The following is a 56505-nucleotide window of genomic DNA, read 5'->3' on the forward strand; positions in this document are numbered from 1 at the left end:
CTGGTGGCCTCCGTCGCCGCGGTGATCGACCCCGAACTGGTCGTTCTGGGTGGTGGCGTCGGGTCGAACGTCGACTTGCTGCTCGCTCCGATGGAAGCTTCGCTGCGCACGATGACGCCGCTGGCGCCCCCGATCGCCGCGGGTTCGCTGGGTGACGGCGCGGTGCTCTCCGGAGCTCTCGCGATGGGCCTGCGAGCCGCCCGCGAACTCGTCTTCGAAGTGACTCTCTGAGAGTAGTCGAGTGACCCCTACCTGGTAGTTCACTCAATTGTCGTAACTGTTAACGGTGTTTTGTGGCTTAGCGTTACCGGAACCTCCACCTGGAGGGTGTTGTGTCCTTCCGTTGCAAGGGGAGTCGGTAGGGGGATGCGGGGGACGTAGCCCCCTACCGGCCGTGCACTGGGCAGGTGCCGCGCCCGCACCATCAGCCTGCCCAGTGCAGTAACCGGGGGTCAGCGCGGTGTGGGCCTGTGCACGTTGGCCACCGTCGACTCGCGATGCGTCGCGTCCGCGATCCACCGACCTGGGATGGACGCGTCGATCACGCCCTCCTCCAGCCACGTGTAGTTGCCGTCCATGACCTGCTTGGCCAGCAGCACGTCGCTGTCGTCGGTGTTCTTCCACAGCCTCTCGAACAGCTCGTCGACCCGGATCCGCGCCTGCTTGGCGAACGCGTCCGCGAGCTGCTGGGAGTTGGGGTTCTGGTCCTGCGCGGCCCGGACGCACGCGGCGCTGATCGCGAACAGCTCGGCGCCGATGTCCACGATCCGGCTGAGGAACCGCTGCTTGCGCTCCATCTTCCCCTGCCACCGCGACATGGCGTAGAACGTCTGCCGCGCCAGCTTGCGCGCCGACCGCTCGACGAACCGCAGGTGCTTGGCCAGCGGCCCGAACTCGGTGTACGCGGCGGGGCTCTGCCCCTTGCCGACGACGAGCGTGGGCAGCCACTTGGCGTAGAACCCGCCGGCCTTCGCCGCGGCCTTCATCTTCGCCTGGCGGTCGGCGTCGGGGTCGATGATGTCGCCGGCCACCGACAGGTGCGCGTCGACGGCCTCGCGCGCGATCAGCAGGTGCATGATCTCCGTGGAGCCTTCGAAGATGCGGTTGATGCGCAGGTCGCGCAGGACCTGCTCGGCCGCGATGCCGCGTTCTCCGCGCGCCGCCTGGCTTTCCGCCGTCTCGTAGCCGCGTCCGCCGCGGATCTGGACCAGTTCGTCCGCGACGAGCCAGGCCTTCTCACTCGCGTAGAGCTTGGCGAGCGCGGCCTCGATGCGGATGTCGTGCTTGCCGGCGTCCGCCAGCTCGGAACTGAGGTCCAGCACGGCTTCCAGCGCGTACGCCGTCGCCGCGATGTAGGCGATCTTGCCCGCGATGGCCTCGTGCTTGCCGACCGGCAGGCCCCACTGCGTGCGCGCGGAGCCCCACTCACGCGCGATCTTCAGGCACCACTTGGCACTGCCCGCGCAGAGGGCGGGAAGGCTCAGGCGGCCGGTGTTGAGGGTGGCCAGGGCGATCTTGAGGCCGGCCCCCTCCTTGCCGATGAGGTTCTTCTTGGGCACCCGGACGTTGTGGAACCTGGTCACACCGTTTTCGAGCCCTCGCAGCCCCATGAACGCGTTGCGGTTCTCGACGGTGATGCCCTCGGCGTCGGCTTCGACGACGAACGCGCTGATGCCACGCTCCGGCACCTGCGCCATGACGACGAGGAGGTCGGCCACGACACCGTTGGTGGTCCACAGCTTCACGCCGTTGAGGACGTAGTCGTCACCGTCGGGCGTCGCGGTGGTGCCGAGGCGCGCGGGGTCACTGCCCACGTCCGGCTCGGTGAGGAGGAACGCCGTGATCTCGCCCTTAGCGCAGCGCGGCAGGAACTCGGCCTTCTGCTCGGGGCTGCCGAACATCGCGATGGGCTGGGGAACGCCGATGGACTGGTGGGCGGACAGCATGGCGCCGAGCGCGGGGCTGGCCGAGCCGACCAGCATCAGGGCCTTGTTGTAGTAGACCTGCGTGAGGCCGACGCCACCGTACTCCGGTTTGATCTTCATGCCGAACGCGCCGAGGTCCTTCAGGCCCTTCAGCACGTCGTCGGGGATCTGCGCGTCCCGTTCGATGACGGTGTTGTCGATGTGGGACTCGGTGAACTCGCGGAGCTTCTTCAGGAACGCTTCACCGCGCTCGCGGTCCTCGGCCGTGCCACTCGGATGCGGGTGGATGAGGTCGATGCGGAAGTGACCGAGGAAGAGCTCCTTGCCGAAGCTCGGTCGCTGCCAGCGGGTTTCCCGTGCTTGTTCGGCGACCTGCCTGGCCGCGCGCTCGTCGACGGTCATGGTTACCTCCGAGTAGGGGTGTGACCCACGTTACTCGGCGGTAGGCGGATGTCCACCGGTCCGGAGGGTGAAACGGGCGCGGGACGTGCAACGTTCGTCTACAGCAGGCCGAGGCTGTTGAACGACATCACCACGATGGTGAACACGCCGGCGAACGAGCCTGCGTCGGCGGTCCAGGTCGCGGATCTGCCGGCGTGGTCGGCTTTCTTGACCAGCACCGCCACCAAGGTCCCGACGACGCCGAACAGAACCGCGATGGTCACGAGTGCCACCTTCAGTGGATCCATCAGGGCGACCTCTTCTCAAGAATAGTTCGTAGGCTCCAGGTGCTACTGTAGCAGGGGGTCGAGACTGGAATGGAGGTCGCGTGGAACGTCTTGAACTCGACCAGGACGTGCATCAGCAAGTGCGCCTGCTGGCGCGAGCCTGGAGCGTGACGGAGAGCGAGGTCATTCGCCGCTTGGTCAACGCGTTCGTGAACCAAGACGCCGTGGCCGCACCCGCCGCACCCGTAGAGCCTGTTGCGATATATGCGGACTACGAGGGGCACCACGTCGAGGCGGAGTTCCATCCAGCCACCAGAAGGGTCTCCATCACGAGCGGCTCACTCACCGGCCGCTCGTTCAAGAGTCCGAGCGGTGCCGCCATCGCCGTGGTCCAGGCGCTGAATCCGAGCGTGCACCCCAACCGCAACGGGTGGTCCTTCTGGTTCATTCAGGAGACCGGCCGAGCGCTTCAGTCGATTCGCTCAAGCAGCAACTCTTAGCAAGTTTGAGAACGCCGTCGTGTGCAACGCGAAGGGCCGCCCCCGCGGAAGCGAGGACGGCCCCTTACGACGAAGACCGGGCTACGGCAGCGGTGCGGCTCCGCGCTTGGCCAGGTAGTCCTTCATCACGTCGAGCTCAGAGGTCTGCGACTTCAGCATGTTGTCGGCGAGCGTCCGCACGAACGGTTGCCCGGCCTGCCTGGCCGCGTACTCGGCCATCGGCGCCCCGCCCACGTGGTGGCGGATCATCAGCTGGAGGAAGTACACCTCGAGGTCGCGGCCCGAGAGCCCGCGCAGCTTCGTGAGCTCCTCGGTGGTGGCCATGCCGGGCATGAGCGGCTGGCCGGGCGTGGCCGTGGTGGCGCCGTGGCCGTGGATGCCGGCGTCGTTCATCCACGCCATGTACACGCCGTCGGGTGACTGTTCGTGCTCGTTCCACATCATCAGCCAGCCCTTCATCCGCCCCACCTGTTCGAGCTGGGTGGAGGCGATGTCGAAGGCGAGCTGCCGGATGTCCGGGTCGGTGGACCGGTCGCGGGCGATGTTGGCCATCTGGATGCCCTGCAGGTGGTGCACCGCCATGTCCTGGCAGAAGCCGACGTCCACGGAGCCGGAGGCCGGTGCCGCGGACGACGTCGAGCCGGGGAGCTTCACGAGCAGGCCGATCGCCGCGCCCAGCAGGAGCACGGCGAGCACCGCCGCGGTGATCACGAGGGTCCGAGCGACCCCGGAGGGACGCTCGGACTCGCTGGTTTCCGGTGAGGTCATCAGCTGGACGGCGGCGTCGAGCCGGAGCCCGACGTCGGGGGCGTGCTCGGCTGTCCCTGCTGTCCTTCGGTGGCGGAGTCGTCCTTGCCGCCGTCCATCGGCACGGCGTCGGGGCCCGGCTTCTCGGCCACGAACGGGGCCGGGTTCGACAGGAACTGCGAGTTCTCGCAGGAGGCGCCGACCTCCGGGTAGGTGTTCGGGTTGCGGCGCAGCGAGGAGATGAACTGGTCGATGCGCTCGTCGTCGGCGTTGTCCACCTTCAGCTGGTGGCCCCACGACTGCAGCGAGATCGGCTTGTCGAGACCGGGGAACGGCGACAGCATCGTGTACGGCTGGCCCTCGGCCCTGGCCTTGAGCTTGTTGAGCGCGTCGTCCTTGACCTGGTCGGGGTTGTACGCGATCCAGACGGCGCCGTGCTCCAGCCCGTGCACCATGTTCTCGGTGCGGACGGCCTTGTCGTAGACGACACCGGTGCAGTCGGCCCACTGCGAGTCGTGCGGACCGCCGAAGGCCGGGGTCTGGTCGTACGCGACGCGCTGGGTCGGCTCGACGTGCCGGGAGCCCTTGTAGTCCTTGATCACGATGCCCGCGAGCTGCGTCGACGGGTCCTTGTTCGTGTCGGACGGCTTCCACTTGGCCAGCGCGGCCTCTTTGGCGTTGTTCGCCTGGATCTGCGTGAACGCGTATCCGAACACGCCGCCCGCGAGGCCCAGCACGGCGATCACCGCGATGATCGTGCCCCACGGCTTCGGCTTGCTCGCCACCACCGAGGAACGGGCTGCGGCCACGCTGTTGCGTGTGGCCTTCGTCTTCTTGCCGCTGGTCATGTCCGCCTCAGATGTCGTCCTGGTCAACCGGCGCCAGTGTAGGGACTTCGTGTCTGATCACTGTCAGCGCGTAGCGATACCACGTGGGTGTTAACACTTGCCGTCTCACCCTCCGAGACCCGGTAACCCAGTCGAGACCTGCGACAACGCTTCTCTAGACTCATGCGTCGTGACCCCTGAAGAGCTCGCCGATCTCGTCCGGACCGCGGTTGCCCGGTTGCTGGCTGACCGAGGCCTGGACATCACCTCGCTCCCCGAGCAGGTGACGGTCGAGCGACCCAGGAACCCCGAGCACGGGGACTACTCCACGAACATCGCGCTCCAGCTCGCCAAGAAGGCCGGTGTCGCCCCGCGCGACCTCGCGACGTGGCTCGTCGAGGCGCTGCGGACCCAGCCGGCCATCGCGAAGGCGGACGTGGCCGTTCCCGGCTTCATCAACCTGACCATCGCCACCGAGGCGCAGGGCGCGATCGTCGAGGACGCGCTGAAGGACGGCTACGGCACCGGCTCCGAGCTGGCCGGCCAGAAGATCAACCTGGAGTTCGTCTCGGCGAACCCGACCGGCCCCATCCACCTCGGTGGCGCGCGCTGGGCGGCCGTCGGTGACGCGATCGGCCGCGTCCTGCAGGCCCGCGGAGCCGAGATCACGCGTGAGTACTACATCAACGACGCGGGTGCGCAGATCGACCGGTTCGTGCGGTCGCTGATCGCCGCGGCCAAGGGCGAGCCCGTGCCGGAGGACGGCTACGCGGGCACGTACGTGGGCGAGATCGCCGCCGAGGTGCTGCGCCGCGAGCCGGGTGCGCTCGGCGACCCCGAGACGGTGCGCCGCGTCGGCCTCGAGCTGATGATCGATGAGATCAAGCGCAGCCTGGACGACTTCGGCACCCGCTTCGACGTCTTCTTCTCCGAGCTCACGCTGCACCGCAGCGGCGCGGTCGCCGACACCGTGGCGAAGCTCAAGGCGAACGGCTCGCTGTACGAGAAGGACGGAGCCTGGTGGCTGAAGTCGACCGACTACGGCGACGACAAGGACCGGGTCGTCATCAAGGGCGACGGCAACCCGGCCTACATCGCCGGTGACATCGCCTACCTCGCGGACAAGCGCAACCGCGGCTTCGACCGCTTCATCTACATGCTCGGCGCGGACCATCACGGCTACACCGCGCGCCTCAAGGCGGCCGCCGCGGTGCTGGGCGGCGACCCGGACAGCGTCGAGGTGCTGATCGGCCAGCTCGTGAACCTCGTGAGCGGCGGCCAGCCGGTCCGGATGAGCAAGCGCGCGGGCACCGTCATCACGATGGAGGACCTGGTCGACGCGGTCGGCGTGGACGCGGCGCGCTACGCCATGATCCGGTCGAGCGTCGACTCCAGCCTCGACATCGACCTCGACCTGCTGCGCAAGCACAGCAACGACAACCCGGTCTACTACGTGCAGTACGCCCACGCGCGCACGTCGTCGATCCTCCGCAACGCCGCCGACCTGGGCATCACCCCCGGTGAGGACTTCGCGCTGCTCACCCACGAGCGCGAAGGCGACCTCATCCGCACCATCGGCGAGTTCCCGCGCGTGGTGGCCACCGCCGCCGAACTGCGGGAGCCCCACCGCGTGGCTCGCTACCTCGAAGAGCTCGCGGGGACGTACCACCGCTTCCAGCAGGACTGCCGCGTGCTTCCGCTCGGCGATGAGGAGACGACTCCGTTGCACCAGGTCAGGCTTCAGCTCGTCAACGCGACCAGGCGGGTCTTCGCCGCGGGCCTCGGCCTGCTCGGCGTGACCGCCCCGGAGCGCATGTGATGCGCGCGCACCCGGCCGGACCCCGGCACGCCGACGTGATGGTCCCCGGCAACACCGCCGGCGACCGCCCGAGCACCGCAGAGCAGCTCGACCACCTGCACCCGACCGTTTGGCCGCGCAACGCCACCCGCAACGCCGACGGCGTCGTGGAGCTGGGCGGCGTGGACGTGCGCGGGCTCGCCGAGCAGTACGGCACCCCGCTGTTCGTGATGGACGAGCAGGACTTCCGCGCGCGTTGCCGCGAGCACGCCGAGGCCTTCGGCGACCCGACGCTCGTGCACTACGCCTCCAAGGCGTTCCTGAGCGTGCAGGTCGCGAAGTGGGTGGCGGAAGAGGGCCTCTCGATCGACGTCTGCAGTGGCGGCGAGCTCGCGATCGCTCTCAGGGCGAACTTCCCCGCCGAGCGCATTGCGTTGCACGGCAACAACAAGAGCGTTCCCGAGCTGATCGCGGCCGTCGAGGCAGGCGTCGGCGGGATCGTGCTCGACTCGTACCACGAGATCGCCCGCCTCGACCAGATCGCCCGCGAGCGCGGTGTGGTGCAGCCGGTGCTGATCCGCGTGACGGTCGGCGTCGAGGCGCACACCCACGAGTTCATCGCGACCGCGCACGAGGACCAGAAGTTCGGCTTCTCGCTGTCCTCCGGCGACGCGGCCGAGGCCGTGCGGCGCGTGCTCAAGGCGAGCGGCCTCAAGCTCGTCGGCTTGCACAGCCACATCGGCTCGCAGATCTTCGACGCGTCCGGCTTCGAGGTCGCCGCGCGGCGGGTGATCGGCCTGCTCGCGGACATCCGCGAGGAGCACGGCGAGATCGACTCGCTGACCGTCGTCGACCTCGGCGGCGGCCTCGGCATCGCGTACACGCCGGACGACGACCCGCCCCCGCCCGCGGAGCTCGCGCGGCAGCTGCACAACATCGTGCAGAAGGAGTGCGAGCACAACGGCCTGGAGATGCCTCGCATCGCGGTGGAGCCCGGCCGCGCGATCGTCGGCCCCGGCACGGTCACCGTGTACGAGGTCGGCACCATCAAGGACGTCGAGCTGGACGGTGGCGCCCGGCGCCGGTACGTCAGCGTCGACGGCGGCATGAGCGACAACATCCGCACGGCGCTCTACGACGCGGTCTACGACTGCAAGCTCGTCTCGCGCGCCGCGGAGCCCGAGTCGCGTGCGGTCCTGTGCCGCGTGGTCGGCAAGCACTGCGAGTCCGGTGACATCGTGGTACGTGACTGCTGGCTGCCGGACGACCTCGCGCCGGGAGACCTGATCGCGATCGCTGCGACCGGGGCCTACTGCTACTCGATGGCGAGCGGGTACAACCGACTTCCACGGCCCGCGCTCGCCGCGGTGACCGGTGGAGAGGCGCGGCTGCTGCTGCGCCGTGAGACCGAGGACGACTTGTTCCGTCTGGAGGTATAGGACAGTGCCGGAAGTGAAACCTATTCGGGTCGCCTTGCTCGGTTGTGGCACGGTGGGCACGGAGGTAGTCCGGCTGCTGACGGACCAGGCCGAGGACCTCACCCAGCGCATCGGCGCGCCGGTTGAGCTCGCGGGCATCGCCGTGCGCAGGCCGAACAAACACCGCGACGTGCCGGAGCACCTGCTCACCACGGACGCCGCCGCGCTCGTCGCGTCGGACGACGTGGACGTCATCGTCGAGGTCATCGGCGGCATCGAGCCGACGCGCGGGTTGCTGCTGGACGCGTTGAAGGCGGGCAAGTCCGTCGTCACCGCGAACAAGGCGCTGCTCGCCGAGCACGGGCCCGACCTGTTCGAGGCCGCCGACTCCTCCGGTGCCGACCTCTACTTCGAGGCCGCCGTCGCCGGCGCGATCCCGTTGCTGCGCCCGTTGCGGGAATCCCTTGCGGGAGACCGGATCACGCGCGTCATGGGCATCGTGAACGGCACGACGAACTTCATCCTGTCCGCGATGGACGCCACGGGCGCCGGTTACGGCGAGACGCTCGAGGAGGCCTCGCGGCTCGGTTACGCCGAGGCGGACCCGACCGCCGACGTCGACGGGTTCGACGCCGCGTCGAAGGCCGCAATCCTTGCGTCCCTTGCGTTCCACACGCGGGTGACGGCCGCGGACGTCTACCGCGAGGGCATCCGCGCGGTGTCCGCGGCGGACATCGCGGCGGCGAAGGGCCTCGGCCGCACGGTGAAGCTGCTCGCGATCTGCGAGCGGGTCGTCGCCCCGTCCGGCCAGGAATCAGTCGCCGTTCGAGTGCACCCGGCCATGATCCCCAGGACGCATCCGCTGGCGAGCGTGAACGGTGCGTTCAACGCGGTGTTCGTCGAGGCCGACGCGGCGGGGGAGATGATGTTCTACGGGCAGGGTGCCGGTGGCGCCCCGACGGCGAGCGCCGTGGTCGGCGACCTGGTCGCCGTGGCGCGCAACAAGGTTGCGAGCGGACGTGGTCCGCGCGAGTCGGCCTACGCCGCGCTTCCCGTGCAGCCCATGGGTAACACGCCCACGCGCTACCACATCAGCCTCGACGTGGCGGACAAGCCCGGTGTCCTCTCGCAGGTCGCCGCGGTCTTCGCCGAGCACCACGTGAGCATCGCCGCGGTGCGCCAGGAAGGCCGCGTCGAGGACGCCAGCCTGGTGATCGTCACGCACGCGGCGACGGACGCCGCGCTGCGGTCCACTGTGGACAAGATCGGCGGCCTCCCGGTCGTGCGGGAGGTCGTGAGCGTGATGAGGGTGGAGGGCGAAGAATGAGCGGCCCTGAAGGAATGAGCACTGTCAAGGCGGGCTGGCCCGGTCTCATCCACGCGTACCGCGACCGGATCGAGATCCCGGAAGGCGCGGAGATCGTGACGCTGCACGAGGGCGGTACGCCGCTGGTGCACGCGAAGCGCCTCTCCGAGGCAACCGGCTCCGACGTGTACGTGAAGGTCGAGGGCGCGAACCCGACCGGTTCGTTCAAGGACCGCGGCATGACGGTCGCGATGACGTACGCGCTCGCGTCCGGCATCAAGGCGGTCATCTGCGCCTCCACCGGCAACACGTCGGCGTCCGCCGCCGCCTACGCGGCCAAGGCCGGGCTCACCGCCGCCGTGCTGGTGCCCAGCGGCAAGATCGCGATGGGCAAGCTCGCGCAGGCCGTCATGCACGGCGCGAAGATCCTCCAGATCGACGGCAACTTCGACGACTGCCTGGAACTGGCGTCCAAGACCGCGGCCGAGTACCCGGTGACGCTGGTGAACTCGGTCAACCCGGTGCGGCTGATCGGCCAGCGGACCGCCGCGTGGGAGATCTGCGACGTGCTCGGCCAGGCGCCGGACTTCCACTGCCTGCCGGTCGGCAACGCGGGCAACATCACCGCGTACTGGCAGGGCTACCAGGCGTACGAGCAGGGCCTGCCCAAGATGTACGGCTTCCAGGCCGCGGGTGCGGCGCCTCTAGTCTCCGGCGTGCCGGTGCCGAACCCAGAGACCATCGCCACGGCGATCCGGGTCGGCAGCCCGGCGTCGTGGACCGGCGCGATCACCGCTCGCGACGAGTCCGGTGGCCTGATCGACGCGGTCACCGACGAGCAGATCCTGGCCGCCTACCGGTTGCTGGCGGCGAGCGAGGGCATCTTCGTGGAGCCGGCGTCGGCGGCGTCCATCGCCGGTCTGCTGATGACCGCCGAGGACGGCCGGCTGCCGAAGGGCTCGACGGTTGTGTGCACCGTCACCGGGCACGGTCTGAAGGACCCCGACACCGCGTTGCTCGGCGTCACCGAGGTCGAGCCGGTCCCGGTCGACCCCGGCGCCGTCGCGCACGCGCTGGAGCTCGCGTGAGGTTTCTGGTTTCCGTCCCCGCGTCGACCGCGAACCTCGGTTCTGGGTTCGACGCGCTGGGCATGGCGCTCGGGTTGTACGACGAGATCGAGGTGGCCGTCCCGGAAGACAACCCTGGCGGTCTCTCGATCACGGTCGAGGGCGCTGGATCAGGTGACGTCCCGCTCGACGAGAGCCATCTCGTCGTGCGGGCCGTTCGCGCCGCCGGATACACCGGTGGACTCGCCCTGAAGTGCCGCAACGTCATTCCGCACGCACGTGGACTGGGCTCGTCGGCCGCAGCGATCGTGGCGGGTGTCGCAGCCGGATTCACCCTGACGGGTCGCGAGTTGGACACGGACGCGTTGCAAATCGCTGCCGAGTTCGAAGGTCATGCGGACAACGCGGCGGCCTCTTTGTTCGGCGGCATTGTCATTGCGTGGTCTGAAGGAGAGCGGTACCGCGCCGTCCGGATGGAGCCCGACGCACGGGTGCGCCCGGTCGTGCTGATTCCATCCCAGGAGTCGTCCACCAAGACGACGCGCGGCCTGCTTCCGGCCGAAGTGCCGCACGCGGACGCCGCGCACGCCGCAGGACGGGCTGCCCTGGCGGTGCACGCGCTGACGTCGGACCCGTCGGTTCTCCTTGCTGCGACTGAGGATCGCCTCCACCAGAACTACCGCGAGCCCGCGTGGCCCGACACCGTTCGGGTGATCAACGAGCTTCGCAAGCTCGGTGTTCCCGCCTGCGTGTCCGGAGCGGGACCCACCGTGATCGCGTTCGGCGACCTCCCGGCCGAGGTCGACGTCAACGGCTTCGACGTGCGGAGACTCGACGTCGACACCGCCGGCGTGCGCGTTCGTCCATTGGACTGACACGCCCGACCCCGGTTGTTGCATGCGGGGAGACCGGCGTCTACCCTCGGGGGCGATCAGTCACCGCGCGCACGGGCGCCGGTGTCGCGCCCGGACACTCGTTCCGGGTCGCAATCCTTTTGTGTTCCGGCTCTGTGCCGTGCGGGCGGGGCGGACGCAAAAGAGGCACCCGATCGCCGTGTGACCTGAGAAAAGTCCCGTGCTTGCCGGAAGCGGTGTGTGCTTCCGTCTGCATCGGACTGACCGTCGTTCCCCAGTTGAAGCGGGAAGACGGGTCCGCTGGGCCGCGTAGGAGGCGGGGCCTGGTCAGGAAGGACATGTGTGAGCAACACCGATTTGCTGAGCAGCGATGTCGCAGCTGCTTCTGGTTCTGGAGCCGAGGAGACCGCTCTGTCCACCCCTTCGAACGGCACGACGCCGCGCCGCCGCGCGGGTCTGTCCGGCATGGTGCTCGCTGAGCTTCGCGAGCTCGCCGGCCAGCTGGGCATCACCGGAACCGCAGGTCTGCGCAAGGGCGACCTGATCGCGGCCATCAAGGAGAAGCAGGGCTCCGGCGCCCCGGCCAAAGCCGAGAAGCCCGCGAAGGCCGAGAAGGCCGCCGCGAAGGCTCCCGCCGAGAAGCCGGCCGTCGCCGAAAAGCCTGTTCAGCAGCAGCTCGAGGTAGCGGAAAAGCCCGCTGCCGCCGCTGCTCCCGCTCCCGCCGAAACCGGCACGTCCGCGGAGGAGGGCGGTCGCCGAGGCAACCGTCGTCGCCGCTCCGGCCGTGGTGGCGGAAACGCCGAGGCGGGCGAGGGCCAGCAGCCCGAGCAGCGCGCTGAGCGTGCCGAGCGCCCTGAGCGTCAGGAGCGCGCTGAGCGTTCCGGTGACCGCCAGGAGCGTTCCGAGCGTCAGGATCGCGGTGAGCGTCAGGACCGTGGTGAGCGCCAGGACCGTGGTGAGCGCCAGGACCGCGGTGAGCGCCAGGACCGTGGCGACCGTCAGGACCGTGGCGAGCGCCAGGACCGTGGCGACCGCGGTGGTCGTGACCGCAACCGCGACCGCGACCGCCAGGGCGGCCAGTCCCAGGACGGAGACGACGACGGTGGTCGTCGCGGCCGGTTCCGCGACCGTCGCCGCCGCGGTGGCCGCGGTGAGGGAGTCGAGCGCGGTGACCGTGAGACCGAGGTGCGCGAGGACGACGTCCTGCTCCCGGTCGCGGGCATCCTGGACGTGCTGGAGAACTACGCGTTCGTCCGCACGTCGGGCTACCTGGCCGGCTCGAACGACGTCTACGTCTCGCTCTCGCTCGTCCGCAAGTACGGCCTGCGCCGCGGTGACGCCATCACCGGCGCCGTCCGTCAGCCGCGCGAGGGCGAGCAGCAGCGCCAGAAGTTCAACCCGCTGGTCCGCGTCGACAAGATCAACGGCCTGGACCCGGACGAGGCCCGCAACCGCCCGGACTTCACCAAGCTGACGCCGCTCTACCCGAACGAGCGACTGCGCCTGGAGACCGAGCCGCACATCCTCACCACCCGTGTCATCGACCTGGTGATGCCGATCGGCAAGGGCCAGCGCGCCCTGATCGTGTCGCCGCCGAAGGCAGGCAAGACCTCGGTGCTGCAGGCGATCGCCAACGCGATCACCAAGAACAACCCCGAGTGCCACCTGATGGTCGTCCTCGTCGACGAGCGTCCGGAAGAGGTCACCGACATGCAGCGCTCGGTGAAGGGCGAGGTCATCGCCTCGACCTTCGACCGCCCGCCGTCGGACCACACCACCATCTCCGAGCTCGCGATCGAGCGCGCGAAGAGGCTGGTGGAGATGGGCCACGACGTGGTCGTGCTGCTCGACTCGATCACGCGTCTGGGCCGCGCCTACAACCTGGCGGCGCCGGCGTCCGGCCGCATCCTGTCCGGTGGTGTCGACTCCACCGCGCTGTACCCGCCGAAGCGCTTCCTGGGTGCCGCCCGGAACATCGAGGGCGGCGGCTCGCTGACCGTCATCGCGACGGCGCTGGTCGAGACCGGTTCCGCCGGTGACTCGGTCATCTTCGAGGAGTTCAAGGGCACGGGTAACGCCGAGCTCAAGCTCGATCGGAAGATCGCGGACAAGCGGACGTTCCCGGCTGTCGACGTCGACTCGTCGGGTACTCGCAAGGAAGAGCTGCTGCTGTCGCCGGATGAGATGGCGGTCACGCACAAGCTCCGCCGGGTGCTGCACGCGCTGGACGGTCAGCAGGCCATCGACCTGCTGCTCGACCGGCTGCGCAAGTCGCGCACGAACATCGAGTTCCTGATGCAGGTGGCGAAGACGACGCCCGGGGCCGAGCAGGACTGATCGGCTGCTCGAGTTTCACGTGAAAAGACCCCCGGTGCAGGTCACCGGGGGTCTTTTCGTGTTGCTTCACTCGAATGCCGAGGTGCTCAGCGGCAGTCGGACGCCGGTCGGCTCTCATCGGTCTGCACCAGGGACTGGAACACCAGGCCCAGCAACACCGGCAGCCCCACCACCGTCGTGACCAGCGCGGGAATCTCCACCGCGCCCACCACCACCCCGCCAGCCAGCACCGCGGCCAGATACGGGAACCGCACCCACACGCGATGCCAGGGCCGCCGCCACCGCACCCCACCGGACACGGCCGCTGCGACCGCCACTCCGGCCCCGGACACGACGGGCGACAACGGCACCGTCGTCCAGGAAGCAGTGATCAGCCCTGCCGACCCCATCAGGCCGAACACGGCGGCGGAGAAGAGGAACGGCACAGCCAGCCACAGGCGCGGGCTCATCGGCCGTTCGGTGGTGCAGAACACGGCACACAGTGTGATGGAAGCTCACCAACAACACTGAGCCGTATTTGGTCGAACGGGCACACCTTGCGCCGAACGGCGTATCACGGAGGTTAAGCGGTTGTGACTTCTGACACGCGGAGGCGTCGGGAACAACCGCGTTTTTGCACGTGTTGAAGGGTCTGGCACACTAAACGGTCGAGTCCGGCTCCGGTTCACCCGTCATCAGCAACAGGGACCCGGCGGCCATCCTTGAAAGGGACAAGATCTTGAAGACTGGAATCCACCCGGAGTACGTGACCACCGAGGTCACCTGCGGCTGCGGCAACACCTTCACCACCCGGAGCACCAAGACCTCCGGCTCCGTGCACGTCGAGGTCTGCTCGAACTGCCACCCGTTCTACACGGGCAAGCAGAAGATCCTGGACACCGGTGGCCGCGTCGCGCGCTTCGAGGCGCGTTACGGCAAGCGCAACAAGTAGCTGCGTTGACGGCGCCTGACCCCGGCAAACGAGCCGGGGTCAGGCGCCGTTGCCGTCTCCACCACCAAAAGAGGAGCCAAGAACGTGTCGCAGTCGCTGGACAGCCTGCTCGCCGAGTACGACGAGCTCGAGAAGAGGCTCGCCGACCCCAGCGTGCACGCTGACCAGGCGGGCGCGCGCAAGCTCGGCAAGCGGTACGCCGCGCTCGGCCCGATCGTGAAGACGGCTCGGGAGATCGAGCAGGTTCGCAGCGACCTCGAGGCCGCGAAGGAGCTGGCGAGCGAGGACTCGGCGTTCGCCGAGGAGGCCAAGCAGCTCGAGGAGCAGCTCCCCAAGCTGGAGGAGAAGCTCACCGAGCTCCTGCTGCCGCGCGACCCGCACGACGGCGACGACGTGCTGCTGGAGATCAAGTCCGGTGAGGGTGGCGAGGAGTCCGCGCTGTTCGCCGGCGATCTGCTGCGGATGTACACGCGCTACGCCGAGCGTCAGGGCTGGAAGGTCGAGATGCTCGACGGCACCGACTCCGACCTGGGCGGGTTCAAGGACGTCACGGTCGCCATCAAGGCCAAGAGCCCGACGCCGGACGGTGTCTGGAGCCGGCTGAAGTGGGAGGGCGGCGTGCATCGCGTGCAGCGCGTGCCCGTCACGGAGTCGCAGGGCCGCATCCACACGTCCGCTGCCGGTGTTCTCGTGTTCCCGGAGGCCGAGGAGACGGCCGAGGTCGAGATCGACGAGAAGGACCTGCGCATCGACGTCTACCGCTCGTCCGGCAAGGGCGGGCAGTCGGTCAACACCACCGACTCCGCGGTGCGCATCACGCACCTGCCGACCGGCATCGTCGTCTCGTGTCAGAACGAGCGCAGCCAGCTGCAGAACAAGGCCCGCGCCATGCAGGTCCTGCAGTCGCGCCTCGCTGTCCTCGCCGAGGAGCAGAAGGCTCAGGAGCAGTCGGACGCCCGTCGCAGCCAGATCCGCACGGTCGACCGGTCGGAGCGGGTGAGGACCTACAACTTCCCCGAATCACGAATTTCTGATCACCGGGTTGGGTACAAAGCGCATAACCTGGACCAGGTGCTCGACGGCGACCTGGACGCGGTGGTGGACGCGCTGGCCGCCGCCGACCGGGCAGAACGGCTCGCAGGCGGGTAAACCGACGTGAGAGGGGCGCGTTGTGGCCGAGATCCTGGTGAATCCCCAGATCGCACCCCTCGACCAACCGATCGACATCGTCGTCGTGGGTCTTCCGCCGGGTGACGAGATCACCGTTCAACTGTCCACAGGCGACCGTGCGTCCCACGGTGTCTTCACCGCTGACGAGCGCGGCGTCGTGGACCTCACCCGGCACGCCCCGAAGGAAGGCACCTATCGCGGTGTCGATCCCATGGGCCTGTTCTGGTCGCTCGAACGCACCGGCGGCAAACCGGGTCCGATGTGCCTGTCCGTCGAGGGCGCTGGCGAGATCGAGCTCAAGCGGCTGACGATCCCCGAGGGCGTCGAACGCGTCGAGGTCCGCGAGAACGGGCTCGTGGGCACCCTGTTCGCCCCTGAGGACGACGGAGGAGACCTGCCGGGCGTGATCGTGCTCGGTGGCTCCGAGGGTGGCCTGCACGAGTCCGACGCCGCTCTCCTGGCCGCGCACGGGTTCGTGACTTTCGCGCTGGGCTACTTCGGCATGAAGGGCCTGCCGGAGCATCTCGTCGACATCCCGCTCGAGTACTTCGGCACCGCGATCGACCACCTGGCAGAACGGTGCGGCGAGATCGGCGTCATCGGCGGGTCGCGCGGTGGCGAGCTGGCGTTGCTGATCGGTGCCACCTACCCGCAGGTCAGGGCCGTGGTCAGCGTGGTGGGCAGCGGCGTGGTGACCCAGGGCATCGGGCCGGGCGCCAACCTGCTGCAGAAGCTGTCGTACGAAGCGGCGTCGTGGACGTACAAGGGCGAGCCGCTGCCGTACCTGCCGTACTACGTGAGCGACGAGCTGCGCTCGAAGATCGTGAACGACGAGCCGGTGCCGTTGAGGCTCGCGTTCGACACTTCCGACGGCATTCCCGAGGGCACCGAGATCCGCGTGGAGAACATCGTCGGGGGTGTGTTGCTCATCTCGTCCGGACACGACGACGGGTGGCCGAGCACGGAGCTGAGCGAGGTCGCCATGCGGCGGCTGAAGGACCACGAGCACCCGTTCCCGTACGAGCACGTCGTGTATCCCGAGGCAGGACACCTGATAGCGGCGCCGCCGTACCGTCCGGCGACGGATGTGACCTATCCGGGGCCCGGTGTCACCTTCTCGGGTGGTGGTGTTCCGCACGCCACCGCGCACGCTCAGGCGAACGCTTGGAAAAGGACGGTTGAGTTCTTGCAGGAGCAGCTCGGGACCTAGGGTGTGTGCTTATGAGCGCACACTTTGATGTCGTCGTCGTGGGTGCGGGTCCCGGCGGGTACGTGGCCGCGATCCGGGCGGCTCAGCTCGGGCTGAAGACCGCCGTTGTCGAGGAGAAGTACTGGGGCGGCGTCTGCCTGAACGTGGGCTGCATCCCGTCGAAGGCTCTCCTGCGCAACGCCGAGCTCGCGCACATCTTCACGCACGAGCAGAAGACGTTCGGCATCAAGGTCGACGGCAACGTCAGCTTCGACTACAGCGCGGCGTGGCAGCGCAGCCGCAAGGTCGCGGAAGGGCGCGTCAAGGGCGTGCACTTCCTCATGAAGAAGAACGGCATCACCGAGTACAACGGGTGGGCCAACTTCACCGACGACCACACGCTGACCGTGAACGGCGAGACGATCACCTTCGGCCACGCGATCATCGCGGTGGGCGCGACGACCCGGATGCTGCCGAACACGCAGAAGTCCGACCGCGTCGTGACCTACGAAGAGCAGATCATGACCGAGGACCTGCCCGAGTCGATCATCATCGCCGGCGCGGGCGCGATCGGCGTCGAGTTCGCCTACGTCATGCACAACTACGGCGTGAAGGTCACCATCGTCGAGTTCCTCGACCGGATGGTGCCGCTCGAGGACGAAGAGGTGTCCGCCGAGCTGCTCAAGCGCTACAAGAAGCTGGGCGTCGACGTGCGCGTCGGCACCCGCGTGGAGTCGATCGACGAGTCGGGCGAGAAGGTCCGCGTCACCGTCTCCAAGAACGGCGCCCAGGAAGTCCTGGAAGCTGACAAGGTCATGCAGGCCATCGGTTTCGTGCCGCGGGTCGAGGGCTACGGCCTCGAGAACACCGGCGTGAAGCTGACCGAGCGCGGCGCGATCGACATCGACGGCCGCGGCCGCACCTCCGTGCCGCACATCTTCGCCATCGGTGACGTCACCGCGAAGCTGATGCTCGCGCACACGGCCGAGTCCATGGGCATCATCGCCGCGGAGACCATCGCGGGTGCCGAGACCATGGAGCTCGACTACGTGATGATCCCGCGGGCGACGTTCTGCCAGCCGCAGATCGCGTCGTTCGGCTACACCGAGGCGCAGGCCCGCGAGAAGGGCTTCGACGTCCAGGTCTCGAAGTTCCCGTTCACCGCGAACGGCAAGGCGCACGGCCTCGCCGAGCCCGGCGGCTTCGTGAAGCTGATCAGCGACGCCAAGCACGGCGAGCTGCTCGGCGGCCACATCATCGGCCCGGAGGCCACCGAACTGCTGCCCGAGCTCACGCTGGCGCAGCAGTGGGACCTCACGGTGCACGAGGTCGCGCGCAACGTGCACGCGCACCCGACGCTTTCGGAGGCCGTCAAGGAAGCCGTGCACGGCCTGGCCGGGCACATGATCAACTTCTGAGATAGTTTCTCGCTGATGATGAACCGGCAGCCGCTCCGCCTCGCCATCTCCGAGGCGGCCAAGATCCTCTCCGAGGCCGGCGTGGACAGCCCGCGCGTCGACGCGGAGTTCCTGGCCGCGCACGTGCTCGGCGTGGAACGGGGGCGGCTGCCGCTCATCCCGCTGGTCGATCCACCTGTGATCGACCAGCTGCACAAGCTCGTCAGGACGCGGGCCTCGCGGATTCCGTTGCAGCACATCCTCGGCTGGGCGCCCATGGGTGCCATCACGGTCGAGGTCGGGCCGGGCGTGTTCGTGCCGCGGCCGGAGACCGAGCTGCTGATGGAGTGGGGCCTCAAGGCGCTCGTGGGCGTTCCCTCGCCCGTCGTGGTGGATCTGTGCACCGGCACGGGCGCGTTGGCGCTGTCGATCGCCGCGGCCCGCCCGGACGCGGTGGTGCACGCGGTGGAGATCGATCCCCAAGCGCTCGCCTGGACACGGCGCAACGCCGACGCGCGGGTGGCCGCCGGGGACACACCCATCCGCCTGCACTCCGGTGACGCCACGGATCCGTCGCTCCTGTCCGATCTGGACGGTCAGGTTGATCTCGTGGTGTGCAATCCGCCTTACGTGCCAGAGGGAACCGAAGTGCAGCCCGAAGTCGGCGTGCACGATCCGCACCACGCGGTGTTCTCCGGCGCCGACGGGCTGGACGTGATCCGGCACGTGGTCTCCGCCGCGGCACGATGGCTCAAGCCGGGCGGTGCCGTGGGAATCGAGCACGACGACACGCAGGGCGAGTCCGTGCCCGCGCTGCTGGCGGCGCGCCGGGTGCTCACGGACGTCGCCGACCACGCCGACCTGGCCGGGCGCCCCCGGTTCGCGACCGCCCGCAGGGTCTAGAAGAGCGCGTCGAAGGCTTTCTCCAGCTCCTTCATCCGCTCGCCGAGCCCGCGATCGCTCAGCCTCTCCATCAGGTGCTCGGCAACGTCCTTGCCCGGCTTGGGTTTGCGCGCCTCGATCCGCAGGTCGTCGACCATCTCGATGGTCGACGTGGGAGCCTTGGCGTCGTTGAGGTCCTCTCGCAGCTCGTCGAGGAGCCGCAACACCGCCGAGACGTCCTTGATGTGTCCGATGTGGACTTCCTCGGCCCTGGCCCGCCCGCTGGTGCCGGTGCGGCTGCCGAAGTTCCGTTCGCTCATGGGCTTTCCTCGCTAGTGGCGATGTTGCTGCCGTCGTCCGTCGGGTACAGCACGAGCACTCCGGCGCAGCTCGAGCGCCCAAACCGCCGAATCCTCCTGTCGTTGCGCCACGTGCAGGCCTGCACGATCACGAGCCCTCCGCCGCCGCTCCCCGGCTTGCGCTCGTCGCAGGACCTGAGCCTGAAGATCCCGCCGACGCACCTGCAGAGCACGAAGAACAGCCCGATCCAGCCCGCCACCGCGCCGAGCACGAGCGGCCCGCGCGGCGAGCCCGGCCGCCCGCGTCGCCCGAGCCCGCACCGCACCCCGGCCACGAGCGCGCCGGTGACCCCGGCCCGCGGCCACGACCCGCGCGGCAACCCGCTGCCGGCGAACGGCAGCACTTCGCCGTGCCGCACCACCGCCTCCCGCCGTCCCCGCCCGGCGCTGACGCAGCCCGGCCGCTCCGTCAGGTACCCGCGAATGGCGGATTCCGCGAACTGATTGTCGTGGTGTGCGGCTCCGCAGCGGAAGCGAGTGGTGTCGTCGCGTGACTTCGGAGAATCGCTTCCCTTCGTCGCCGGCGGAGCTGACATTGTCCTGTCCACTTTCTGTCATTGAATTGCACGCTTCGCGTTTGCGCTGGTCAGGGACGTTGTGAACACGCATTTCCAATGCCTCGGATGCTGATGGATGGCACAATAGTCGTTCCAGATCGGAATCGGACCGAGGTGTTGTGAATTGCGTATTGTCAATGCGCCGAACGAGGGCAAACGGCGCTCTTCTCGGACGCCTGCCGATTCGCTGTGCCCTGAGGGGCTCGCCGCACGGTGCGGAGGCTCGCAAGAGGCAGAGTCGCGTGCGAAGTTGACAAATCGTGGCCAATAACCTGACGTTTAGTCACGTTGGGACCAAACGGTCGTATGTTCTGACATTGGGGAGGGCACGCGGTCACGCGCTTGAGGAACCGCCGCCTCGCGCGTGACCGCGTGTGCGCCAGCCCGCCCCGGTTGCTACGCCTCGTGCCCCGGGTTCAACGTTCGCTCGTCATCGCCAGCACCTGTCCGAGGTGTCGCGCCAGTCCCATGTTGTCCGCGGGGCTGATGGTGAACCAGCCGTTGCGAATCTGGACGTTGGAGTAGCGACCCTGGTGGGTGTCGATCCACGTGACGGGCGGGAAGTCCCGCCTGGTGCGGCCCTGTCCCATCTGGACGACGAAGTGTCCGTTGCCGATGGCCGGACCGGTCAGCATCTGCTTGGCGATGCGGACGTCGTCGTTCTCCATCGCGCGAACCGCCTGACGGAAGCCTTCCTGCTGCTGGGGCTGGTTCTCGAACGCTTCGGCGGGCACCGTCACCAGCTTGCCCGGCCCAGGCCTGTTCTGCGGCATGGCGCCGGCGAGGCTGGTCGCGATCTCGTTGGGCTGCACCAGGTTCAGCGTGATGGAGGTGTCCTCCTGGGTCACCAGCACCGCGTAACCGCCGCGCGCCACCACGCTGGCGCGGACCAGCTTCTGCTGGTTGAGGTCGGGAATGCACAGGGCGACGACACGGAGCTCGGGGCGCGCCAACAGGTTCAGTGCATCCTCGAGGTCCGGCTCCGGCCTGCCGCGCCGGGCGAGGTTCCTGCGTTCGAGGTCCGCACGCACCGCCGCCTTGATGCGAGCACGCTCGTCGAGCGTCTCGCCGTGCTGGCTCACCTCGAAGGGATAGGGAACGCTCCCCGCCCGCAGGTCCTCCCAGAGAACCTCGAACGCGGGCAGGGAGAGCTGGGCGATCTGCCTCATCCGCCGATCACCGGCGGCGCGACCATGCGATCGTCGTCGAAGAACTCGTCAGTGGGCACGAGGTAGTTCGACTTGTGCTCCTTGTCCTCCTGGCCCTGACCGGCACCCGCACCCGCACCGGCGCCACCGGCACCCATGCCGCCCGCGGCGCCCACACGCCCCGCCGCACCAGCGCCGGCACCGCCCGCAGCGCCGCCCATGACCCCGGCGCCACCACCGGGATTGGCCGGCCCGAAGCTGCCCATGCCACGACCGGAACCGTTCACACCGGCCATGCCACCGCCACCCGCGCCGCGGCCACCCGCTCCGCCACCGGGACCGCCGGGACCGCCGGGCCGCATGCCTTGCCCGCCACCGGGAGGCCGGCCCTGACCGCCACCGCCGGGCGGGCGCGTGCCGGGCGGCAGCATGCCGGGAGGCCCGTACGGCGGCCGGTTCGGGTTGCCGCCGTTGGGCGGGTTGTTCGGGTTGCCCGGATTCGGTTCCTTGACCGGGGGAGCGACCCAGGCCGGGTTCGTCGTGCCGTTGCCGGTGTTCGGCATGCCAGGCATGCCGGTGTTGTTGCTGAACCTCTGGTTCGTGTTGACGTTGCTGAGGCTCTGCGAGTGCGTGGTGCTGCTCGGCTGCGTAGTGCCCTGGTCGTTGGTGACCTTCGGGGTGGACTCCATGGTGGGCATGGACATAGCCGCGGCCATCATCGTGTTGTCACGCGTCTGCATAACCTGCACGGCTTCTTCTTTGGCGCCCTGCTGCTTGTTGTAGGTGGAGATCATCTCGACGGGCGCGCCCACCATCATGATGGGGCTCACGATGCCACCCTTGTTCGTGAGCCAGTCACCGGCGATCTTCATGGGGTTGAACTCGACCGGCTGCGGCATGCTCTTGTTGGCCTGAACCGCCGCGTCCCGCTGCTGCTCGATGGCGCTCGACGTGCGCACGAATGCTTCGCCGGTCTGGTCGGAGAAGGTCCCCACCTTGCTCAGAGCAGCCCGGACCCCTTCAGCGGCCCGCCCCTTCCAGCCGTCCTGAGAACCGTTGACCAGGATGCTGAAGTCGGTGGCCAGCTCCTTGAACGTCGTACCGATCGCCTTCCACGCATCGCTGACGGCGGTGGCGGTCGCCGGATCGTAGTTCTGGGTGACCAGTGCCTTCATCTGTTCGTGCGGCTGGCCCGCGTAGTTCGCGTTCGGTGTCGGAACTGCGGGTTTGACTGGCGCCATGAGATTCCCCCCTCGGGCGTCGCTACGGCAGCTTCGGTGCGATCAGATCGGCGGCCTTGGAGGACCGCTGGCAAGCGGACGCGGTGTCCTCAGAGGCGGCAGTCAGGTTTCCGATCACCAGGATTGATGACGACTCGCTGACCGCGATCGCGAACGTGCAGCTGTTCTTGGCCCCGTCCTGCGCCTCGACCTTGGTCGCGTCATATTTGCCGACCTTGGTCTGCGAAACCTTGTCGCCGACAAGGTTCAGGTCTTTGAGGCCAGAGTCCCTGTGGATGCCCACGCGGAGCCCTCCGTTGCCGCTGACAGCCCAGTCGCAGCCGTCGGAGGCGGCGACCTTCTCCGGCGCGCCGGGGTACTTGAGACCCAGACCGGTGACTTCGGCTTCGGTGAGCAGGTCGCACGGCTTGAGCGCTTCCAAGCCCGACGCGGAGTTGGAACTGCTCGTCGGAGTCGAGCCGCCGTTCGTCGGCGTCGGGTTGGCGTTGCCGCTCGTGCCGGTACAACCGGTGGTGAACGCGGCAAGGCCGATCGTCGTGGCGATGAGGATGCGCTTCATGACTTCCCGTCGAGTTTCTTGATCGAGTCGGCGTGACCTTGGTCAACGGCGGTGTAGGACGTGCGGCTCTTCTCGATCTGCGTCTTGAGGTCGTTGATCGCCTTGACGAGGTCCGTGATGGTCTTCTGAGCCGCGGAGCCGAACGTCCTGTTGTTCTGGCTGATCGATTCGGCGTATCCCCCACCGAGCTTGGTTTGCGCGCTGAGATCCGACGACTTTCGGCCGACTTTGTCGAGCTCGTCCTGCATCGAGGTGAGCTTCTTGATCATGGTGTCGACCAGGTGCGGATCGACTGAGAGCGCCTGGGTCTCAACAGCTGTGGCCACTGCCTTGCTGGCCGCGGCGATCGCTGCGAAGCCACCGCTGAAGAGGCCGTCCCAAGTTCCGCCCGCGGCCTTGTCGGCGAAGCTGCCGACCGCGCCGCTTGTCACTGCTTCTCCAGACACAGAAGCTCGACCCTCCCCGATTGCGCTCTGTGGTCGGCACATGACCTTACAGTTGTGCGCCCGTTTGGGGGATCCGTTGAACTACTTAGCCTGTTCGGACTGAAATCTTGCCTGGTCAGGGAGGATATGGATGCGCTAAGTGAGAACGAAAGCACAGGTCCAGCAGGCCTCTTTGCCGGGTTGCTCGGGGGCGCTCCTTCTGAAGTCCATGTCCTTTCCGCGGTGAACGGCCCGTTATAAGGCGGGGCCTTGCGTCACCCGATCGAGACGGCTGGCTAGGCTCACCGAGGTGAGCACGGTCTACGACTGCAGCGAACCGAGCAACCGCGCGGCGGGTCTCGCCGCCGCGGCCGGTGCGGTGCGGAGCGGGCGCCTTGTCGTCCTGCCCACCGACACCGTTTACGGGATCGGCTGCGACGCGTTTGACGCTGAAGCGGTCCGGAGTCTTCTCGAGGCCAAGGGGCGTGGGCCTGACATGCCCGTGCCGGTGCTGGTCGGGTCCTGGACCACGATCGACGGGCTGGTTCTCAGCGTGCCCAGGCAGGCGAGGGCGCTCATCGAGGCGTTCTGGCCGGGCGGGCTGAGCATCGTGCTGCCGCACGCGCCGAGTTTGGCGTGGGACCTCGGGCAGACGCGCGGGACGGTGATGCTGCGGATGCCGTTGCACCCCGTCGCGCTGGAGCTCCTGCGGGACGTCGGGCCCATGGCCGTGTCCAGTGCCAACAAGACCGGGCACGCGCCGGCCTCCAGTGCGCAGGAGGCGCGGGACCAGCTCGGGGACGCGGTGCCCGTCTACCTCGACGGCGGGTTGAGCGGGGAGAACATCGCCTCGACCATCGTGGATCTCACCGGGGCCGACGCGCTCATCCTGCGTGAGGGTGCGGTGAGCAGGGAAGAGGTCAACGAGGTGCTGGGGATCGAGGTCGACGTCGCGCGATGAGCAGCGGCTGCCAGAATTGATCATGTCGCCGCGGGTACCGTGGCGAGCACCCCGAACCACTCCCGATTGATTGGTAGGCCCGTGGGGCCCGCATACTCGTTCGTCCTTCCCGTGCGCGAGTACCTGCTCGTCGCGTTGATCGCTGCCGTGGTGACGTTCCTGCTGGTCGGTCTGGTGCGCGCGATGGCGTTCCGGCTCGGGGCGGTGGCTTATCCGCGGCAACGCGACGTGCACGTGCAGCCCATGCCGCGCATGGGTGGGGTCGCCATCTACGGCGGCGTGCTGTGCGGCATGTTCGTGGCGCACCAACTGCCGGTGCTGCGGGCGGCGTTCGACTTCTCCAACGACCCGTGGGGGGTCATCGTCGCGGGTGGCGTCATCGTGCTCGTGGGTGCGATTGACGACAGGTTCGAGCTCGACTCGCTCACCAAGCTCGCCGGGCAGGTGACGGCGGCGGGCATCCTCGTGTTGTTCGGTCTGCAGTGGATGATCGCGTGGGTGCCGTGGGACGGCGGCGCGACGATCTCGCTGGACCAGAACCAGGGTGCGCTGCTGACCGTGCTGCTCGCGGTCACGATGATCAACGCGATGAACTTCGTCGACGGACTGGACGGGCTCGCCGCCGGCATCGGGCTCATCGCCGCGGCGGCCACGTGCGCGTTCTCGATCGGCCTGCTCGTCGAGCGGCAGGGTGCGGTCGAGGCCTACCCGCCCGCGCTGATCGCCGCCGCGCTCGCCGGTGCTTGCCTCGGGTTCCTGCCGCACAACTTCAACCCCGCGCGCATCTTCATGGGCGACTCGGGCTCGATGCTCATCGGGCTCATGCTCGCCGCCGCCACGACCAGCGCGTCCGGCAAGATCAACCAGGCGACCGGCAGCGCCGCCGACCTGCTCGGTCTGCTGTCGCCGCTGATCGTCGTCGCCGCCGTGCTCTTCGTGCCGCTGCTCGACCTGCTCATGGCGATCATCCGCCGCACCCGGCGCGGGGAAAGCCCGTTCTCGCCGGACAAGATGCACCTGCACCACCGGTTGCTGGAGATCGGGCACTCGCAGCGGCGCGCGGTGCTGCTCATCTACTTGTGGGCGGGCGTGCTCGCGTTCGGCGCGGTGGCGCTCACGTTGTTCGACCCGATCATCGTGGCGACCTGCTTCGTCATCGGGCTGATCGTGACGTTCGTGGTTTCGGTGATCCCGCGGCTCAGGGACGCCCGCAAGCCGTAAACGGCGTTCATCTTGTTTGGACCCGCTTAACCGGCGTTAACCCGGGCTGCCCGCCGGGCGGCGCGAGCGAGTTCCTACACTTCAGTGCATGAGCGGCAGCAACGATGCAGTCAAGGCCGTCACGCACGAGCTGACCGTCCAGCGGCTCGCCGGGGAAATGTTCCGCGCGGCCGCCTGGGCCGCGCTCGGCACGTTTGTCCTCGGTGTCGCCGTGTCAACTGTGATCTGGGGGACCGCTGGTCTCGTCGGGTCATTGATCGGTGGTGCGATCGCCATCGGTTCGAGCCTCGCGACGCTGTTGTTGATGCGCAAGACCGCGGCGCTCGATCCCATGTTCGTGATGGTCGCCGCACTCGGCGGATTCATGGGCAAGCTGATCGTGCTGCTACTCGCCGTGATCTTGCTGCGCAACCAGTCGTGGCTCGAACCCAAGGCACTCGGAATCACCCTGGTGGCGACTGTGCTCGTGACGTCGTTCCTGGAGGCCAGGGCCTCCAGGCGCAGCCGTAGTCAGATGGTGGTCCCCGCCTCCGAAGGCACCTGAGACCTGCTGATATGGTCCGCGCTGACCAGGGACACCCGATCGAAGGGGTGCCTCTCGTAGTCGCTTGCGAACCGTAAGGTACGTTAAGTCCAGATCGTGACGATTCCCCCGGCGGAGTGAACGCCGGCCGGGAGAACCGGAAGGAACACAGTGACCAAGCTGCTGGCTTCGGGGGGCGAGTTCGTCGCTCCCGGTGTGAAGGACTTCTTCCTCCCGCCGATCTTCGGCGAGGTCACGAAGCCGATGGTCCTGCTGGTGCTGTCGATCGTGATCATCGCGGCCTTCTTCCTCGCCGCGAGCCGCAACCTGAAGCTCATCCCCGGCAAGTTCCAGTTCGCCGCCGAGTCGGTTTACGACTTCGGGCGCAACAACATTGCCAGGGAGCAGATCGGCGCGAAGGACTTCAAGCCGTTCATCCCGCTGATCCTCACGATCTTCACCTTCATCCTCGTGAACAACCTGTTCGGGCTCATCCCGCTCATCCAGTTCCCGACGATGTCGCACATCGGCTTCCCGCTCGCCGTTTCGTTGCTCGTTGTTTACCCGGTGTACCACTTCGTCGGGTTCAAGCGGCACGGCTTCGTGGGTTACTTGAAGCACCAGACGGTTCCGCCGGGCGCACCGTGGTTCGTGCTCCCGCTGCTGATTCCGATCGAGTTCTTCCAGAAGTTCATTCTGAACCCGCTCACGCTCGCGATCCGAGTTTTCGCGGCCATGTTCGCGGGGCACCTCCTGCTGCTGGTGTTCACCCTGGCCGGTGAGTTCCTGCTGCTGAACGGCGGGCTGACCGTCATCGTGGCGCCGGTGTCCTTCGCCTTCGCCATCGCGCTGACCTTCCTGGAGGCACTGATCATGTGCCTGCAGGCCTACATCTTCGCGCTGCTGTCTGCCAGCTACATCGGCATGGCGCTGGCAGAAGAGCACTGAGTTACAGCACAAAGCCTCCGATCCGCGAACACTCGCGGACCGAGTTGGAAAGGGAACAGCAACAGTGAGCGCTTCCGTCGTTCTTGCCCAGGCCGGAGACATCAACCCGGGTCTTGCTGCGATCGGCTACGGCCTCGCGGCCATCGGCCCCGGCATCGGTGTGGGTCTGATCTTCTCCTCGGTCATCAGCGGCACCGCCCGCCAGCCCGAGGCCCGCGGCGTTCTGCTCGGTCTCGCGTGGACCACGTTCGCCATCGTCGAGGTCCTCGCGCTGATCGGCTTCGTCGTCTACTTCATCGCGACTGCCTGACCGAATCCTGATCGCGTTAGGAGAACCCGTGATGGACACCCTCATCCTGGCTGCGGAAGGACCGGTCAACCCGGTCATCCCGCACACCTCGGAGATCATCCTCGGTCTCGTCGCGTTCCTGCTCCTCTTCTTCGTCATCAAGAAGTTCGTGTCGCCGCGCTTCGAGGCGCTGTACGCGGAGCGGACGGCCAAGATCGAGGGTGGCATCGAGAAGGCGGAGCAGGCTCAGGCCGAGGCTCAGCGCACGCTCGAGCAGTACAAGGAGCAGCTGGCCGAGGCTCGCGCCGAGGCCGCGCGCATCCGCGACGACGCGCGGGCCGAGGGCCTGCAGATCATCGAGGAGCTGCGCGAGCAGGCGCAGGCCGAGTCCGCGCGCATCGTGGCGCAGGGCCAGCACCAGCTGGACGCGCAGCGCGCCCAGATCGTCGCGGAGCTGCGTGCCGACCTCGGTCGCACCGCGGTCGAGCTGGCGAGCAAGGTCGTGGGCGAGTCCCTCGAGGACGAAGCCCGCCGCCGCGGCACCGTCGACCGCTTCCTCAACGAGCTGGACGCCGTCGCGGCGCCGGCGAGCAAGTAGAGGCTGCCAATGACGCTGCATGCCGCAAGTCGTGAAGCTCTGGCAGCCGCGGAACTGCGGCTGCTGGAGCTGGCCGACGCCGCGTCGGCGGACGAGCAGGTCAAGCTGGGCGACGAGCTGTTCGCCGTGCTGGACCTGCTGATCGAGCAGGCCGCGCTGCGCCGCGCCCTCGCCGACGCGTCGTCGGAGCCCGCCGGTCGTGAGCAGTTCGTCCGCGGCCTGTTCGCGGGCAAGGTGAGCGATGCGACCCTGCAGGTGCTGGTCGCCGTCGTGACCGCTCGCTGGTCCAGCCCGCGTGAGTTCGTCGACGGTGTCGAGTCGCTCGCCCGCACCACGCTGCTGGTGCGCGCCGAGCGCGGCGGCGAGCTCGACTCGGTGGAGGACGAGCTGTTCCGGCTCGGCCGCATCGTGGCGGGTTCGCACGACCTCGAGCGCCTGCTGGGGGATCCCGCGGGTGCCGTTGACGGCAAGGTCGCGCTGGTCGACTCCCTGATCGAGGGAAAGGTCAGCTCGGTCACCAAGAAGCTGGTGGACCAGCTGGTCCGCAACCCGCGCGGCATGCGCGTGGCGGACGGCCTGGCCGAGCTCGCCGACCTGGCGGCCAAGCGCCGTCAGCGTTCTGTCGCGCACGTCCGGTCCGCGGTGGAGCTGACCGCGGAGCAGATCGACCGCTTGACCGCGACGCTGACCACGATCTACTCGCGTCCGATCGCGCTGCACGTCGAGGTCGACCCGGCCCTGGCCGGCGGCCTCACGATCAAGATCGGCGACGAGATCATCGACGGAAGCATCGCCGGCCGGTTGGCGGCTCTGCGCCGCAATCTCGCCAGCTAGCCCCCGAGCCCTTTCCCAAGAACGAAGAAGTGAGAGCAGGAACGACATGGCGGAGCTGACGATCTCGTCGGACGAGATCCGCAGTGCGATCGAGAAGTACGTCTCGAGCTACTCCCCGGAGGTCAGCCGGGAAGAGGTTGGTGTCGTCGCCGAGACCTACGACGGCATCGCCATCGTCGAGGGCCTCCCGGGCACGATGACCAACGAGCTGCTCGAGTTCCCCGGTGGCGTCCTCGGCGTCGCCCTGAACCTCGAGGTCCGCGAGATCGGTGCGGTCATCCTCGGTGACTTCGACAAGATCGAAGAAGGCCAGGAGGTCCGCCGGACGGGCAAGGTCCTGTCCGTGCCGGTCGGCGACGGCTTCCTCGGTCGCGTCGTCAACCCGCTGGGCCAGCCGATCGACGGTCTCGGCGACATCGTCGCGGACGACAACCGCGCGCTCGAGCTTCAGGCCGCGTCCGTGCTGCAGCGTCAGCCGGTGTCCGAGCCGATGCAGACCGGCATCAAGGCGATCGACGCGATGACCCCGATCGGTCGCGGCCAGCGCCAGCTGATCATCGGTGACCGCAAGACCGGCAAGACCGCGGTCTGCATCGACACGATCATCAACCAGAAGAAGGCCTGGGAGTCGGGCGACCCCAAGCAGCAGGTCCGCTGCGTCTACGTCGCCATCGGCCAGAAGGGCTCCACCATCGCGGGCGTCAAGACCGCGCTGGAGGAGGCGGGCGCACTCGAGTACACGACGATCGTCGCCGCCCCCGCTTCTGACTCGGCCGGCTTCAAGTGGCTGGCGCCGTACACCGGCTCCGCCATCGGCCAGCACTGGATGTACCAGGGCAAGCACGTCCTGATCATCTTCGACGACCTGACCAAGCAGGCCGAGGCGTACCGCGCGATCTCGCTGCTGCTGCGCCGCCCGCCGGGCCGCGAGGCGTACCCCGGCGACGTCTTCTACTTGCACTCGCGTCTCCTCGAGCGTTGCGCGAAGCTGTCGGACGAGATGGGCGGCGGCTCGATGACGGGTCTCCCGATCATCGAGACCAAGGCGAACGACGTGTCGGCGTACATCCCGACCAACGTCATCTCGATCACCGACGGTCAGTGCTTCCTCGAGTCCGACCTGTTCAACGCCGGTGTCCGCCCGGCCGTCAACGTGGGTATCTCCGTTTCCCGCGTCGGTGGTGCCGCGCAGATCAAGGCGATGAAGCAGGTCGCGGGCTCGTTGCGTCTCGACCTGTCGCAGTTCCGCGAGCTGGAGGCCTTCTCCGCGTTCGCGTCCGACCTCGACGCCGCCTCGCGCGCCCAGCTGGACCGCGGTGCCCGTCTGGTCGAGCTGCTCAAGCAGGGCCAGTACTCCCCGGTGCCCGTCGAGGAGCAGGTCGTCGAGATCTTCGCCGCGACCAAGGGCCACCTGGACGACGTCCCCGTCGGCGACATCCGCCGGTTCGTCGCCGAGTTCAAGGACTCGCTGCGCCGCAACCACGCGGACGTGCTCGCGGGCATCGTCGAGACCAAGCAGTTCGGTGACGACGCCCAGAAGCGCATCGCTGACGCCGTGGCCGAGTTCAAGAAGCAGTTCACCGCTTCGGACGGCACGACGATCGTCAACGAGGCGCCCGAGAAGGCCATGGACGCCGACAAGGTCGCTCAGGAGTCGGTGAAGCTGCACAAGCCCGAGCCGACCAAGAAGTGATCTGAGCCATGGGCGCACAGATTCGGGAGCTCCGCCAACGGATCCGAACGGTCAACTCGACCAAGAAGATCACGAAGGCCTACGAGCTCATCGCGACGTCTCGCCTCGCGAAGGCGCAGACCAGGGTCGCGGCCTCCCGGCCGTACGCGGACGAGATCACGAACGTGCTCTCCGCGTTGGCCGAGGCCTCGGCGAACCTCGACCACCCGCTGCTGTCGGAGCGTGAGAACCCGAAGCGCGCCGCGGTGCTGGTGATCACGAGCGACAAGGGCATGTGCGGCGGTTACAACGCCAACGTCCTCAAGGCCGCCGAGCAGCTGATCCAGCTGCTCCGGTCCGAGGGCAAGGAGCCGGTGCTGTACGTGACCGGCCGCAAGGGTCAGGGCTACTACCAGTTCCGCCGTCGCGCGGTCGCCGGCGTGTGGAGCGGGTTCTCGCAGACCCCGCACTACGTCAACGCCGTCGAGGCCGGTGACGCGCTGGTGCAGGCGTTCCTGGAGGGCACGGAGGACGGCGCGGAGGGCGTGGACGAGATCCACGTCGTGTACACCGAGTTCAAGTCCATGCTCAGCCAGACGCCGACCGCCAGGCGGATCGCGCCGATGGAGGTCGAGTACACGGGCGAGGTCCCCAAGGGCCCGCGCGCGGTGTACGACTTCGAGCCCAGCGCGGAGGCGCTGCTCGGTGCGATGCTGCCCAAGTACGTGAAGACGCGTCTGTTCTCCGCCATGCTGGAGGCTGCGGCTTCGGAGTCGGCGGCTCGTCGTACGGCCATGAAGGCCGCGACGGACAACGCGACGGAGCTGGTCCGGAACCTCAGCCGGGCGGCGAACTCGGCCCGTCAGGCCCAGATCACCCAGGAGATCAGCGAGATCGTCGGTGGCGCTGCCGCGCTTACCGGTGGCGCAGGAAGTGATGAGTGACATGAGTGCTACTGCCACCACCACCCGCACCGGCCGTGTGGTCCGGGTGATCGGTGCGGTCGTCGACGTGGAGTTCCCGCGCGAGGCCGTGCCCGAGCTGTTCAACGCCCTGAACGTGGACATCACGTTCGAGGCCGTCGCCAAGACGCTGACCCTCGAGGTCGCGCAGCACCTCGGCGACAACCTCGTCCGCACCATCTCGATGCAGCCGACCGACGGTCTGGTTCGCGGTGCCACCGTGACCGACACCGGCAAGGCCATCTCCGTGCCGGTCGGTGACGTCGTCAAGGGTCACGTGTTCAACGCCCTCGGTGACTGCCTCGACGAGCCCGGCCTCGGCCGCGACGGCGAGCAGTGGGGCATCCACCGCAAGGCTCCGTCGTTCGACCAGCTCGAGGGCAAGACCGAGATCCTCGAGACCGGCATCAAGGTCATCGACCTCCTCACCCCGTACGTCAAGGGCGGCAAGATCGGCCTGTTCGGCGGCGCGGGTGTCGGCAAGACCGTTCTGATCCAGGAGATGATCACGCGTATCGCGCGTGAGTTCTCCGGTACCTCGGTCTTCGCCGGCGTCGGTGAGCGCACCCGTGAGGGTACGGACCTGCTGCTGGAGATGGAGGAGATGGAGGTCCTCCAGGACACCGCCCTCGTCTTCGGTCAGATGGACGAGCCGCCCGGCACGCGTATGCGCGTCGCCCTGTCCGCTCTCACGATGGCGGAGTACTTCCGCGACGTGCAGGGCCAGGACGTGCTGCTCTTCATCGACAACATCTTCCGCTTCACCCAGGCGGGTTCCGAGGTGTCGACCCTGCTGGGCCGCATGCCTTCCGCCGTGGGTTACCAGCCGACGCTGGCCGACGAGATGGGTGAGCTCCAGGAGCGCATCACCTCGACGCGCGGTAAGTCGATCACCTCGCTGCAGGCCATCTACGTGCCCGCGGACGACTACACCGACCCCGCCCCGGCGACCACCTTCGCCCACCTGGACGCGACGACGGAGCTTTCCCGTCCGATCTCCCAGAAGGGCATCTACCCGGCCGTCGACCCGCTGTCGTCGTCGTCTCGAATCCTCGAGCCGTCGATCGTGGGCGACGAGCACTACCGGGTCGCGCAGGAGGTGAAGCGGATCCTGCAGAAGTACAAGGAGCTGCAGGACATCATCGCCATCCTCGGTATGGACGAGCTGTCCGAAGAGGACAAGGTCCTCGTCGGTCGTGCGCGTCGTCTCGAGCGCTTCCTCGGCCAGAACTTCTTCGTCGCGGAGAAGTTCACCGGTCAGAAGGGGTCGTTCGTGCCGATCAAGGAGACGGTCGAGGCGTTCGACCGGGTCTGCAAGGGCGAGTTCGACCACTACCCGGAGCAGGCGTTCTTCTCCTGCGGCGGGTTGGACGACGTCGAGGCCAACGCCAAGAAGCTGGCCGGCAACTGAGCTAGCTCTGGGCTTTCCGAAGGGCCGTTCCTCCTCTGTGGAGGGACGGCCCTTCTGGCGTTTCCTGTCGAGTGTCGTCAGGTTTCCATTCAGTGGAAATGCTCTCTCCCCTCTTTCTGTTGTATCGCCGGACGATGCACGGCATCTCAGGCAGTGCCTCGACGAGGAGGAGAGCTCGTGAACAAATGGGTGTTGCCGCTGTGCTGGACGGCCGTCCTGCTCGACGGCTTCGATCTGGTCGTGCTCGGCACGGTGATTCCGGTGCTGTTGCAGGAGAAGCTGTTCACCACGGCGTCGGCCAGCGCGGTGTCCACGGCCGGTCTGGTCGGGATGATGCTGGGAGCGCTCATCATCGGCACCATCACCGACGTCATCGGGCGGCGCAAGGTGATGATCTGGGCGGTGGCCGCGTTCTCGGTGTTCACCCTGGCCTGTGCGGTGGCGCAGGACGCCACGACGTTCGGGGTGTTCAGGTTTCTGGCGGGGCTCGGGCTTGGCGGGTGCCTGCCCACGGCCATCGCGTTGGTGAACGAGGCTCGGCCCCAGCAGGGCGGGCGCGCCACCACGCTGATCATGACCGGGTACCACGTGGGTGCTGTCATCACGGCGCTGCTGGGAATCGTGCTCATTCCGCAGCTCGGATGGCGGTCGCTGTTCGTGGTCGGGGCGTTGCCCGCGTTGGTGCTGGTCCCCTTGATGGTCAAGCACCTGCCGGAGACCGTGGCTCGCAAGGCGCCCGCGCGGGAGGCGGTCGGCTCGCTGTTCAAGCCCGGGCTGCGGAAGGCGACGCTGGCGTTCTGGATGGCGTCGTTCATGGGCCTGTTGCTCGTGTACGGGCTCAACACCTGGTTGCCGCAGATCATGCGCAGCGCTGGGTACGAGCTCGGTACGGCGCTCGCCCTGCTTCTGACGCTCAACATCGGTGCGGTGGTCGGGCTTCTGATCGCCGGCACGGTGGCTGACCGGATCGGGGTCAGGCCGGCGGCCATCGGGTGGTTCGCGGGTGCTGTGGTGTTCCTGGCCCTGCTCAGCATCAAGCTGCCGGGGCAGAGCATCTACGTGGCCGTGCTGCTGGCCGGGTGTTTCGTGTTCAGCGCGCAGGTGCTCGTGTACGCGTATGCGGGGCGGGTCTACGAGGAGAACCGGGCCACCGGCATCGGGTGGGCCGCTGGGATCGGGAGGCTGGGGGCCATCAGCGGGCCGTTGCTCGGTGGGGCGTTGTTGACGGCCGGGCTGGCGCATCCGTGGGGGTTCTACGCGTTTGCGCTGGTGGCGGCGCTCGGGGCCGTGGGTGTGCTCGCCGTGGGGATGCCGTCCAAAACGGTCGTGCAGCACACGCGGTGATGGCACAGTCGGGTTATGTCCCGACATGCGCCGCACGACGATCCGGGCACACCGGACACCAGATCGCCCTGGCGGTACCTCTGGTGGCTGGTCAAGATGCAGCGCTGGCGGGTGCTGGCCGGGGCGTGCTGGGGGTCGCTGTGGATGTGCGGGCTGATCTTGCCGCCGTACCTCATCGCCAGGGCCATCGAAGAAGGGCTTCGGGGTGGGAGCCGCACCGCGTTGGTGTGGTGGTGCGTGGCGCTCGTCGTGGTGGCCGGGGTGCTGGCGCTCCTCGGAGTGGCCAGGCATCGCACGATGACGCTCGTGCGCACCGACGCCTCGCTGAGGACGGCGCAGGTTGTTGTTCGGCACGTCACCGCACTTGGTGGTGTGGTGCGGCGGAGGCTGTCCACCGGTGAGCTGACCTACCTGCAGAACGGGGACACGGCGCGGATCGCGCATGCGCTCACCAGCACCGGGCCCGGAGTGGGTGCCGTGATCGCGTACGCGGTCACTGCCGTGCTGCTCGTGCGGATCTCGGTGCTCGTCGCGGTGGTGGTGCTGCTCGGTGTGCCGGTGCTGGCGCTGGTCACCGGGCCGGTGATGCGGCGGCTGCACGCGGTGGAGGCCGGGTACCGGCACAGCCAGGGGGAACTGACGTCGCGGGCCGGGGACATCGTGGCCGGGCTGCGGGTGCTGTCCGGGATCGGCGGCAAGCCGGCGTTCGAGGAGCGCTTCAGGGCGATGTCCCGTGCGGTGCTGAAGGACGGCTACCGGGTTTCCGGCTGGTTGAGCTGGGTGCAGGCGTTGACCTGGGGGTTGCCGTCGCTGTTTCTCGCGGCGGTCACGTGGATCGTGGCGCGGATGGCGGTCACCGGGGCGATCACGATTCCCGAGATGCTCGCGGTGTACCTGTACGTCACGACGTTGATCGTGCCCGTCAGCTTCTTCATGGAAGGCGCCGACGCGATTCCGCGGGCGCTGGTGTCGGCGCGGCGGGTGATCGACGTGCTCAGGTTGCGGCCGGAGGCCGGTGCCGCGGGAGAGCCGTTGGTGGTGCAGGACGGTGTGCTGACGGTTGTGGTGTCGGCGAACTCCACGCTGGCGCGGGAAGCCGTCGAGCGGTTGCCGGGGGTCGTGGCGGACAACGACGACTACCTGTTCCGGGGGACGGTGCGCGAGGCGGTGTCGGTGGCCGAGCACGACGAGATCGACCTCGAGCAGGCGGTGTGGGCGGCGGCCGCGGTGGATGTCGTGGAGGCCTTGCCGGACGGGCTCGACTCGCGGCTGGAAGCGCAGGGGCGCAACGTGTCCGGCGGGCAGCGGCAGCGGCTCAGGCTGGTGCGGGCGTTGTTGAGCGAGCCGGACCTGCTGGTGTTGGTGGAGCCCACCTCGGCGTTGGACACGGTCACCGAGGCGGCTGTGGTCAAGCGGGTCAAGGAGGCGCGGTTCGGGCGGACCACCGTCGTCGTGTCGGCGTCGCCGTGGTGGGTGGGGCAGGCGGATCGGGTGGTGCACCTGGATCCCTCCGGTGTGCAGGGGGAACTGGAGGAGAGCCGATGAACCGGCTGCCGATCGCGGACCGGCGTGAGGTGCGGCGGGCGGCCGTGCGGTTGATGCGGGGTGAACGGCGGGCTCTGACCGTGGTTCTCGTGCTCACGGTGCTGACGGCGCTGGCCGGGCTCGTCGGGCCGTACCTGCTCGGCAAGATCGTGGGTGGCGTGAAGGACGGTGGGCTCACGCTGTCCACCGTGGACCTGTTTGCGCTGGGTGTGCTCGGTGCGGCTGTCGCACACCTGTTGCTGGTGCGGTACAGCGCTTTGCAGGCGGCACGCCTTGGCGAACGGTTTCTGGCCTCGCTGCGCGAGGAGGCCGTGACGCGTTCGCTGGCCTTGCCGGCACGGGTGGTGGACCGGCTGAGCACCGGCGATCTGCTCACCCGTGTGACGAGCGATGTCGGCACGGTCGGGCAGGCGTTGCGGGACAGCGTGCCCGAGGTGTTCACCGGCGTCGTGCACATCGTCGTGGTGTTCGTGGCGATGTTCCTGCTGGATCCGGTGCTGGGTCTGGCGACGCTCGTCGGGGCGCCGTTCACCGTGTGGGTGCTTCGCTGGTACCTGGCGCGTGCGCGCGACGCGTACCTCGCGGAGAGCGAGGCCAACGGTGACGTGGCGGAGATTTCCGCCGCGGTCGGTGGGGGCAGCCGGACCATCGAGACCTACGGGCTGCGTGACCGGATGGTGGCCGCGGCGGACGACACCATCGCTCGTTCGTACCGGGCGCGGCTGCGGACGTTGCGGCTGCGCAACGTGCTGTTCCCGGTGACCAGCTTCGTGAACACCTTGCCGACCGCGTTGGTGCTGCTCATCGGCGGCCTGGTGCACGCGGCCGACGGCGTAGGCATCGAGGTCGTCGTCACCGGCGCACTGTGGGTGTGGCGGCTGGGGGAGCCGATGGACCGCATTCTGTTCTGGATCGAGTTCCTGCAGCGGGGCAGCGCGTCGTTCGCCCGGATCGAAGGGATCGGGGCCGACGCGGAACCCGTTCCGGCGGTGGGAGTACCGGCCGACGACCGCATCGAGGTGCGCGGGGCTCATCACTCCTATGTGGACGGGCATGAGGTCCTGCACGGCGTGGATCTCGTTGTGCAGCCTGGAGAACGGCTCGCGATCGTCGGGGTGTCCGGTGCGGGCAAGTCGACCCTGGGCAGGCTGATCGCGGGCGTCGACCGGCCGGCCGAGGGGGCGGTGCTCGTCGGCGGGGTGCCGGTCGCGGATCTCGTGGCCGCGGGCGAGCAGCAGGTCGTGCTCGTGACGCAGGAGCATCACGTGTTCATCGGGACGTTGCGGGAGAACCTGGCGATGGCCGCCCCGGACGCACCGGACGAGCGGTTGGTCGAAGCCCTGCGCACCGTCGAGGCGCAGTGGTTCGACGAACTGCCGGAAGGGCTGGACACGAAGCTCGGCGCGGGCGGGCTGGAGCTCGATCCCGCGCAGGCACAACAACTCGCGCTCGCACGGGTGGAGGTCGCCGACCCGCACACGCTGGTGCTGGACGAGGCGACGTCCTCACTCGACCCGGCCACGGCCAGGCACACCGAGCGCGCGATCGCGGCCGTGCGGGAGAGTCGCACGGTGATCGCGATCGCGCACCGGTTGCAGACCGCGCGTGACGCCGACCGGATCGCGGTCGTCGACGCGGGTCGCGTCGCGGAGCTGGGGTCACACGACGACCTGGTGGCCGGAGACGGCACCTACGCGACGCTCTGGCGGTCGTGGCACGGCGGTTAGAGCGGCACAGTTGTCGTGTCGCCGTTGCGCATCACGGCCACCTGCGTGGTGCCGGGCGGCGCCAGCCACGCGTGCTCGCGTTCCTCTGGCCCGAGCAACGTGTTGCGGTCGGCGAGGAGCGTGCCCTGGCCGTCCGGCAACACCAGCCGTACCGGTACGGGCGTGCCCTTCGCCGCGAGGCTGCCCGTCAGCGCGCGGTCGAACGTGCCGTCCGGCTGGTAGAGAGCGCCGACCAGCTCCCCGTTCGCCTCGGTCACCACCGCGAACCGGCCGTCGGGGAGCCAGGCCCGAACCTCCCAGAGCGGCCACTCCGTGCCGTAGTCCACGTAGCCCCGCCGCCAGACGTCCTCGGACACCAGCTTGTCCTGGCTCTGGCCGGGCTTGGCGGGCTCCTGCCTGCTGGAGGCCCACATCACGTCCGTCCAGCCGAGTCCGGGATGCGGCACCATCGCCTTCTGCCGCCCGGTCTCCTCGCGCGGGGTGATCCGTTCCCCGACGCGGGTGACGTCGCCATCGGCCGGGGCGGCGTCTGCGCGCACGAACACGGCTTTGTCCTCCAGCTTGGCGCCCACCACCGCCACCCCGTCGGACAACACGGCTTGCCACCACACTCGCGAGTACCGGAGATCCGGCCCGCGCACGGGATTCACCGACCAGAAGACCTGCCGGCCGAGACTCAGCACGACGTACGTCGACTCGTCGGCACCGAAGCGGTAGATGCCTTCCTCTCGGCCCTCCTTGAGGACGATCTCCTGGCCGACGACGACGTTGCCGTGCACCAGTCCCACCAGGGTCTGCGGGTCCTTCGCATGGGCCACCCGCACCGACTGCGCGACCAGTGCCGCCGGGCCGCTCGGCGTGTTTCCCATCCAGAACACGTGTGCGTCCGTTGAGACCTCCGTCACGCCGCCACCGACCTGCGTCTTCTGCTTCCACGCGGCCAGCGACTGCGCGATGAGATCGGTCTTGCCCGACAGGTCACCACCCGTCGCCGCGGTGAGCCGCGCATCCGCAGCCGTGAACGGTTCGGGGGAGGGGGAACGGGTCAGCACCACCCCCGTCATCACGCCTGCGATCAATGCGACTGCCGCGGTGATTGAGAGCAGTTTGCGCGTGTGTCGTCGTCGCGCACCGGCCATCACGTCCCCCACGAATCCCGGCCGCACGTCCAGTTCTGCTGTCGCGGCCTCCATTGCTTCCTTCAGTTCCACGTCAGCACCTGCTCACCCATCAGCTCCCGCATGCGGGCGAGCCCGCGCGAGGTCTGGCTCTTCACCGTGCCGACGCCGCAGCCGAGCGTGCGGGCGGTCTCGGCCTCGCTGAGGTCGTCGAAGAACCTCAGCACCAGAACCGCGCGCATCTTCCTCGGCAGCTGCGCCAACGCGCGCACCACGCTGTCCGCGTCCACGACCTGCTGTTCGTGCCCGCGAGACGCGGGCACCGCCCCCAGTTCCAACGGTGCCTCCGGCTTGCGGGAACGCCGTCGCCAGCGATTGGCCGCGGCGTTGGCCAGCGCGGTGCGCGCATAGGCCTCCGGAGAGGTTCTGATTCGGCGCCACTTGCCGTACATGCTCATCAGGACGTCCTGCAGAATGTCCTCGGCGGCGCCTTTGTCACCGCCGCACAGCAGGTAAGCGGTGCGCAACAGTGCCTGTGAACGCAACGCCACGAAGTCCTCGAAGTCCTGCATGTCCCCCCTTCGGCGGTTGTCGAAGGTACTGACACCGGGCGGGTCGGCAAGGTTGTCGGGCGACCGTTTAGACTCAGTTCGACTCCAGACGACGAGGGAGATACGCGTGGCCGAGATGACCGTTGAACTGGTCGCCGTTGAACGCCGCCTGTGGTCCGGCAAGGCCACCTCTGTATCGGCGCAGACGACCGAGGGCGAGATCGGCATCCTGCCTGGTCACGAGCCCGTTCTCGGCCAGCTGGTCGAGGGTGGCGTGGTGCGCGTCCGCACGACGGACGGGGCACTGGTCACCGCCGCGGTGCACGGTGGCTTCCTCTCCGTGACCGGCACCGGCGTCTCGATTCTCGCCGAGGACGCCGAGCTCGCGGGCGAGATCGACGTGGACGCGGCGCGGTCGGCGCTGCAGGACGCGGATGACGCCGAGCGCGCACGTGCGGCAGCGCGCGTGCGGGCCGTGGAACAGTCGGCCTGAGACCGGGCGCGAGGGCGCAGCCGTGGGGATCACCGAGATTGCCGGACTGATCCTTCTTGGGGTGGCGGTCGTCATCGCCTACTTCGCCTGGCGCCGCATCCGGCTGCTGCGTGAGGGTGGCGTGCACGTCGCGCTGCGCAGCCAGTTCGACGATCGTGGCCGTGGCTGGCATCTGGGCGTGGGGCACTACCGGGGCGACAAGTTCGCCTGGTTCCGGGTGCTCTCGCTCGGGTCCGGCCCGGATCAGCTGATTTCCAGAGACGGACTCGAGATCGACGCGCGTCGTGAGCCGACGGGGCCGGAGGCGTACGCCATGCCGGTCGGAGCCACGGTGCTGCGTTGCCGCTCCGCCTCGGGTGAGGTCGAGATCGCGATGGGCCCGGACGCGCTGACAGGATTTCTGTCCTGGTTGGAGTCAGCGCCTCCGGGCCGCAGCATTCCCTGGGCTTCCTAGGCATTGCCTCCGGGCTGCCAGAGCACGTCACCGTCCGGGTTCGCGACGCGGGCCAGGATGAACAGCAGGTCTGACAGCCGGTTCAGGTACTTCGCCGTGAGCACGTTCGTGTGCTCCTCGTCGGCCTCGATCAGCGCCCAGGCACGCCGTTCCGCCCTGCGCGCGATCGTGCGCGCCTGGTGCAGCAGAGCCGCGCCCGGTGTGCCGCCGTTCAGGATGAACGAGTCGAGCTTGCCCAGCCGCTCGTTGAAGGTGTCGCAGTACCCCTCCAGGCGGTCGACGTAGGCCTGGGTGATGCGCAGCGGCGGGTACTTCGGGTCCGGCACGATCGGCGTGCACAGGTCCGCTCCGACGTCGAACAGGTCGTTCTGCACCTTGCGCACGACGTCGTGGACGTCCTGCGCGAGCTGGCCGAGCGCCAGGGCCACGCCGAGGGCCGCGTTGGTCTCGTCGACGTCCGCGTACGCCTCGATGCGCGGATCGGTCTTGGGGACGCGGGAGAAGTCGCCGAGCCCGGTCGTGCCGTCGTCGCCGACCCGCGTGTAGATCTTGGTGAGATGTACCGCCATAAACGGCACTCTATGGCCGTCCGTAGGATTGCCGCGTGAGCGAGCATTTCCGGGTACACGGTGGCGCACGACTGGTCGGCGAAGTTGATGTCGTCGGCGCCAAGAACAGCGTCCTCAAGCTGATGGCTGCAGCTCTGCTCGCTGAAGGGACAACGACCCTCACCAACTGCCCGGACATCCTCGACGTGCCGCTGATGGCGGACGCGTTGCGCAGCCTCGGGTGCGAGGTCGAGCTCGAGGACGACGTGGCGAGGATCACCACCCCGTCCGAGCTGAGCTACCACGCCGACTCCGAGGCGATGGGCAAGCTGCGGGCGAGCATCTGCGTGCTGGGGCCGCTGGTCGGCCGGTGCAAGCGCGCGGTCGTGGCGCTGCCGGGCGGTGACGCGATCGGGTCGCGGCCGCTCGACATGCACCAGAGCGGTCTGGAGAAGCTCGGCGCCAAGACCTGGATCGAGCACGGTTGCATCGTCGCCGAGGCCGAAGGGCTGCACGGCGCGCAGATCTGGCTCGACTTCCCGAGCATGGGTGCCACCGAGAACATCCTGATGGCGGCCGTGCTGGCCAACGGCACGACGGTCATCGACAACGCCGCGCGCGAGCCGGAGATCGTCGACCTCTGCCTGATGCTGACGCAGATGGGCGCGCGGATCGAGGGCGCCGGCACGTCGACGCTCACCGTCCACGGGGTCGAGGAGCTCAAGCCGACCGAGCACCGTGTCATCGGTGACCGGATCGTCGGCGCCACGTGGGGGTTCGCCGCCGCCATGACGCGGGGCGACGTGCGGGTGCGCGGCGTCAACCCGCATCACCTCGACCTGGTGCTGGAGAAGCTGCGGATGGCGGGCGCCGAGGTCACCGTCTACGAGGGTGAGGACGAGGGCTTCCGCGTCGTCATGGAGGGCCGCCCGAAGGCGGTCGACTTCGTGACGCTGCCGTACCCCGGTTTCGCCACGGACAACCAGCCGTTCGCGATCGCGCTGTCCGCGGTCTCCGAGGGCACCGCGATGATCACCGAGAACCTGTTCGAGGCGCGGTTCCGGTTCATCGACGAGATGATCAGGCTCGGGGCCGACGCGCGCACGGACGGTCACCACGCGGTGATCCGCGGCGTCGAGCAGCTGTCCAGCGCCCCGGTGTGGGCTTCGGACATCCGCGCTGGTGCGGGGCTCGTCCTCGCCGGTCTGTGCGCGGACGGGGCCACCGAGGTCTACGAGATCTTCCACATCGAACGTGGTTACCCCGGGTTCGTGGAAAACCTCCGCAAGCTCGGCGCGGACGTGGAGCGCGTCAGCTCCTGAGCACCAGCCGCGCGTTCGCGACGTCCGCCGGGAACACCATCACCCGGTACGGCGCGTTCCGCGAACGCGTGGCACGCACCCCGTTCGCCTTCAGCTTCCGCACGAGGACGTTCGCGGCCTCCTCCGTGGGCACGATCGCCACCTCGCTCAGCAACCCGAAGTCCGTGCCCTCCAGATCCGGCACGGGCCGCTTGTCGTTGCCGACGAAGTACCGCAACGCGAGGGCCAGCAGTCCGATCACCCCGAACACGACCACTGTCTGGTAGATCGCCGTCACCCTCCAATCATGCTCCGTGGTCACGATTCAGTGAGCAATCGCACGCGCGGCAGTGGTTACCGGCCAGTACGCTCCGGACAACGACTTGTGGGAGGTTGCTGTGCCGTACCCAGCTGACCGTGAACGCGACCGCCCCTGGGTGATGCGCACGTACGCGGGTCACTCCTCGGCTGCGGCTTCCAACGCGCTCTACCGGCGGAACCTCGCCAAGGGGCAGACGGGCCTCTCGGTGGCGTTCGACCTGCCGACGCAGACCGGTTACGACCCCGACGACGAGCTCGCCAAGGGCGAGGTCGGCAAGGTCGGTGTGCCGATCAGCCACATCGGCGACATGCGCCAGCTCTTCGACCAGATCCCGCTCAGCAGTGCCAACACGTCGATGACGATCAACGCGACGGCCATGTGGCTGCTCGCGCTGTACGTCACCGTGGCGGAGGAGCAGGGCGCGGACCGGTCGGCGCTGGCCGGCACGACGCAGAACGACATCATCAAGGAGTACCTGTCCCGCGGCACTTACGTGTTCCCGCCGGGACCGTCGCTGCGGCTGATCACCGACATGGTCGCGTGGACCGTGTCGAACGTGCCGAAGTGGAATCCGATCAACATCTGCAGCTACCACCTCCAGGAGGTCGGCGCGACGCCGGCGCAGGAGGTCGCGTACGCGATGTGCACGGCGATCGCTGTCCTGGACTCGGTGCGCGACTCGGGTCAGGTGCCGCAGGAGAAGTTCGGTGACGTCGTCGCCCGCATCTCCTTCTTCGTGAACGCCGGTGTGCGCTTCATCGAGGAGATGTGCAAGATGCGTGCGTTCGCCCAGCTCTGGGACGAGATCACGCTGGAGCGCTACGGCGTCGAGAACCCGAAGCACCGCCGGTTCCGCTACGGCGTGCAGGTCAACTCGCTCGGTCTGACCGAGGCGCAGCCGGAGAACAACGTCCAGCGCATCGTGCTGGAGATGCTCGCGGTCTCGTTGTCGCGCAACGCTCGTGCCCGCGCGATCCAGCTGCCGGCGTGGAACGAGGCGCTCGGCCTGCCGCGCCCGTGGGACCAGCAGTGGGCACTGCGCATGCAGCAGGTGCTCGCCTACGAGACGGATCTGCTCGAGTACGAGGACATCTTCGACGGCTCGCCGGTGATCGAGGCCAAGGTCAACGACATCCTGGCCGGCGCGCGTGAGGAGATCGACCGGGTGCAGGCGATGGGTGGAGCCGTCGCTGCCGTCGAGTCCGGCTACATGAAGTCGCAGCTGGTCTCGTCGCTGGCCGACCGGCGCCGCCGGGTCGAGTCCGGCGAGGAGATCGTCGTCGGTGTCAACAAGTTCGACACCACCGAGCCGTCACCGCTGCAGGCAGAGGGTGCGAACGCGATCGAGACCATCGACCCGGTCGTCGAGATGCACGCCGTCGAGGCGATCCAGCAGTGGCGGGCCTCTCGTGACAACGCTGCTGTCGCCGAGGCTTTGGACGCACTGCGCGAAGCCGCGAAGACGGACCAGAACCTGGTCGAGGTGACGCTGGCCTGTGCGCGCGCCGGCGTGACGACCGGTGAGTGGTCGCAGGCGCTGCGTGAGACGTTCGGCGAATACCGCGCGCCCACCGGTGTTTCCGGCGCCTCGGCGTCGGGCGAGGCGGGCTCGGAGATCGCCCGCGTGCGCGACCGCGTCCGCGCGACCGGTGAGGAGATCGGCGAGCGGCTGCGCATGCTGGTCGGCAAGCCGGGCCTCGACGGTCACTCCAACGGTGCCGAGCAGGTCGCCGTGCGGGCGCGCGACGTCGGCTTCGAGGTCGTCTACCAGGGCATCCGCCTGACGCCGTCGCAGATCGTGTCCGCGGCCGTGCAGGAGGACGTGCACGTCGTGGGCCTGTCGATCCTGTCCGGCTCGCACCTCGAGGTGGTGCCCGCGGTGGTCGACGGCCTGCGTGCCGCCGGTGCCGGGGACATCCCGGTGATCGTCGGCGGCATCATCCCGCCGGACGACGCCGCGAAGCTGCGGGACCGGGGGGTGGCGCGGGTGTTCACGCCCAAGGACTACGAGCTGACCGAGATCATGGACGAGATCGTCACCGTGATCCGTGAGGTGCGTTCTTTGCGCTAGAGCCTTAGATTCGCGGAATGGTCGACGTTGTGCGTGAGGGCTCGGTTGTCCGCATCACGATGAATCGGGTGGCCCGGCGCAACGCGCTGTCCGCCGAGCACCTCACGGAGCTGCTGGAGGCGTTCCGCGAGGCTGGTTCTTCGGACGCGGCCGGGATCGTGCTGGCCGCCGACGGCCCGGTGTTCAGCGCTGGGCACGACTTCACGGACGTGCACGCCCGTGACGAGGAAGGCGTGCGGCAGCTGCTGGAGCTGTGCACGGTGTTGATGAAGACCATCCAGTCCGTGCCGCAGGTGGTAATCGCGCGCGTGCAGGGTCTGGCCACGGCTGCCGGGTGTCAGCTGGTGGCCTCGTGCGATCTCGCGGTGGCGTCGCTGGACGCCGGTTTCGCCCTGCCCGGCGGTAAAGCCGGGTGGTTCTGCCACACGCCCGCGGTGCCCGTCGCGCGGTCGGTCGGGCGCAAGCGGTTGATGGAGATGGTGCTCACCGGCGATGTGGTGGACGCCGCGACCGCCGTCGAGTGGGGCCTGATCAACCGCGCTGTGCCCGCTGGGGAGCTGGACGCCGCCGTGGACGAGCTGCTGGCGCGGGCCACGCGGGGGAGCCGGGCGTCGAAGGCGGTGGGCAAGCGGACGATCTACGCGCAGCTGGATCGGCCAGAGGCGGAGGCGTACGACATCGCGCTGGCCGTCATGGCCGAGACTTCGCAGTCCCCGTCAGCCAAAGAGGGGCGGGCGTCGTTCCTGGAGAAGCGGTCGCCCGTGTGGCCCGACTAGTCGCGAGCAGCCTGAGGGCGTCCGCGTTCGGGCCCGGCTCGGCCTGGTAGATCACCAGGTACTGGCCGGGTGCCTCGCGGACGTCGAACGAGTGGTAGTTCAGCTTGAGCGGGCCGACGGCGGGATGCACGAACTCCTTGGCGTCCTGGGTCTTCCCGCGCACCTCGTGCTGTTCCCACAGCTCCCTGAACACCGGGTGCTGGTTGAGCTCGGCGACCATGTGCCTGAGGCGCTGCGACTTCGGGTCGGCCGTTTGCCGCAGGTGCGCGACGGTGCTCTGCGCGACCCACTGCCAGCGCGGGTAGAAGCTCGTGGCGGCCGGGTCCAGGAACGTCATCCTGGCGGCGTTGTCGGCGGGCGTGAACGGTTCGTACAGGGCGTCGGCCAGCGCGTTCGTGGCGAGGATGTCCAGCAGCGAGTTCATCACGAACGCCGGCATGTCGTGCATGCCGCTGATGAGCCGCCGCAGTTCCGGGCTGACGACCTGGGTCTCGTGGCCCTCCTCGGCGACGACTCCGGCGAGCCGGTGCAGGTGGGCGCGAGCGTCGGTGTCGAGCCTGAGGGCGCGGCTGAGCGCGTCGAGGACCTGGGCTGACGGGTTGGTCTCGCGGCCCTGCTCCAGTCGGGCGTAGTAGTCGGCGCTCACACCGGCCAGGACGGCGACCTCTTCTCGTCTGAGGCCTTTGACCTTGCGCTGGGTGTGGCTGGGCAGGCCCGCGTCCTCCGGGTTGACGCGGGCGCGGTGGGCTTTCAGGAACTCGCCGAGCACGTCCACAAGGTTATTCGCCTCGCGTGTGCATTGCCCGGGTGTGCCACACCTAGGCAGAAGGTGTCCTGGTTGGCGCTGTTCGGGCTGGCCATCGTGGTGTCCATGAACAAAGTTGTGTTGATCAGTGGAGCTTCCAGCGGTATCGGTGAGGCCACGGCCCGCGTCCTGGCCGCTGCAGGGCATCAGGTGTTCCTCGGGGCGCGCCGGGAGGACAGGCTGGCCGCGCTGGCCGAGGAGATCGGCGGTGCCCACGCGCCGTTGGACGTGACCTCGCGGGAATCCTTTCAGTCCTTTGTGGACGCTGCTGTGTCTCGCTACGGACGAGTCGACGTGTTGGTGAACAACGCGGGCGTGATGCCGTTGTCCCTCCTGGACTCCTTGAAGGTCGACGAGTGGGACCGCATGGTCGACGTGAACATTCGCGGTGTGCTGAACGGCATTGGCGCCGTGCTGCCGCTGTTCAGGTCTGGCGGTCACGTCGTGAACGTGGCCTCGGTCGGTGCGCACATGGTCATGCCGACCGCCGCCGTGTACTGCGCGACGAAGTACGCGGTGTGGGCGCTGTCGGAGGGACTGCGGCAGGAGCGCGACGACCTGCGGGTCACCGTGATCTCGCCCGGTGTCACGGAGTCCGAGCTGGCGGACAGCATCACCGAGGAGTACGCGTCGTCGTTGATGGAGGACTTCCGCAAGATCGCGCTGCCGGCGTCGGCGATCGGTGACGCCATCGCCTACGCGATCTCGCAGCCCGCTGAGGTCGACGTGAACGAGATCGTGGTGCGGCCCATCACCCAGAGGTAGGCACGGCTAGGCGCCGGTCGTCGAACCCGGCCTGAGGATCATCAGCACGGTCACGGTGGCCCAGAGCAGGTTGAAGATCCCGGTGTACATGGCCAGGTGCTTGACGTCCCTGGTTCTGATCGCCTTCTCCTGGCCGGGCAGGATCTTGAGGGCGAGCAGGAACGCGGCGGCGGTGGTGAGTGCGATCGACACGATCACCCAAGGGTGGCCGGTCACGCCCATCACGCCGGCCGTCGCGAACCCGAAGACCGGCACCGAGATGCCGATGAGGGCGTAGACGCGGCAGATCCGGTGCAGGAGCTCGGGATTGCCGTTGCCGGTGACGGCCTTCGGGAACATGCTCGCGGCCACCGTGACCGGGCCGATGGCGATGATGGCGGCCAGGACGTGCAGCGAGAGGAAGAGCTTGCTCACGCGGCCCTCCACGCGGTGCCGCGGCGTTCGTGGGCGAAGAGGGCTTCCACTTCGAGTGCTTTCTGGGCGCCGGCCTCGCGTTCGACCAGGTGCAGGCCCAGGTCGATGCCTGAGCTGACGCCCGCGGCGGTCACCAGGTCGCCGTCGTCGACGATCCGGGCGCGGATGGCGTTGACACCCAGCCGATCCAGCGCCTGGAGGCCGAGGTGGTTGGTGGTCGCGTTCCTGCCCTTGATCAGGCCGGTCATCGCCAGCAGCAACGATCCGCCGCACACGGTCGCGATGGTGGCGCTCGTTGCTTTCAACACGGGGCCGATGGTGGCGGCGGCCTTGCTGAGCAGCGCGAACGTCTCGTCGTCCTGGAGGGCGGCGGCGCCGGGGACGACGACGAGGCCGGCGTCCGGGTCGAGCTGGGCGGTTGCCCTGAGCGACAACAGGTTCATGCCTGCCGGGACCTCGCGCGGTCCTTCGGTCGTCACCAGCTCGGTCCTGATTCCACCTGCGGTCAGCGTTTCGTACGGGCCGATCACATCCAACGGGTCGAAGCCGTCGAACAACACCACTTGTGCTCTCACTTCGTCGCTCCTTTTTCGTTGATCACGACGGTAGGAGCGGACAGGCGATGGGAGAACTGGCTGGAATGCCAGGTTCCAACGGATTCTCGCCAGCTACGGTGTGGACATGCACGAGGTGGCGGTGGTGGCGATGGACAGCGTTGTTCCGTTCGACTTCGCGACGCCGGTGGACGCGTTCAACTGGACCGGGCGGTACCGGGTCCGGGTCTGCGGTCCGAAGAGGACGGTCGACGCGGGCTGTTTCGAGCTGAGAGTGCCGCACGGCTTGGAGTTGCTGTCCGAGGTGGACACGATCGTGCTGCCGGGTCACGATCCGGCACTGGTCGTTCCCCCGCGGTTGATCGAGGCACTGCGGCAGGCCGCGGCGAGGGGCACGCGGATCGCGTCGATCTGCACGGGGGCGTTCGTGTTCGCGGCGACCGGTCTGCTGGACGGGTTGCGGGCGACCACGCACTGGCTGGGAGCCGGGGAGCTGGCGGCGCGGTTTCCGGCCGTCGAGGTCGACCCGGACGTGCTTTACGTGGACAACGGGCAGTTCCTGACGTCCGCGGGCGCCGCGGCGGGGCTGGACCTGTGCCTGCACATGATCCGGCGCGACCACGGGTCCGCGGTGGCGGCCGATGCGGCGCGGTTCGCCGTGATGCCGCTGGAACGAGAAGGCGGGCAGGCGCAGTTCATCGTGACGCCGCCGGTCGCGCCGCAGGGTGCGGAGCTCGAACCGTTGTTGCTGTGGATGGAGGCCAACACCGCGTGCGACCTGACGCTGGGAGACCTGGCACGGCAGGCGGGGATGAGCACGCGGACGCTGAACCGGCGGTTCCGCGAGCAGACCGGCACGACGCCGTTGCAGTGGCTGCACCGGGCGCGGGTGCGTCAGGCGCAGCACCTGCTGGAGACGACCAGGGACTCGGTGGAGCTGATCGCGAGCCGGGTCGGGTTCGGGTCGGCCACGGCGTTCCGCGACAGGTTCAAGCGGATCGCCGGGACCTCGCCCAACGCCTACCGGGCCGCGTTCCAGGGTGGTCAGAACTAGGGCTGCGAGTGCTCGTGCAGCAACAGGAGCGTGTAGGCGGCGATCGACTGGGCGTCGGTGATCTCGCCCTTCGCGATCATCGTCTCGAAGCCGGCGCGCGGGAACCACGTCGAGCGCATGTCCTGCTCCTCGTGCTCCCGCTCGTGGAAGCCCTCCGCGAGATCGGTGGCGAGGAACACGCGCCCGCGCTGCGACGACATGCCCGGCGCCACGTCGAGCACTCCCAGCTCGATCATCCTGCCGGCGCGCAGCCCCGTCTCCTCGCGGAGCTCACGGGTGGCCAGCTCGAGCGGGTCGACGTCGGCGCGGTCGGGCGCGGTGCCCTGGGGGAACTCCCAGCGCCGCAGGCCGATGGGGTACCGGAACTGCTCGACGAGCCGCACGCGCTCGCCGTCGAGCGGGATGATCAGTGCGAAGTCCGGCTTGTCGACCACGCCGTAGATGCCTTTTGTGCCGTCCGCGCGCCGGATCTCGTCCTCGCGAACGGTCATCCACGGGTTTGCGTACACCTGACGGGTGCCGAGGCTTTCCACGCCACGGACCGTACCTAACGGCCGGTTTCTGGACGCACCCCGTAGCCTGTCGCGGTGCGTCTCGTCATCGCTCGCTGCCAGGTCGACTACGTAGGACGACTCACCGCCCATCTGCCGATGGCTCAGCGACTGCTGCTGATCAAGGCCGATGGCTCGGTGTCGATCCACTCCGACGACCGCGCCTACAAGCCGTTGAACTGGATGAGCCCGCCCTGCTGGCTCATCGAGGACCCGGACATCTGGACCGTGCAGAACAAGGCGGGGGAGAAGCTGATCATCACCCTCGAAGAGGTGATGCACGACTCCAAGCACGAGCTCGGTCCCGAACCCGGCCTGCAGAAGGACGGCGTCGAAGCGGACCTCCAGAAGCTGCTCGCCGAGCACGTCACGACCCTCGGCGAGGGCTGGACGCTGGTGCGCCGCGAGTTCCCGACCGCCATCGGCCCGGTCGACCTGATGTGCCGCGACTCGGCGGGCGGCTCGGTCGCCGTGGAGATCAAGCGGCGCGGGGAGATCGACGGGGTCGAGCAGCTGACCAGGTACCTGGAGCTGCTCAACCGCGATCCGCTGCTGGCGCCGGTGCAGGGTGTGTTCGCGGCGCAGCAGATCAAGCCGCAGGCGAGGACGCTGGCCGAGGACCGCGGGATCCGGTGCGTCGTGCTGGACTACGACGCGTTGCGCGGGATCGAGCCGGACGAGTTCCGCCTGTTCTGATCAGTCGGCCGCCGGTGCGCGCAGACCGTCGCGGTAGACGACCATGAGCGTGTGGTCGAAGGTGTCGAGCCGGTTGTGGTCCAGATCCCTCAGCCGGTAGACGGCGGACATCAGATCACCCGTCTCGACCATCGTCCCGATCTCGTCGCGACCGGACGGCGGCAAGGCTTCCCAGTCCGGTCGCGAGAGACAGGGCCGACAGTGTCGCCACGGGTTTCGTCGCAGCCCATGAGCAGCCGGTCGGCACGACGGGCACGTCCAGCTCCGGTAGCCCGCCGTGATCGTCCGGCCGTCATCGACCATCGCGCCGACCTCGTCCCGCACGGCTTGCGGCAGCGCCTCCCAGTCCGGCCGGGTGCGGCAGGAAGGCAGATCTCGCCCCGGCCGTCGCCGCTGCCCATGATCACCGCGCGGCACAACGGGCACACCCAGCTCACCTGCTCGTGGTCGGTCACCGCGCCAGTGCCGAGGTGCCGCTCGACAGGCCGACCCGGTTTTCGGACTTCAGTGAGCGACCCGCCACACATCGTGGTTTTGTGAGCGCGCACAGGGGGTAAGAACCGGCGCACCTGGAGTGACGTCCCCTCCTGGTCGTTGATGTTGGACTTGTCTGGGAGGTGGGCGGTGTCGGTGTTGGCCGAGGCGGACCTGCGGCTCGACGCGGGGCCGATCGACTACGCGTTGCTCGTCATCTACTTCGTGGTGGTGCTCGGCATCGGCGTGATGGCACGACGATCCGTCTCTTCCAGTCTCGACTTCCTGCTGTCCGGTCGGTCGCTGCCGGCGTGGGTCACCGGTCTCGCGTTCATCAGCGCGAACCTCGGTGCGCTTGAGCTGATGGGTATGACGGCCAACGGCGCGCAGTACGGCATGGCGACGGTGCACTACTACTGGATCGGTGCCATCCCGGCGATGGTGTTCCTCGGTCTGGTGATGATGCCGTTCTACTACGGCTCGAAAGTGCGCAGCGTTCCCGAGTTCATGCTGCGGCGCTTCGGCAAGCCCGCGCACCTCGTCAACGCCATCAGCTTCGCCGTCGCGCAGATCCTGATCGCGGGCATCAACCTGTTCGCGCTCGCGGTGATCATCGACGCGCTGCTCGGGTGGCCGCTGCCGGTGTCCATCGTGGTCGCGGCGATGGTCGTGCTCGCGTACACGGCGCTCGGTGGCCTGAGTGCCGCCATCTACAACGAGGTTCTGCAGTTCTTCGTCATCGTGGCCGCGCTGGCGCCGCTCACGATCGTCGGCCTGATCAAGGTCGGCGGCTGGCAGGGGCTCGTGCAGAAGGTGACCGACCAGGAGCAGCTGAGTGCGTGGCCCGCGACGGAGCTGACCGGCATCGAGAGCCCGGTCTGGAGCGTCGTCGGCCTGGTGTTCGGTCTCGGCTTCGTGCTGTCGTTCGGGTACTGGACGACGAACTTCGCCGAGGTGCAGCGCGCGATGAGCGCCAAGTCGATGTCGGCGGCCAAGCGCACGCCGATCATCGGTGCGTACCCGAAGGCGCTCATCCCTGCGGTCATCATCATCCCCGGCATCATCGCCGCGGTGATCGTGCCGGAGATGGCGCAGCTCAAGGCGGGCGACACGAGCAGCGGCGTGGTCTACAACAACGTGCTGCCGTTGCTGATGCGGGATCTGCTGCCCAACGGCATCCTCGGCATCGCGATCACGGGTCTGCTGGCGAGCTTCATGGCCGGTGTGGCGGCGAACGTCAGCTCGTTCAACACGGTCTTCACCTACGACCTGTGGCAGGACTACGTCAAGAAGGACCGGCCGGACGAGTACTACCTGCGCGTCGGGCGGTTGGCCACGGTCGGCGCGTGCGTGCTCGCGATCGGCACGGCGTTCATCGCGGCGGCGCTCGGCGGGTCCAACATCATGGACTACATCCAGGCGCTGTTCTCGTTCTTCAACGCGCCGCTGTTCGCGACGTTCATCGTCGGCATGTTCTGGAAGCGCATGACGCCCACCGCCGGCTGGGTGGGCTTGCTCGCGGGCACGTTCACCGCGATGTTCATCTACGCGATCTCGGAGCCGTCGTTCGGCATCAAGTGGCTGGAGCTGCCCGGCCAGGGCGCGAGCTTCCTCGGCGCGGGTCTCGCGTTCGTGGTGGACGTCGTCGTGAGCGTCGCGGTCAGCTTGGTCACGCGACCCAAGCCGGACAGCGAGCTGGTCGGACTTGTCTACAGCCTGACGCCGAAGGAGGACCGCTCGCACGCCACCACCGGTGAGGACGCGGGCTGGTACCGCTCGCCCGCCCTGCTCGGCGGCGGCGTGCTGGCGCTGACGACCGTTCTCTACATCATCTTCGGCTGAGGGAGGCCGTCATGAGGTTGTTCGACCTGCGACTGATCATCGCTTTCCTCTTCGGCCTGTACGGCGTCGTACTGGTCGTCGTCGGTCTCGGTTTCACGACCGACGACGACCTGAAGAAGGCCGAAGGGGTCAACATCAACCTGTGGGCCGGCATCGCCATGGTGGTGCTGGCGGCGTTGTTCGCCGTGTGGGCGTTGCTGCGGCCTCAGTTCGCGAAGACTACGACTGCGGACGACCTGGGAAAACGGGGTTGAAGGCCTCGATCGTCCACGCGTCGAGCCAGTTGAATGCGCGGCGAATTCGGTTACGCACGTCTCTCCTTTTTCTCGGGGTCTTCACCAGGTACATCGCGTTGATCTTCTGAATCGTTCCCGTTGCGCTCCGTGACATGTGCCACGGAGCAACTCGGGGTACCGGCCACGAACGCGCGCAAAGGTCGCTACCGTGCACGTCGTGCTCCGTTTTCGTGCCACAGCCCTGGTCGCCGCCGCTGCTCTGCTGGTGGCCGGCTGCGCGACCGGTCCCGGTCTCACCAAGACCCACTCGCCGCGCCGCACCGTGCAGGCGGGGGCGGGCGCGAGCTCGACCGACCCGTCGGTCAAGCCGTCGGCACAGGCGGGCAAACCGGTCGATCCGGCGTTCGCGGCGGAGCGGTTGCGGCTGGTCAACCCGTGTGCGTTGATCGAGAAGGACCTGCTGCAGACGGTCGGCACGCCGTCGAGGTACTCGAGCAGCAACTACACGCGCTGCTCGAACTACATGAAGGACAAGGCGGACAAGACCCTCAACTTCACGCTGGACATCGGCTACTCGCTGACGTCCACCGACGTGAAGAACGCGACCAAGCAGCTCGCCGGGCTCAAGAGCGGTGAGCAGAAGCTGAGCTCGTCGTGCTTCATCACCGCCGTGACTCAGGAGAACCCGGCACAGGCCGTGCGGATCCAGGTGACCACGGGCACCGGTGACCGGGCGGTGGCCGACCCGTGCGAGCCGGGGCGCAAGGTGCTCGAGGGTGCGATCCGCAAGCTCAAGGGCAACCCGCAGAAGTACACCCCGCCCAAGGGCTCGCCGGTCGAGGTCGACCCGTGCACGATCGTCGACAAGGCGACACTCGCGCCGGTGCTCGGTGCCTCGCCGCGGTCCCTGCCCTTCGGCCTGCACCAGTGCGGGTGGTCGGGCCAGAACGCCGAGATGCGCATCGAGTTCAAGACCGCGCGCATCCCGAAGGACGGCAAGTTCGACAGCAAGTCGGTAGAGGTCGATCTCGGTGGTGGGGTCAAGGGCTACCAGGCGTCGAAGGACGGTGCGTACCCGACGTGCGAGCTGATCGTGGTTCGCACGAAGGATTCCAGCGACGCGGGTGAGGTGGCCGAGTTCTCGGTCGGCGGCTCGAAGGAGAAGCAGCTGGACCGCTGCCAGGCGGCGCAGGCGTTCGCCAAGGCGGTGCTTCCGAGCCTTCCCAGTGCCTGACGGGCCGGGCGGGGGCTGAAAGTTCTTCAAGTACGCGTTAGTGTCGAGGTTACTGGCGAGTACCCGGGAGGGGCCCAATGACGCAGACCGCTTCGGACAGCGCGCTGTCGGCCGATGGCGAGCAGCGGCGGTTCGCTTCACTGGACCCGCGCACGGGGGAGGTCGTCGCGCACCACCCGATCCACACGGCCGCCGAGGTCGAGGAAGCGGTGTCCTCGGCACGCGAGGCCTCCGCGTGGTGGGCGGGTCTCGGTTTCGAGGGGCGCAAGACCAAGCTCGACGCGTGGCGCAGAGTCCTGTCACGGCGCGCTGACGAGTTCGTCGCGCTGATCAGCGCGGAGACCGGCAAGCCCGCCGACGACTCCCGCGTCGAGATCACGCTGGTGATGGACCACCTGCACTGGGCCTCGCGGCAGGCGGGCCGGGTGCTGGGCAAGCGCCGGATCTCCTCGGGCATGCTGATGTTCAACCACAGCGCGACGGTCGAATACCGGCCGTTGGGCGTCATCGGCGTCATCGGGCCGTGGAACTACCCCGCGCACACGCCGATGGGGTCGATCTCCTACGCGCTCGCCGCCGGCAACGCCGTGGTGTTCAAGCCGTCGGAGTTCACGCCGGGTGTGGGCACGTTCCTCGCGTCGACGTTCAGCGAGGCGGTGCCGGAGTACCCGGTGTTCCAGGTCGTCACGGGCTTCGGTGAGACGGGCTCGGCGCTGTGCACCTCGGGCGTCGACAAGGTCGCGTTCACCGGCTCCACGCGGACCGGCAAGAAGGTCATGGAGGCGTGTGCGGCGACGCTCACGCCGGTGCTGGTCGAGTGCGGCGGCAAGGACGCGCTGATCGTCGACTCCGACGCCGACCTGGTGGCCGCGGCCGAGGCCGCGATGTGGGGCGCGGTGTCCAACGCGGGCCAGACGTGCGCCGGCGTCGAGCGCGTGTACGTGGCCGAGGACGTCGCCGACCAGTTCATCGAGATCGCGGTGAAGCGGGCGAAGAAGCTCAAGCCCGGCGGTGAGCCGAACGCCGACCTCGGGCCGATCACGATGCCGTCGCAGGTGGAGATCATCCGCGAGCACGTGCAGGACGCGCTGGACCGCGGTGGCAAGGCGCTGGTCGGTGGACCGGAGTCGATCAGGCCGCCGTACGTCGAGCCGGTCGTGCTGACGGACGTGCCGGAGGACTCGCTGGCGGTCACCGAGGAGACGTTCGGGCCGACCGTGGTGATCAACCGGGTGCCCAACGCGTTGGAGGGCGTGCGGCTCGCGAACCAGTCGAAGTACGGGCTCGGCGCCGCGGTGTTCTCGAAGTCGCGCGGCGAGGAACTGGCGCGGGAGCTGCGGGTCGGCATGGTGTCGATCAACGCGGTGCTGACCTACGCGGCGATCCCCGGCCTGCCGTTCGGCGGGGTCGGCGACTCCGGGTTCGGGCGGATCCACGGCGAGGACGGGCTGCGCGAGTTCGCCTACCCCAAGGCCGTGACGAAGCAGCGGTTCAAGGCGCTGCTCAACATGACGACGTTCGACCGGTCATCGCTGGCCGGCAAGCAGCTGCTACGGCTCGCGCGGATGCTCTTCGGACGGTGAGGAGCACCCGCGCGGACCGGTTCTAGGCGCCGAGCTGCTTCTGCAGGTCGTCCAGGACCACGTTCGCGGCGAGCACGCCGAGGCCGAGGAAGTAGGTCTCGTCGAGCACCGGCTTCGCCTTGCCGGCCTTGACGGCGTTCAGGCCGCTCCACAGCGGGCCGCCGAGCACCGAGGCCTGCTCGGTCTTGGCCGGGTCGCCGTAGGTGGAGTAGATGATGAAGTCGCCGTCGGCCTTGCCGATCTGCTCCGCGCTGACCTCGGCGGCCAGGTCGTCGACCTGGGACGGCGTCGGCTGCGGGATCTTGGCGTCGATCAGGATGGTGCCGATGAACGACTTCTTGGCGTAGAGGCGGATCTTGCCGGGCATGAAGCGCAGCGCCGTGACCGTCGGGCGCACACCGAGCTTCTTCTCGATGGCGGCGCCGGTCGCGGTGGCCTTGTTCGTGTAGTCCTCGAGCATCTTCGCGGCGTCGGCCTGGCGGTCGAGCGCGGCGGCGTTGAGGAGGAAGTTCTCCTTCCACACGTAGCCGGGACGCACCGAGAAGACGGTCGGGGCGATCGCGCTCAGCTTCGGGTAGAGGGACTCCGCGCGCAGCTTCGAGCCCAGGATCAGGTCGGGGTTGAGCTTGGTGATCGCCTCCAGATTGAGGTTGTTGATCGTGCCGACGTTCTCCGGCTGGCCACCCTTGTCGCCGATGTAGGACGGCATGGTGGGGGAGCCGTCGGTGAACGCGATGCCGACCGGCTTGATGCCGAGTGCGGCAACGTTGTCGAGCTCGCCGGTGTCGAGCACGATCACCCGTTCGGGTTTCTTCTCGAGCTTCGTCTCGCCCATCGCGTGCTTGATCGTGCGGGGAAACTCGCCCGGTTTGGCTTGCGTGCCGAAACCGTTGCTCAGTTCGTAGGCCTTGCCGAAGTCCTCGCCGCCCTGGGCGACAGTGGGCTTGTCCGTGCTCTGGCCGCACGCGGCGAGCACCAGGGCGACTGCGGCGAGCAGAGCGGCTCTCTTCGACACGACGTTGTTCCTCCGCTACTTGCAGTGATGTTGACCTGCATTTCTTAGGGCAGGCTAACGGTACCGGTGCCTTTTGCCCGTTCCGAGTGTCAGACCCCCGGAGTAAGAAGGAACACGGTCACCGCCGATCGGAAGGGCTCTTCGATGAAGAAGATCATCAATGATCCGGAAACCGTGGTGCAGGACGCGCTGCGGGGAATGCAGGCTGCCCATTCCGATCTGCTGACCGTGCACCACGACCCGGCCGTGGTCGTGCGTGCGGACGCTCCGGTGCGGGGAAAGGTCGCGATCATCTCGGGTGGCGGGTC

General features: G+C 68.3%; 60 protein-coding genes (2 of these 60 running past the window's edge). 39 read left to right on the plus strand and 21 right to left on the minus strand.

Going from position 1 to position 56505, the window contains the following annotated elements:
• Positions 1-231, plus strand: partial view of an ROK family transcriptional regulator gene (locus tag C8D87_RS37365; protein WP_170166730.1) — the 3' portion only. Its footprint begins 939 nt before the window's first position; only the last 231 of its 1170 coding nucleotides appear in the window; the start codon falls outside the window, past its left edge; the stop codon is at positions 229-231.
• Between the two features lie 221 nt (positions 232-452).
• On the opposite strand, the gene C8D87_RS37370 is transcribed toward C8D87_RS37365, so the two are convergent.
• Both C8D87_RS37370 and C8D87_RS46460 read right to left on the minus strand, forming a co-directional pair.
• Entirely contained in the window at positions 453-2327 is a 1875-nt protein-coding gene (locus C8D87_RS37370) for an acyl-CoA dehydrogenase family protein (protein ID WP_109634728.1), read from the minus strand.
• 98 nt (positions 2328-2425) lie between these two features.
• Entirely contained in the window at positions 2426-2590 is a 165-nt protein-coding gene (locus C8D87_RS46460) for a hypothetical protein (RefSeq protein ID WP_170166731.1), read from the minus strand.
• Positions 2591-2694: 104 nt separating this feature from the next.
• On the opposite strand from C8D87_RS46460, the gene C8D87_RS37380 reads away from it, so the two are divergent.
• The gene (locus C8D87_RS37380) at positions 2695-3093 is read left to right on the plus strand and encodes a hypothetical protein (protein WP_112230710.1); all 399 of its coding nucleotides are present in this window, start codon (positions 2695-2697) and stop codon (positions 3091-3093) included.
• An 81-nt stretch (positions 3094-3174) separates the two neighbouring features.
• On the opposite strand, the gene C8D87_RS37385 is transcribed toward C8D87_RS37380, so the two are convergent.
• Both C8D87_RS37385 and C8D87_RS37390 read right to left on the minus strand, forming a co-directional pair.
• Entirely contained in the window at positions 3175-3861 is a 687-nt protein-coding gene (locus tag C8D87_RS37385) for a DUF305 domain-containing protein (RefSeq protein ID WP_109634720.1), read from the minus strand.
• Positions 3861-4688, minus strand: coding sequence for a DUF3105 domain-containing protein (locus C8D87_RS37390; RefSeq protein WP_109634718.1), 828 nt, complete (start codon positions 4686-4688; stop codon positions 3861-3863). Before C8D87_RS37390 ends, C8D87_RS37385 begins: the two co-directional genes overlap by 1 nt.
• A gap of 169 nt (positions 4689-4857) precedes the next feature.
• Between C8D87_RS37390 and argS the strand changes: the two genes are divergently transcribed.
• The 6 genes from argS to rho all read left to right on the plus strand — a co-directional run bounded on the left by argS (position 4858) and on the right by rho (position 13447).
• Entirely contained in the window at positions 4858-6486 is a 1629-nt protein-coding gene (gene argS / locus C8D87_RS37395; RefSeq protein ID WP_112230712.1) for an arginine--tRNA ligase, read from the plus strand.
• Entirely contained in the window at positions 6486-7904 is a 1419-nt protein-coding gene (gene lysA, locus C8D87_RS37400) for a diaminopimelate decarboxylase (protein ID WP_112230924.1), read from the plus strand. Before argS ends, lysA begins: the two co-directional genes overlap by 1 nt.
• Positions 7905-7908: 4 nt before the next feature.
• Positions 7909-9210: a homoserine dehydrogenase gene (locus tag C8D87_RS37405; RefSeq protein WP_109634710.1), complete on the plus strand. Its 1302-nt coding sequence runs from the start codon at positions 7909-7911 to the stop codon at positions 9208-9210.
• Positions 9211-9224: 14 nt separating this feature from the next.
• The gene (gene thrC, locus C8D87_RS37410; RefSeq protein WP_407656882.1) at positions 9225-10277 is read left to right on the plus strand and encodes a threonine synthase; all 1053 of its coding nucleotides are present in this window, start codon (positions 9225-9227) and stop codon (positions 10275-10277) included.
• Positions 10274-11131, plus strand: coding sequence for a homoserine kinase (gene thrB, locus C8D87_RS37415; protein ID WP_112230714.1), 858 nt, complete (start codon positions 10274-10276; stop codon positions 11129-11131). Before thrC ends, thrB begins: the two co-directional genes overlap by 4 nt.
• A gap of 321 nt (positions 11132-11452) precedes the next feature.
• Complete coding sequence (gene rho, locus C8D87_RS37420; protein WP_112230716.1) at positions 11453-13447, plus strand: transcription termination factor Rho; 1995 nt, start codon at positions 11453-11455, stop codon at positions 13445-13447.
• An 86-nt stretch (positions 13448-13533) separates the two neighbouring features.
• On the opposite strand, the gene C8D87_RS37425 is transcribed toward rho, so the two are convergent.
• Positions 13534-13920: a hypothetical protein gene (locus tag C8D87_RS37425; protein ID WP_112230718.1), complete on the minus strand. Its 387-nt coding sequence runs from the start codon at positions 13918-13920 to the stop codon at positions 13534-13536.
• A 245-nt stretch (positions 13921-14165) separates the two neighbouring features.
• Between C8D87_RS37425 and rpmE the strand changes: the two genes are divergently transcribed.
• The 5 genes from rpmE (at position 14166) to prmC (ending at position 19037) form a co-directional block, all read left to right on the plus strand.
• Complete coding sequence (gene rpmE, locus C8D87_RS37430) at positions 14166-14378, plus strand: 50S ribosomal protein L31 (RefSeq protein WP_030472471.1); 213 nt, start codon at positions 14166-14168, stop codon at positions 14376-14378.
• Positions 14379-14462: 84 nt separating this feature from the next.
• Positions 14463-15527: a peptide chain release factor 1 gene (prfA, locus tag C8D87_RS37435; RefSeq protein WP_109634699.1), complete on the plus strand. Its 1065-nt coding sequence runs from the start codon at positions 14463-14465 to the stop codon at positions 15525-15527.
• A gap of 22 nt (positions 15528-15549) precedes the next feature.
• On the plus strand, positions 15550-16758 hold the full coding sequence (locus C8D87_RS37440) for an acyl-CoA thioester hydrolase/BAAT C-terminal domain-containing protein (protein WP_112230720.1): 1209 nt from the start codon (positions 15550-15552) through the stop codon (positions 16756-16758).
• A gap of 11 nt (positions 16759-16769) precedes the next feature.
• Positions 16770-18155, plus strand: a complete 1386-nt coding sequence (lpdA, locus tag C8D87_RS37445) for a dihydrolipoyl dehydrogenase (RefSeq protein ID WP_109634695.1) — start codon at positions 16770-16772, stop codon at positions 18153-18155.
• An 18-nt stretch (positions 18156-18173) separates the two neighbouring features.
• Positions 18174-19037, plus strand: a complete 864-nt coding sequence (gene prmC / locus C8D87_RS37450; RefSeq protein ID WP_112230926.1) for a peptide chain release factor N(5)-glutamine methyltransferase — start codon at positions 18174-18176, stop codon at positions 19035-19037.
• On the opposite strand, the gene C8D87_RS37455 is transcribed toward prmC, so the two are convergent.
• The 6 genes from C8D87_RS37455 to C8D87_RS37480 all read right to left on the minus strand — a co-directional run bounded on the left by C8D87_RS37455 (position 19034) and on the right by C8D87_RS37480 (position 23368).
• Positions 19034-19336 (minus strand): hypothetical protein, encoded by a 303-nt coding sequence (locus C8D87_RS37455; protein WP_112230722.1) that lies wholly within the window; start codon positions 19334-19336, stop codon positions 19034-19036. The genes prmC and C8D87_RS37455 overlap by 4 nt on opposite strands.
• Positions 19333-19734: a hypothetical protein gene (locus C8D87_RS45445; protein ID WP_146771989.1), complete on the minus strand. Its 402-nt coding sequence runs from the start codon at positions 19732-19734 to the stop codon at positions 19333-19335. The genes C8D87_RS37455 and C8D87_RS45445 overlap by 4 nt, the downstream gene beginning before the upstream one ends.
• Before the next feature lie 614 nt (positions 19735-20348).
• Positions 20349-21101 carry an ESX secretion-associated protein EspG gene (locus C8D87_RS37465; RefSeq protein ID WP_112230726.1) on the minus strand — a complete coding sequence of 251 codons (753 nt, stop codon included), beginning with the start codon at positions 21099-21101 and terminating at the stop codon, positions 20349-20351.
• The gene (locus tag C8D87_RS37470) at positions 21098-22321 is read right to left on the minus strand and encodes a hypothetical protein (RefSeq protein WP_112230728.1); all 1224 of its coding nucleotides are present in this window, start codon (positions 22319-22321) and stop codon (positions 21098-21100) included. The genes C8D87_RS37465 and C8D87_RS37470 overlap by 4 nt, the downstream gene beginning before the upstream one ends.
• Positions 22322-22343: 22 nt before the next feature.
• Entirely contained in the window at positions 22344-22880 is a 537-nt protein-coding gene (locus C8D87_RS37475) for a DUF3558 family protein (protein WP_112230730.1), read from the minus strand.
• Positions 22877-23368, minus strand: coding sequence for a hypothetical protein (locus tag C8D87_RS37480; RefSeq protein WP_146771990.1), 492 nt, complete (start codon positions 23366-23368; stop codon positions 22877-22879). Before C8D87_RS37480 ends, C8D87_RS37475 begins: the two co-directional genes overlap by 4 nt.
• 247 nt (positions 23369-23615) lie before the next feature.
• Here C8D87_RS37480 and C8D87_RS37485 point away from each other — a divergent pair, with 247 nt between their 5' ends.
• The 13 genes from C8D87_RS37485 (at position 23616) to C8D87_RS37545 (ending at position 37340) form a co-directional block, all read left to right on the plus strand.
• On the plus strand, positions 23616-24266 hold the full coding sequence (locus C8D87_RS37485) for an L-threonylcarbamoyladenylate synthase (protein WP_109634644.1): 651 nt from the start codon (positions 23616-23618) through the stop codon (positions 24264-24266).
• Between the two features lie 81 nt (positions 24267-24347).
• Positions 24348-25487 carry a glycosyltransferase family 4 protein gene (locus C8D87_RS37490; protein ID WP_109634642.1) on the plus strand — a complete coding sequence of 380 codons (1140 nt, stop codon included), beginning with the start codon at positions 24348-24350 and terminating at the stop codon, positions 25485-25487.
• Between the two features lie 88 nt (positions 25488-25575).
• Positions 25576-26031, plus strand: coding sequence for a hypothetical protein (locus C8D87_RS37495; protein ID WP_112230734.1), 456 nt, complete (start codon positions 25576-25578; stop codon positions 26029-26031).
• Positions 26032-26181: 150 nt separating this feature from the next.
• Positions 26182-26958: a F0F1 ATP synthase subunit A gene (gene atpB / locus C8D87_RS37500; RefSeq protein ID WP_112230736.1), complete on the plus strand. Its 777-nt coding sequence runs from the start codon at positions 26182-26184 to the stop codon at positions 26956-26958.
• 64 nt (positions 26959-27022) lie between these two features.
• On the plus strand, positions 27023-27268 hold the full coding sequence (locus C8D87_RS37505) for an ATP synthase subunit c family protein (RefSeq protein ID WP_109634636.1): 246 nt from the start codon (positions 27023-27025) through the stop codon (positions 27266-27268).
• A 31-nt stretch (positions 27269-27299) separates the two neighbouring features.
• Positions 27300-27845, plus strand: coding sequence for a F0F1 ATP synthase subunit B (locus C8D87_RS37510; RefSeq protein WP_109634634.1), 546 nt, complete (start codon positions 27300-27302; stop codon positions 27843-27845).
• A 3-nt stretch (positions 27846-27848) separates the two neighbouring features.
• Positions 27849-28679 (plus strand): F0F1 ATP synthase subunit delta, encoded by an 831-nt coding sequence (locus C8D87_RS37515; protein WP_109634631.1) that lies wholly within the window; start codon positions 27849-27851, stop codon positions 28677-28679.
• A gap of 46 nt (positions 28680-28725) precedes the next feature.
• A complete protein-coding gene (atpA, locus tag C8D87_RS37520; protein WP_109634628.1) occupies positions 28726-30372 on the plus strand; it encodes a F0F1 ATP synthase subunit alpha in 1647 nt (548 codons plus the stop codon).
• An 8-nt stretch (positions 30373-30380) separates the two neighbouring features.
• Positions 30381-31295 (plus strand): F0F1 ATP synthase subunit gamma, encoded by a 915-nt coding sequence (locus C8D87_RS37525; RefSeq protein ID WP_112230738.1) that lies wholly within the window; start codon positions 30381-30383, stop codon positions 31293-31295.
• On the plus strand, positions 31288-32724 hold the full coding sequence (gene atpD, locus C8D87_RS37530; RefSeq protein WP_211337229.1) for a F0F1 ATP synthase subunit beta: 1437 nt from the start codon (positions 31288-31290) through the stop codon (positions 32722-32724). The genes C8D87_RS37525 and atpD overlap by 8 nt, the downstream gene beginning before the upstream one ends.
• A 177-nt stretch (positions 32725-32901) precedes the next feature.
• Positions 32902-34068: an MFS transporter gene (locus tag C8D87_RS37535; protein WP_233442479.1), complete on the plus strand. Its 1167-nt coding sequence runs from the start codon at positions 32902-32904 to the stop codon at positions 34066-34068.
• A gap of 15 nt (positions 34069-34083) precedes the next feature.
• Positions 34084-35613: an ABC transporter transmembrane domain-containing protein gene (locus C8D87_RS37540; RefSeq protein ID WP_112230740.1), complete on the plus strand. Its 1530-nt coding sequence runs from the start codon at positions 34084-34086 to the stop codon at positions 35611-35613.
• Positions 35610-37340 (plus strand): ABC transporter ATP-binding protein, encoded by a 1731-nt coding sequence (locus C8D87_RS37545; RefSeq protein ID WP_112230742.1) that lies wholly within the window; start codon positions 35610-35612, stop codon positions 37338-37340. Before C8D87_RS37540 ends, C8D87_RS37545 begins: the two co-directional genes overlap by 4 nt.
• Here C8D87_RS37545 and C8D87_RS37550 read toward each other — a convergent pair.
• Both C8D87_RS37550 and C8D87_RS37555 read right to left on the minus strand, forming a co-directional pair.
• A complete protein-coding gene (locus C8D87_RS37550; protein WP_146771991.1) occupies positions 37337-38551 on the minus strand; it encodes a hypothetical protein in 1215 nt (404 codons plus the stop codon). The two genes, C8D87_RS37545 and C8D87_RS37550, sit on opposite strands and share 4 nt — an antisense overlap.
• Positions 38542-39030 carry a SigE family RNA polymerase sigma factor gene (locus C8D87_RS37555; RefSeq protein ID WP_112230746.1) on the minus strand — a complete coding sequence of 163 codons (489 nt, stop codon included), beginning with the start codon at positions 39028-39030 and terminating at the stop codon, positions 38542-38544. The genes C8D87_RS37550 and C8D87_RS37555 overlap by 10 nt, the downstream gene beginning before the upstream one ends.
• 115 nt (positions 39031-39145) lie before the next feature.
• On the opposite strand from C8D87_RS37555, the gene C8D87_RS37560 reads away from it, so the two are divergent.
• Together C8D87_RS37560 and C8D87_RS37565 are read left to right on the plus strand one after the other, a co-directional pair.
• Positions 39146-39502 (plus strand): F0F1 ATP synthase subunit epsilon, encoded by a 357-nt coding sequence (locus C8D87_RS37560; protein ID WP_167975791.1) that lies wholly within the window; start codon positions 39146-39148, stop codon positions 39500-39502.
• 22 nt (positions 39503-39524) lie between these two features.
• Positions 39525-39956 (plus strand): DUF2550 domain-containing protein, encoded by a 432-nt coding sequence (locus tag C8D87_RS37565; RefSeq protein ID WP_109634610.1) that lies wholly within the window; start codon positions 39525-39527, stop codon positions 39954-39956.
• On the opposite strand, the gene C8D87_RS37570 is transcribed toward C8D87_RS37565, so the two are convergent.
• Positions 39953-40525 (minus strand): cob(I)yrinic acid a,c-diamide adenosyltransferase, encoded by a 573-nt coding sequence (locus C8D87_RS37570; RefSeq protein WP_109634608.1) that lies wholly within the window; start codon positions 40523-40525, stop codon positions 39953-39955. The genes C8D87_RS37565 and C8D87_RS37570 overlap by 4 nt on opposite strands.
• 35 nt (positions 40526-40560) lie before the next feature.
• On the opposite strand from C8D87_RS37570, the gene murA reads away from it, so the two are divergent.
• Positions 40561-41826 (plus strand): UDP-N-acetylglucosamine 1-carboxyvinyltransferase, encoded by a 1266-nt coding sequence (gene murA / locus C8D87_RS37575; protein WP_109634606.1) that lies wholly within the window; start codon positions 40561-40563, stop codon positions 41824-41826.
• On the opposite strand, the gene C8D87_RS37580 is transcribed toward murA, so the two are convergent.
• A complete protein-coding gene (locus C8D87_RS37580; protein ID WP_112230749.1) occupies positions 41816-42103 on the minus strand; it encodes a hypothetical protein in 288 nt (95 codons plus the stop codon). The genes murA and C8D87_RS37580 overlap by 11 nt on opposite strands.
• A 100-nt stretch (positions 42104-42203) precedes the next feature.
• On the opposite strand from C8D87_RS37580, the gene C8D87_RS37585 reads away from it, so the two are divergent.
• Together C8D87_RS37585 and C8D87_RS37590 are read left to right on the plus strand one after the other, a co-directional pair.
• A complete protein-coding gene (locus C8D87_RS37585; protein ID WP_109635290.1) occupies positions 42204-44198 on the plus strand; it encodes a protein meaA in 1995 nt (664 codons plus the stop codon).
• Between the two features lie 17 nt (positions 44199-44215).
• A complete protein-coding gene (locus tag C8D87_RS37590) occupies positions 44216-44974 on the plus strand; it encodes an enoyl-CoA hydratase-related protein (RefSeq protein ID WP_112230751.1) in 759 nt (252 codons plus the stop codon).
• On the opposite strand, the gene C8D87_RS37595 is transcribed toward C8D87_RS37590, so the two are convergent.
• Positions 44889-45743, minus strand: coding sequence for a helix-turn-helix transcriptional regulator (locus tag C8D87_RS37595; protein ID WP_233439379.1), 855 nt, complete (start codon positions 45741-45743; stop codon positions 44889-44891). The genes C8D87_RS37590 and C8D87_RS37595 overlap by 86 nt on opposite strands.
• Positions 45744-45845: 102 nt before the next feature.
• Here C8D87_RS37595 and C8D87_RS37600 point away from each other — a divergent pair, with 102 nt between their 5' ends.
• The gene (locus C8D87_RS37600; protein WP_112230932.1) at positions 45846-46544 is read left to right on the plus strand and encodes an SDR family oxidoreductase; all 699 of its coding nucleotides are present in this window, start codon (positions 45846-45848) and stop codon (positions 46542-46544) included.
• A 6-nt stretch (positions 46545-46550) separates the two neighbouring features.
• Here the strand turns inward: C8D87_RS37600 and C8D87_RS37605 are convergent, their stop codons facing one another.
• Positions 46551-46958 carry a hypothetical protein gene (locus C8D87_RS37605; protein WP_112230934.1) on the minus strand — a complete coding sequence of 136 codons (408 nt, stop codon included), beginning with the start codon at positions 46956-46958 and terminating at the stop codon, positions 46551-46553.
• Positions 46955-47533 carry a DJ-1/PfpI family protein gene (locus C8D87_RS37610; protein ID WP_112230753.1) on the minus strand — a complete coding sequence of 193 codons (579 nt, stop codon included), beginning with the start codon at positions 47531-47533 and terminating at the stop codon, positions 46955-46957. Before C8D87_RS37610 ends, C8D87_RS37605 begins: the two co-directional genes overlap by 4 nt.
• 106 nt (positions 47534-47639) lie before the next feature.
• On the opposite strand from C8D87_RS37610, the gene C8D87_RS37615 reads away from it, so the two are divergent.
• A complete protein-coding gene (locus C8D87_RS37615; RefSeq protein ID WP_112230935.1) occupies positions 47640-48566 on the plus strand; it encodes a GlxA family transcriptional regulator in 927 nt (308 codons plus the stop codon).
• On the opposite strand, the gene C8D87_RS37620 is transcribed toward C8D87_RS37615, so the two are convergent.
• Positions 48563-49099, minus strand: a complete 537-nt coding sequence (locus tag C8D87_RS37620; protein WP_109634595.1) for an NUDIX domain-containing protein — start codon at positions 49097-49099, stop codon at positions 48563-48565. The genes C8D87_RS37615 and C8D87_RS37620 overlap by 4 nt on opposite strands.
• 54 nt (positions 49100-49153) lie before the next feature.
• On the opposite strand from C8D87_RS37620, the gene nucS reads away from it, so the two are divergent.
• Entirely contained in the window at positions 49154-49813 is a 660-nt protein-coding gene (gene nucS, locus C8D87_RS37625) for an endonuclease NucS (protein ID WP_109634593.1), read from the plus strand.
• Here the strand turns inward: nucS and C8D87_RS45450 are convergent, their stop codons facing one another.
• Positions 49814-50239, minus strand: a complete 426-nt coding sequence (locus tag C8D87_RS45450) for a hypothetical protein (RefSeq protein WP_146771992.1) — start codon at positions 50237-50239, stop codon at positions 49814-49816.
• Positions 50240-50437: 198 nt separating this feature from the next.
• Here C8D87_RS45450 and C8D87_RS37630 point away from each other — a divergent pair, with 198 nt between their 5' ends.
• From C8D87_RS37630 to C8D87_RS37645, 4 genes are all read left to right on the plus strand, one after another.
• Complete coding sequence (locus C8D87_RS37630; protein WP_112230755.1) at positions 50438-52129, plus strand: sodium:solute symporter family protein; 1692 nt, start codon at positions 50438-50440, stop codon at positions 52127-52129.
• 11 nt (positions 52130-52140) lie between these two features.
• On the plus strand, positions 52141-52383 hold the full coding sequence (locus C8D87_RS37635) for a hypothetical protein (protein WP_109634586.1): 243 nt from the start codon (positions 52141-52143) through the stop codon (positions 52381-52383).
• A 199-nt stretch (positions 52384-52582) separates the two neighbouring features.
• Positions 52583-53599: a hypothetical protein gene (locus tag C8D87_RS37640; RefSeq protein WP_146771993.1), complete on the plus strand. Its 1017-nt coding sequence runs from the start codon at positions 52583-52585 to the stop codon at positions 53597-53599.
• Positions 53600-53676: 77 nt separating this feature from the next.
• Complete coding sequence (locus tag C8D87_RS37645; protein ID WP_109634582.1) at positions 53677-55182, plus strand: aldehyde dehydrogenase family protein; 1506 nt, start codon at positions 53677-53679, stop codon at positions 55180-55182.
• Between the two features lie 22 nt (positions 55183-55204).
• On the opposite strand, the gene C8D87_RS37650 is transcribed toward C8D87_RS37645, so the two are convergent.
• Positions 55205-56197, minus strand: a complete 993-nt coding sequence (locus C8D87_RS37650) for an ABC transporter substrate-binding protein (protein WP_109634580.1) — start codon at positions 56195-56197, stop codon at positions 55205-55207.
• Between the two features lie 144 nt (positions 56198-56341).
• Between C8D87_RS37650 and dhaK the strand changes: the two genes are divergently transcribed.
• Positions 56342-56505, plus strand: partial view of a dihydroxyacetone kinase subunit DhaK gene (gene dhaK / locus C8D87_RS37655; RefSeq protein ID WP_109634577.1) — the 5' portion only. 829 nt of this gene lie beyond the right edge of the window; the window shows 164 of its 993 coding nt (coding positions 1-164); the start codon lies at positions 56342-56344; the stop codon falls past the right edge of the window.

This window comes from Lentzea atacamensis (assembly GCF_003269295.1).
Classification (GTDB): domain Bacteria; phylum Actinomycetota; class Actinomycetes; order Mycobacteriales; family Pseudonocardiaceae; genus Lentzea; species Lentzea atacamensis.

Excerpts from the sequence above, each read along its gene's own strand:
- C8D87_RS37470 (WP_112230728.1), bottom strand. The coding sequence starts at position 22,321 with ATGGCGCCAGTCAAACCCGCAGTTCCGACACCGAACGCGAACTACGCG.
- C8D87_RS37635 (WP_109634586.1), top strand. The coding sequence starts at position 52,141 with ATGAGGTTGTTCGACCTGCGACTGATCATCGCTTTCCTCTTCGGCCTG.
- C8D87_RS37600 (WP_112230932.1), top strand. The coding sequence starts at position 45,846 with ATGAACAAAGTTGTGTTGATCAGTGGAGCTTCCAGCGGTATCGGTGAG.
- lysA (WP_112230924.1), top strand. The coding sequence starts at position 6,486 with ATGCGCGCGCACCCGGCCGGACCCCGGCACGCCGACGTGATGGTCCCC.
- C8D87_RS37480 (WP_146771990.1), bottom strand. The coding sequence starts at position 23,368 with ATGTGCCGACCACAGAGCGCAATCGGGGAGGGTCGAGCTTCTGTGTCT.
- C8D87_RS37540 (WP_112230740.1), top strand. The coding sequence starts at position 34,084 with ATGTCCCGACATGCGCCGCACGACGATCCGGGCACACCGGACACCAGA.
- C8D87_RS37465 (WP_112230726.1), bottom strand. The coding sequence starts at position 21,101 with ATGAGGCAGATCGCCCAGCTCTCCCTGCCCGCGTTCGAGGTTCTCTGG.
- C8D87_RS37495 (WP_112230734.1), top strand. The coding sequence starts at position 25,576 with ATGAGCGGCAGCAACGATGCAGTCAAGGCCGTCACGCACGAGCTGACC.
- atpA (WP_109634628.1), top strand. The coding sequence starts at position 28,726 with ATGGCGGAGCTGACGATCTCGTCGGACGAGATCCGCAGTGCGATCGAG.
- lpdA (WP_109634695.1), top strand. The coding sequence starts at position 16,770 with ATGAGCGCACACTTTGATGTCGTCGTCGTGGGTGCGGGTCCCGGCGGG.
- C8D87_RS37570 (WP_109634608.1), bottom strand. The coding sequence starts at position 40,525 with ATGGCGGTACATCTCACCAAGATCTACACGCGGGTCGGCGACGACGGC.
- C8D87_RS37390 (WP_109634718.1), bottom strand. The coding sequence starts at position 4,688 with ATGACCAGCGGCAAGAAGACGAAGGCCACACGCAACAGCGTGGCCGCA.
- C8D87_RS37475 (WP_112230730.1), bottom strand. The coding sequence starts at position 22,880 with ATGAAGCGCATCCTCATCGCCACGACGATCGGCCTTGCCGCGTTCACC.
- C8D87_RS37590 (WP_112230751.1), top strand. The coding sequence starts at position 44,216 with ATGGTCGACGTTGTGCGTGAGGGCTCGGTTGTCCGCATCACGATGAAT.
- C8D87_RS37370 (WP_109634728.1), bottom strand. The coding sequence starts at position 2,327 with ATGACCGTCGACGAGCGCGCGGCCAGGCAGGTCGCCGAACAAGCACGG.
- C8D87_RS37645 (WP_109634582.1), top strand. The coding sequence starts at position 53,677 with ATGACGCAGACCGCTTCGGACAGCGCGCTGTCGGCCGATGGCGAGCAG.
- C8D87_RS37510 (WP_109634634.1), top strand. The coding sequence starts at position 27,300 with ATGGACACCCTCATCCTGGCTGCGGAAGGACCGGTCAACCCGGTCATC.
- C8D87_RS37385 (WP_109634720.1), bottom strand. The coding sequence starts at position 3,861 with ATGACCTCACCGGAAACCAGCGAGTCCGAGCGTCCCTCCGGGGTCGCT.
- thrC (WP_407656882.1), top strand. The coding sequence starts at position 9,225 with ATGAGCACTGTCAAGGCGGGCTGGCCCGGTCTCATCCACGCGTACCGC.
- C8D87_RS37615 (WP_112230935.1), top strand. The coding sequence starts at position 47,640 with ATGCACGAGGTGGCGGTGGTGGCGATGGACAGCGTTGTTCCGTTCGAC.
- C8D87_RS37525 (WP_112230738.1), top strand. The coding sequence starts at position 30,381 with ATGGGCGCACAGATTCGGGAGCTCCGCCAACGGATCCGAACGGTCAAC.
- C8D87_RS37555 (WP_112230746.1), bottom strand. The coding sequence starts at position 39,030 with ATGCAGGACTTCGAGGACTTCGTGGCGTTGCGTTCACAGGCACTGTTG.
- prmC (WP_112230926.1), top strand. The coding sequence starts at position 18,174 with ATGAACCGGCAGCCGCTCCGCCTCGCCATCTCCGAGGCGGCCAAGATC.
- C8D87_RS37455 (WP_112230722.1), bottom strand. The coding sequence starts at position 19,336 with ATGAGCGAACGGAACTTCGGCAGCCGCACCGGCACCAGCGGGCGGGCC.
- atpD (WP_211337229.1), top strand. The coding sequence starts at position 31,288 with ATGAGTGACATGAGTGCTACTGCCACCACCACCCGCACCGGCCGTGTG.
- C8D87_RS37560 (WP_167975791.1), top strand. The coding sequence starts at position 39,146 with ATGACCGTTGAACTGGTCGCCGTTGAACGCCGCCTGTGGTCCGGCAAG.
- C8D87_RS37545 (WP_112230742.1), top strand. The coding sequence starts at position 35,610 with ATGAACCGGCTGCCGATCGCGGACCGGCGTGAGGTGCGGCGGGCGGCC.